Genomic DNA, 56,863 nt, shown 5'->3' on the forward strand with positions numbered 1-56,863 from the left:
TGTTGTCAAAGCATTAAAAGAGTATAAAGCCCTTCGTGTTGCTGTACAAAATAAACAGGAGCGACAGGAAAAGGGCATTGATCAACTGTTTCCACGGCTTCAAAAGTCTGAGTCCATGAATGAGTTGAAAGCACGGCAGATCGAAAGGGCTTTGCAGTATTCGTTGGATGAAGTAGAGCGTCAGATCATTGAAGAGAAGTATCTCAGCACATCACGGGTAAAAGACATTAACATTTATCTTGAAATGGGATTGGACAAGGATAGGTATTACGAAAGCAAAAAAGAAGCTATTGCTCAAATTGCAAAGGCACTCGGTATGATCTGAGTGCCTTATTTTTTCAAAAAAGCTCCGATAAAATCCCGACAAAATACGGGACAAAATCACCGATAAAAGGCAGGACGATTTGAATTTGGATAATCGGTAATCTTGAGTCAAGAGCAGGCGACACCAGCTCTTGGGAGATACCGCCTATCCCTTATCAATGGTGTACCTGAGCGAATCTATGGGTGATGACGAATGTGACCTTACGAGAGGGGGACATTCTGAGCCTGAACGCGCTAGTCTTGCGATGATCGTAGCAGGGAACCATGCAATTATTTTTCATTGTATGCATTACTGCGGTTTTCAAGTTTTGGGAACCCCTCTCGGAGCTTTAGGAAATCGCGAATTACTCTGCTGGGATTTACCGGACAGGGGATTATGCGAGGCATACGGCTCCGGCCTCTCGCCCCTTGTCCGGTATCTCTCATATTCTTCTTCGCTAACCCTGTCAAAGAGTGCAGAGGCTTTTTTCCGGTAAGCAGGGGCAAATGCTTACTGATTGTTCTGCAATGCCTCCTAAAGCCTGTGACCGCAGTAGGCGTAAGGATTGGCTCGCGGCGGAGGCCCCTGCAAAAAAGAGTGGGGCTTTTGATATAGACAAGCACCTGCCATTACCTCAGAATGGAAGTATAGGGGGTGATATTTTGCCAGAAATTTATCTAGGAATTTCGATACCTGATATTGTTGCTAGTTCGAAAACTATTCTTCCAACTGTCGCAGGGGTTATTGTCACAGTGATACTAATAAGAAATAGTTTAAATTAAGCACCCACGCGGTGCTTTTTTCATGGAGGTGGGTGAAATGTAGTGCGTCAGTTCATTGATCAGACAACAGGAGAAATATACTACACGGAGGAAGTACTGCGCCGGTCGGACGAGATTGTAAAAGTTTTTCGTCCAGTTGGTCGTAGCTCAAAATTCGTGAAGATAAAAGCCAGCCAAAAGGCAAAGCGACGGCTCCGAAAGCTGTCACTCGCTGAGGCTGGCTTTTTGTTGAAGATCGCTCCTTATGCCAGCGAGGGAACTAACCTCTTGCAAGGCGACAATGAGCGCGGGAAAAAGGGGACGCCACTTACTGTCAAAGACCTTGCCCGCATCGCAGACTGTTCCTATCAAACAGCACGCAAGATCGTTAAGACATTCATTGAGCTGCACATCATGCGTCGAACCGACTTGGAAGGACGGTCAGCATTAGCTATCAACCCCCTGTATTCTCTCAACGGGAAGACAGCCGAAGCGTGGCTCCTGCACCTATTCAGCCAGGAGATCACAGAGGCAGGCGAAGACCCAAATTTGGACTAGGGGGTCGCCAGAAGCCAACAGGCAGCCAAAGCATATGGCTCTAAGCTTCAACCTCATTTTTTGCGGTGAAACAATACATATACTTTTCCGCTTGAATAGTAGTCGTTTGATTACACCCCCAAAACACGTAACCAGCCCTACAGCATCAAGGCATGCAGCAATTCAAGGGCTGGCAATATTCTTTATTCTTACTTTATTGCCACGAAGGAGCTGAACAGCTTGGACATACGGAAAATACCAGTCTCTAAAATTAACCCGGCCCCTTATAATCCCCGTGTGGATTTGCAACCGGGCGACATCGAATACGAGAAGCTGAAACGATCGATTGAGGAATTCGGTTGCGTCGAAACGCTCGTCTGGAATGAACGGACCAGTAACTTGGTCGGAGGTCACCAACGGTTTAAGATTCTGGTGAATGAGCTGGGATCCACGGAGGTAACAGTTTCCGTTGTTGATCTGGATGACATCCGAGAGAAGGCGCTCAATATCGCACTAAACAAGATCAGCGGTGCTTGGGATGAGGAAATGCTCGCCCAGGTGCTGGCGGAGCTCCAAGATAGTGAACTGGATCATGCGATTACGGGCTTCGATGATAAAGAAGCAGCAGACCTCATTGCACAATTCACTTTCAAAAGCGATGAAGACACGGAGTTTACCAACGAGGAACTGGACTTGGATGAATTTGCTGAGGACAAATTCGATTGTCACTGCCCGCGGTGTGGCTTCGTCTTCAAGCCCAAAGACCCCAATCCATCCGTTGCGGAGAGCGACCATGATACGGCCTGAGTGGGACTGGAGCCTTTCTGATTTAGCGTCCGTTCCCAAGAACGGGCGAAAAGTCTTTTCCTGCTTCTCGTGTGGTGGCGGTTCAACCATGGGTTACAAACTGGCAGGGTACGAAATATTGGGCAACGTCGAGATTGATCCGCAAATGATGGCACTGTACAAACGGAATCAGGACCCGAAGTACCCGTTTCAAATGCCCATTCAGGATTTCAAGAACATCCCTAATGAACAACTACCGGCAGAGCTCTTTGATCTGGACATCTTAGATGGCTCCCCTCCATGCAGCGTGTTTTCTACATCTGGAAAGCGCGAGAAGAAGTGGGGCAAGGAACATCATTTTAGAGAAGGTCAAGCAAAACAGAAGCTTGATGATCTATTCTTCGATTTCTTGGACGTGGTTGAGAAGTTACGCCCGCGGATAGTGGTTGCGGAGAACGTTAGGGGAATGATCATTGGATTAGCGAAAGGGTATGTGTCTTTGGTAGCCAAGCGGTTCCGTGAAATGGGGTACGAACCTCAATTATTCCGACTCAATTCAGCAACAATGGGTGTGCCTCAGAAGAGAGAGCGCATCTTTTTTATTGCTCGGAGAAAGGACTTGGAGCTTTCTGATCTGGCACTTGAATTCAAAGAACGACCTACTCTCTACAAGGAGATACGATCAGGAAGAGGAAGGCCGCTTGAGCCAAATACCAGGACGTACAAGCGTTGGTTGAAAAGAAGACCGATTGATACGAGTTTCGGGGACATTACGGAACGAGTGGAAGGCAAGGTAAGCAATTTCAACTCCATCCTTGTTCATAATGATCGAGTTCCTAATACTGTCGCAAGTAATTCCTGCTTCATTCGCTATGATGAGCCACACTACATCAGCGACTCGGACATCATCCGAATTCAGACGTTTCCAAAAGACTATGACTTCCTGGATGCTGACGTGCAATATGTCTGCGGAATGTCTGTCCCTCCGGTAATGATGAAGAACATTGCTCAAGAAATTTACAAGCAATGGCTGTATAACCTTCCTGCTTAAATAGCAAAAGGGAGACGCGTGAACGTCCCCCCCATGCAACCAGGTCACCCCGGCTGAGATAGTGGAAACCCGTGCGCACGGAATCCAAAAGCCACTATCTCGCTATCCATTCTATCATGGAAAGCCGAGGGTGTCACAGCTATGAATAACAATGAAATTGACAAGGAAGTATTGCTTTTACAACATGAAGCCGAAAAATTGCAGCAGGTCATGGAGTCGAGAGCTCAGTATCGTAAGGTAGTACAAGCAGCTATCGCTCAGTGGATCAAAGAGCTGAAGGCTGGCGAGATTAAGATAAGTACTGTAGACGATTTCCGAAAGCTCGTAGAGTTGGACTTGGAGTTGCTCAAAGGCGAGTAAGGTGGCGTCAATTAAGTAGCCACGTATTATTCGAGTGAGTACCCATCCAGCTACTTTCAGAATGACAGAAATGAATCTGTCCTTACTTTGGGTCTTAGTTTTAGCTTGATTGTTTTGCATAATAGAATCAATCTCCTTCATAATTTTTGTCTTCCCCGAGTAACAATCGAGATGAGTAGGCTTTTTGTTGTGAAGAAAATGAAATTTTGTCTTCAAGGCGAAAGCTCGCCTCCTTCCAATAGTGAAATGTCGCAACAGAGAGCCGTTTGTGACTTGCAGCGGGAAAAAAATTTTTCTTTTCTCTACTTGGAGAAGTCAAAGCCAGGGAGGTAATTCTATCTGTCTGGCTAAAACAACACAGACTCTACTGCGCAGGAGGCTGTCTGCTAACGTTTGGTAGTCGAATGGCTATTAGTGGGCGAATAAACCTACAAAACGCAAAAAAGAGGCAATTCTGATGGTCTCGTGATGACCTGAATTTGCCCACTGAGGTGGAACTTTTTATGCAAGTTTTATGCAGCCTCGACCTCGGGAAATAAGCGAAAAGCCAATGAAATCAACGCTGCATATTCATACAAGCAAGGATGCAGAGTCAAAAATTATACGGAGCCATTGGGAACTCAACAATTCCATGGCTTCTTTCTTTATACCACTGAGTCCGATAGCGGTTATTATGTCAACAGTTTTACGGTGTGAATGCATAAGGTATTCATTTCTGGCATGCTTCGATTCCATCCAAATCAAAGGCGGTGAGGTGAGATGTAATGGCAAGAGAACGAAGCCCAAACCGTGACAAGGCATTCGAGTTGTGGCAGGAGAGCAGCGGAGAAATGCCGTTGAAAGAGATTGCCCAAAAGTTGGGTGTATCTGACTCTCAAGTTCGCAAGTGGAAGAATCAAGACAAATGGGACGAGAATCTCAAAGGTAACGTTACCAATGGGAAAAGTAATGTGACCAATGAATCGAAAGGTAACGTTACCACTCGCGGCGGAGCGCCAAGGGGAAACAAAAACGCCCTGGGTAATCGCGGCGGACATGGTGCCCCCAAAGGAAACAGGTATGCTGTTGGCAACAATGGCGGCGCACCAATACGGAATCAGAACGCCATTAAAACAGGTGAGTATGAAACTATCTGGCTTGATACGCTCGACGATGAGGAGCGCGAACTATACGAGCAAATTGACCTTGATCCACTGGCTCAAGCAGATGAGCAGATACGTTTTTTTAGCATCAGGGAACGCCGGATGATGAAGCGTATCAAGCGATTCACAGAGGGATTAACGGATGTGCAAAGGCGAGTACTGCAACAGTTGAAGACCACTAAGGAGATCGTACCCATTACCGATCCAAAGACAGGAAACACCACTACGATGACTGTCACCCATGATCGAATGATGGAAACGGAAATTGAAGAAACTGTACTCCCTGCCATCCAACGCATTTTGGAATTGGAAGATTCTTTGACGAGGATTCAAGACAAAAAGCTAAAGGCAATCCAGTTTAAGGCTCAACTATTGAGCAATGGGGGCGGTCCTGAAAAGCAGATCACCGTCCGGAGGTGGTCGCGTGACAAATCTAGCCCTTGAACTCGATCTTGATCCATTCGATGGCTGGACACCTCATCCGAAGCAAATCGAAGTTATGGAATGCGATGCCCGAAACGTAGTCATGAACTGCGGTCGTCGCGGTGGTAAAACGAACGTGGGGGCGCGGAAGTTTTTCGATAAAGTCCTATCAGATATTGAGGCAGACAAAGGCTTGCCATACAAGCCCCCTCGAAATCTGAAAGTGATGAAGAAGCCTAAGCCAAGGCTTGAATACTGGTGTGTGTCTCCGACCTATTCCATGTCAGAAATTCAGCAGGAAGAGCTGGGAGCGGTCATTCCAGAGGAAATGATCGAGAGCTGGGATTTATCCAAGAATCGGGTGTGGCTGAAAGGGTACATTCTCATTCAGTTTAAATCTGCCGACAACCCAAAGACACTAGTTGGTAAAGGGTTGGACGGAGTATGGCTTGATGAGGCTTCCAAGATGAAGGAGCAGACATGGAGTGGATATCTCTCTTATGCTCTCGCTGATAAAGGCGGCTGGAGCGTTTGGACGACGACGCCAGAGGGAATGAACTGGTTTTACCATGACATCGTTTTGAATGGCCAGCATACGCAGGCAGGCGGTCAACTGGACGAATATCGCAATGATCCAGAGTGGAGAAATTTTTACTGGACGAGTAAGGACAATCCGCTGCCAGAATTACAAAAGAATATTCAGCGCATGATCGAGACCATGCCGAAACGATATGTGGACCGGGAGATTTTCGCCCGGTTCGATGTGTTTTTTGGGCAGGTCTATGAGGAGTTTGACCGCTCGATACATGTTGTACCGCGCGCGCTTTGCGAGCAGAAGTTCAAAGACGGACATTTTGTGCACATTGAGGCAGGTAAGGACTGGGGCTTTACAAACCCTGGTGTTACTCTCGTCGGGGCAATGACAGCCAACGGAGAGCTATGGATTGTTGATGCCATCTACAAGGCTCAGATGGAGATTCTTGTTCCCGGCAGCTCAGATTGCTGGGTGGCTCAAGACAAGGAACTCATGAAGAAATGGAAGATCAAGTTGTTTTGGTGCGACTCAGAGAACGCCAGCAACATCAAGACGTACCTGACCAATGGTTTGCCAGCCAGGGCAGCACAGAAGCACTTGAAAGAAGGGATACGGGCTGTCTCCATTCTGTTCAAAGTGAAGAGTGACAACGGCAGGCCAAACATCTTCATTTCTGATCACTTGAAAGAAGTCATCCAAGAGTTGACCAACTATCGTTATCCAGAGGGTACTACTGGTGATAGTGCTGAGGTGCCATTAAAAGAAAATGACCATGCAATGGATTCATTGCGATATCTGGTTTGGAACAGCAAAGTGTTCCGCCAGTTTCTTATCAGTCGTTTCAAAGTTATCCCTTGGAAAATACCTGAAAAAGACTCATGAGAAAAATGAAGGGGGTGAGAAATCATGCAAACGATGCTCTTGGAGCAGTTTTATGAAGAAAATAAAGCCAACAATTCGTGGCGGTGGGTATCAGACCTGATAAAAAAGCATCAGACGAAGGACTACTCGCTCATACGAAGGTATGTCGATGGAGACCAGGACATTCTCCACAAACAAGAGGAAAAGGGCAAGCCGAATAACAAAATCGTCTTAAATTTTGCTCGGAAAATTATCGACTTCGGTACTTCATACATTGCTAGTAACCCAATTCGCTATTCTTCCAATGAGGCAGGAGCAGACGTGGAAGAGTACGTTAAAAAGCTGCAGGCTGTCCTGATGGATAACGATGAAGAGAGCTTATCTTACGATATTATCGAGGACGGTTCGATCGATGGTGAGGTATTCGAATACTACTACTTTGACGAGGATGGACAGATTTGCATTACTGAGTTCAAAGTAGACGAGTGTATCGCTGTGTATGACACGACGGTTAAAGCAAAGCTGATTGCGGTTATTCGGTACTATACGATGACGGATGTTAGCAGAAACAACAAGACTATGTTGGTTGAAGTATACGATGAAAACGAGATTACTTACCTCCGACAAGAAGGGACTGCATTTGTTCTAGATATGAGCAGGGAACAAAATCCCGTCTCGCATAACATCACTGTCCGCGTAAAGAACCAAGATGGTAAGTTTCAGCAGAAGCCCGTTGTCCCTTGGACGCACTACGTCAATCGGCGTCGGAAACATCAGCAAAACCGCGATGATGGGATGGTTGAGGGGATGGGCGATCTTTCAGACCTGAAGCAGCTTATGGACGCGATTAACAAGGCTGTCACGGGTAAGGTAGATGTGCAGGAGTATTTCAAGAATCCAAAAGTCATTTTTGAAGATTTGGATCTTGATGATCTGCTCCTGTATGACGCAGAGGGAGAACTCATCACAGATGTAGAGGAGAAAAAACAGTATCTCGCTAAGATGTGGTCTACTTCTCAAATTCTTGTAGGCAAAAAAGCCGTTCCGGTCACGTGGGACCTACAGGACACTCATGAGGAAAACACTATCAACCGATTGATCGAAACGATTCTTGACCAAACTGGAACACCTCACCTGCGACCTGACCAAGTGGGGACAGCTCCATCCGGAATTGCTTTGAAGATCATCTTTTACCATGCCGACATTAAGGCGGGCATAAAGATGCGCCAGTACGGAAAAGGGTTTCGTAATCGAATTCGTATTCTTACTGGGATGCTGAATCAGAAATATAGAATGCAGTGGGATTACCAAGCTGTCGATGTGAAATTCAGTAAGAACATGCCAGTGAATGTGGTGGAAATGGTGGAAATCGTGACGAAACTGGTTGGTCAGTTGTCCCATGAGGAAAGGCTGGCGCTGCTACCGTTTGTGGATGATCCGCGGGCATCTCGTGAAAAACTGCTGAAAGAACAAGACGAAGAGGCCGAACGCAGAATGAAGATACTTGACCCGGACGCATTGGAAGATAAGGAGCCGGTAGATGATGACACGCCCCCTGACGATGAAAAGGGTTCAGAAGGTGACGCTGCATGAGCAGAGAGGAGCGTTACCAAGAGGAACTGGAAACGAGAATCGAAAAGCATGGAGTAAAATTAAAAAAGCTGTTCTCCAAAGCCAATAAAAGCATTGTACAAGAAATCACTGACCTCTACGCCCGATTTGCTGAAAGCGGAGAAGATCTAGTGTCCTTGATTTATAATGCTGCACGCCTCGACCTCATCATGACAAGTATAAAAACCATCTTGCACACCCTCCGTATGGAAGAAGAGCAGCAACTACGAATCACATGGGCGGAAGAGTACAAGGTCAGCCTGTTCCATCACCTCTATTTTCTTGAACAGGACGCACAAGTAGAGGTTCGACTTCCACAGATCAATACCGGGATGGTAATTGCTGCATTGGAGCGACCATGGAAAGGCAGGCATTTTTCCAAACGGATTCGCATGCGTACTGACCTGTTGGCGGCAGCCATGGAAGATGTAATCACTCAGGGGGCAACTCAGGGATGGGGTGTGACCCGAACAGCTAAGGAGATTACGAAAAGGACATCAGAGAGTTGGTCAAGCGCCCAACGCCTTGCTCGTACAGAACTAAACCGGGCTGCTGCCCAAGGGCAAACGATGGCCTACCAAGCCAATTCAGATATTGTAGGCGAAAAGGAATTTTGTGCCACGTTAGACAAGCGGACTTCTTCGGAGTGCCGCAAACTGGACGGCAAAAGGTATCCGCTTAATTATGATACAGTCGACAACCCAGGGCGTGAGGGTGAACGCATACCAAATCATCCAAATTGTCGATCGTACTGGCGGCCAGTAATGAAATCGAAGGTCTTGGAGACGCTGGAACGCGAGCGCTCTTACCGGATTGATCAGGAGAGAGGCTACACTTCAGCACGCACCTATAAAGAATGGGCAGAGGCAAAAGGATTGCCCCAGTAGCATCACGTTGAAATCGTGGTGTTTTTTTATTGCCTGAAAGGAGGCGAGATCGATGTGATCAAGATTCAAGCGTATCTGGACAACGGTGAAATGAAAATACATGCGGTGGGTCATGCCAATTATGCAGAGCATGGAAAGGACATTGTATGTGCTGGGGTTTCTACCATCATGCAAACCGCGTTGCTGGGGATTCAAGCAATAGCACAGCAATATCCTGAACATGTTTCACTTGAAATTCAAAACGAGGAAGGGGAAGAAACCAAATGAAAAAGCTCCAATCAAACTGGACCTTTAGGATGCAACGATTTAACGACGGAGGCGGTGCTGCTGGTGATGGAGGGAATGGAGGTGACCAAGGTGGACAGGCAGGGGATAACGGTGGTGGTACCGGAGCAGCTTCAGGTGCAAATGGGGGAGGTGGTCAAGCACCTGCAGGAGGCGATAAGGGCGGGGAAAGTAAACCTGCAGTAGCTTTCTCCTCAAAAGAGGAATACGATTCCGCCTTACAAGGAGCAGTCAGTGATTTCCTCAAAGGCTTGGGCATTGAGAAAGCTGACGATCTGAAAGGGATTGTTGATTCCCATAAGCAAAAGCAAGAGGCTGAAAAAACTGCGGAACAAAAGCTGGCTGAGCGGGAAACCGACCTGAAAAACGCGAATTGCACCATCCAATCTCTCCGCATTGAAAATGCCTTCACCTTGGAGGCAATCAAACAAGGGGTCGACCCGGATAAACTGTCCGATGTCATTCGTCTGGCTGATCTTTCTAAGGTCGAGGTGACGGATGCAGGCAAGGTTAAAAACATCGACAAACATGTTACTGAGTTAATCAGTTCTAAACCGTGGTTGAAGGCAGATGAAACACCGCGGGGAAATACTCCTGGAGCAAAGCCACCAGCCAATCAAAAGTCTACCATTCCAAATATCTCAGACCTGCGTAAATTGCAGCGCATCTAAAAGGGGGCAGTCATTCATGAATAGCATGGCATTAGTAAAACAAGCACCACTTCATTTCGATTTGCAAAGATTCAATGAGGGAGTAACGTTCAGCAGCAGCCTTAGCGGATTGATTCCGGAAGAGACATCTCAAGAGATCATCAAGGATGTAGTCCGGGGTTCGGCTATTTTGAAACTTTCCGAACTGGAACCAATGACAACAGCAACAAAAAAGATTCCAGTATTTCTGGATAAGCCTGGAGCTTACTGGGTAGGGGAGGGAGAACGTATCAAAACCTCGACAGCTTCCTGGACACAGGTTACATTGACCGCTAAGAAGCTGGCTGTCATCATTCCAATGACAAAGGAAGCGCTAGATCGCTCACGAATCGATGTGTTTGAAGAACTGAAGCCGTATATTGTTGAAGCATTCCATACTAAATTGGATGCAGCTACGATCATGGGGACGGAGTCACCGTTTACCTCTAACATCTTAGGGGCAGCTATCAATGTAGGGAACAGCTTTACTCGCGGTTCTGTCGCGGATCAAAATCTGGCCGATGATGTAAACAATGTCATGGCACTGATTGAAGCTGATGACCAAGAGCCACGAGCGTTTGCTGGGCATACCGGATTGAAGACATCCTTGCGCGGATTGAAAAATAGCCAAGGTGATCCTCTTTACCTTTCTTCTGTACGTGAAGGAGTAGCTGAAGATTCGCTGTATTCGCTGCCGATTGAGTACTGCAGAAATGGTGCTTGGGACAAAACAAAAGCTGACTTGATTGCTGGTGACTTCAAAAAGGCCAAGACAGGCATTCTTAAAAATATCGAGTATGAAATCTTACGTGAGGCGACTCTTCACTCAATTACTGGAGCAGATGGGAAGCCTCTTTCTCTTGCTGAGCAAGACATGGTTGCATTGAAAGCTACGTTCCAAGTTGCGTTCCTTGTAATCAAAGAAGGGGCATTTGCTGTCCTGCGTCCTACCGGATTTGTACCTACACCTTAATTATTGAAAGGAGCAATCGTTCATGAAAAAACCAAATGATATGCTGACAATCACTGGTGGCAAGGAGAAGAAAAAAATTAAAGTGACGCGGAAAGCATTTGAAGTAGTGTACGAACCATTGGGATACAAGCTGGAAGATGACCCTGTTGCAGATGAAGAGACGCCGGTGAATACCGATGGCAATCCTGACAAGTAGTGAGCTGATCGGATTTTATGCTGAATTTGCTTCGTGGGAACTGAGTCGTCTTGGTCCAGTCATTCTACGGGCAAATGTTTATGTAGAGGGACAGGTGACGGTACCTGATCCTGTTCCTCTCGAATTGAAACTGGCCGTTGCAATGGTGGTCAAAGACATGGCCCAAGATCGACGATTGAGCAGTACCAAGCAAGGGGATTATCAGGAGACGTTTTCCTATGTGAACAATGACCCAAAAGTCGAAGGTATCCTCAACAAATATCGGAAGAACAGGGGGCAGAAGCTGTGGATGATCTAACCGAATACAAGCGGCTTCTGTGCCACTCTTTTACCCTTCTGGATGTCGGCGGGGAACCTGACCCTTTCACTGGGGGAAAAGATCGCTCGGAATGGCTTCCTGTTGTTCAGAAAGTGCCCTGCAGGGTGTCCGGTTCCCCAGGTCGCATTCAGCAGCTTACGGGGCGACAGGCTACGCCTCAAGACTTTCTCATGCACACCTTGTACGCAAATTTAAGAGCTGGTATGCGAATCCAAATAGAGCAACCTGAATATGCTGGCAACCTGTATAAAACGGGATTATCATATCCGGTCTATGGCGCTGAAAGCTTACATCATTACGAAGTAGTGATTACAATGATCGATCCTGCTACAGGAGAGGAACCGGAAATCTGATGGCAAAGGTAGATAAGAAAGACCTGGAGCGTATGTACAAACGTTTGAAAAAGCATCACAAACGCGAAGCACAGGTTTCTATGGATCGGGTTGCCCGAATGGCAGGTATGCAGGTGTTGCGGGGAGCTCAAGATAGGGTTCCTGCACGGGACGGGATTCTTCGCGCCTCACTGATTATTGGTAGCAGGGAAAATATCTTTGACTTGGTGCTGGGTGGATTGCGAGCTGAAATCACTGTAGGTACCAACCTATCGTATGCGCGTTATGTGGAAGAAGGGTTCACTCAGAGGAAAGGGCAATTTGTGCCGGGATACTGGGATCGAGAAAAATTTATCTATGTCCCTGATCATCCAGAGGGCATGGTATTGAAAGGGAAGCGAGTTCCCGGTGTTCACTATCTTGCGAGATCAGTAGCAGAGGTCGAGTCAATCATGGACGAGTTGGTAAAAGAAGAGCTAGATGATTTAGCAAGGAGGCTGTTTCCCGATGGGTGATGATGTGCTGTCTGTACGACACTGGCTATTTTCCCTGACAGGTATCCAAACAGAGAATCTGAATGTACCCAAGGACTTTAAACGGCCTATGTGGTTTGTAGAAGAGCCATTTCGTATTCCAGAACCACGGCGTGCTGATGCCTACCGTGAGAAAGGGACAATGAACTTTGTTCTGATGGCAAAGGATGCTGAACAGCTTTTGTCTCTCTCGATAAGTGTCAGGCAAGACCTTGCAGATCGACGATGGACTCTTCCACTCTACGGCCCTAACAGGCAGCAGGTAGGTTATTTACGAGAATGTCGTTTGACCATGAGCAAGCCCGATAACCTCGATCGATCATTTGAGCTGAAATACACTGTTTATATCCCATATACCCCAGTGGTTTACGACCCGTTAGAAGCGATTCATAGACGTTACGATGAATCATTGAGGAAAGGAGGCAAGCCTCATGTCTCGCAAACAGGAGCAAGAAAAACCAACTTATAAAAAAGAGCAAATCTTGAAGGTAGCAGAGCAAAAGTTCGGGTTAAACCGAACGGAAGCCATTGCTACCTTTTTTGATGCACCAGACGAAATGACTGTCGATCAGGCAGAGGAATTCGTGAAGAAATTCAAGGAAAGGACGGTGAAGTAAATGGCTGGACAATATCAGTTGGGAGAAAACAAGGTCTTATCCGGTGTCTACTCCTTTTTGAAGTCATTCATCAAAGAGCAAACGACAATTGGCAATCGTGGAAAGCTTGCATTACCAATCGTCGCGGATTGGGGACCGATCGGGGAATTTGTAACAGTCCGATCTAAGGCTTCCGCTGAGAAAATCTTCGGGGTCACAGAAGCATTTCATTTGATTTGGGCAGCTAACCCTTATCCAACAGAGGTCTTGCTATATCGCGTGGCAGGGGATAATGCGGCTGTCGCAAGTGTGACTTTGAAGAGTGCTGCAACCGAAGTTCTACTTGTGGAAGCCAAGTACAAAGGCGAGGCAGGCAACAATTTGAAAGTCGTAGTGCAGCCAAGCTTGTTGGATGCTACCAAAACAGAGTTGCTGATCTATCGGGGAGCGGAGCTGGTGGACAGTCGGGCAGCGAAAACGGTGGATGCGCTGGTTCAGGCTTTCAGTGATAGCGAGTTTGTTGTCTTGAAAAAGATAGCTGATACGCTTCCCGAATCAACGGCAGGTGTAAGTCTGACTGGAGGTAACAGCGGAACAAGCGTAGAGGCGACAAAATATACCGCCTATCAAAGCGCGTTGGCTACTCAAAAAGGCAAGTACAGTGTGTTTACGCTTGGGATTGCTGATCCTGCCCTAAATGGGGCAGCGGAAGACTGGGCTAAACAGCAAAACGCGGTGGGCAATTACATCAAGTTTGTTTTCGGCGGCGATGCAACAAGGGATAGAAACAAGCAAACCATCATGAAAGCATCTACGGATGTGAACCACATGGCTATTGTCAATGTAGGAAGTGGAGCACGTTGGAAAGGCAGCACCTATGCGAGTTCAAAAGTGGCAATTTACATTGCATCCCTGATGGCTTCACTACCTCTTAATTACACGATGGCATTGTATATTACCCCGTTCGAATCCTTAACGCATGAGTGGGACCCGGATACAGACTTAATCGAAATGGTACAAGCTGGCGTACTCATGCTGAACATGGACAATCGGCAGGTTATCATCCAGGAGCCTGTAAATACCCTGACTATTCCGGGGCCTGATCAGTCAAAAGATTACGGTAAGATTCGGGTGGCTGACACCTTCCACACGATTCTCCATGCCGAAGAAGAAGCAGGCAAGGAGTGGATTCGTCAGCAGCCAAACATCAACAGTCCTGCCCGCCGCGCTGCCTTTTGCCAGATGATGAAGCAAGAGGTTTTCAGACCCCTTGCCACGCTGGAAGTGATCGCTAATGATTATGAGTTTATCGAAGACCCGGAATATCACGGGGAGGACCCGATTTACACAACTGCGCGTAATGCTGGTCATTTCATTGCTGGCTTCCGCCATCAAGATGCACTCGAAAAAATTTATATCTACAACAAAGCGAAGTGAGGTGATACAGCATGAAAGAAACGTATTCCGGTACCCATGGGCATTTTTACGACCAAAATGGAAGGGAACTTCCCGAGTGCATTGGCTTCGAGCTCTCTGAGGAATTTGAGAAGGGAGAAAGTAAGAGGGCTGGGCAGCTTCGTAAAAGACATCGTGTGCTTGCATCATCCGTTAGCATGACAGCTACGTTTGAACGTACATCGGATATCCAGCAACTCATCATGGAAATCGCGGCAAACCCCGAAAAGAAAGTGAATTTCATTGGGGAACTCGACGACAAAGTTGCTGGTAAGTATCGAGTTGCAGTGACTGGTTTTTGTCCTGACTCACTGTCATTAGCAAAATGGAGCCACGGTGAACTTGATGAAGATACGTCTCTCGAAGGAACAGTTGACGATTACGAATTCATCTAATATATACGGGGCGACCGCCAAAGAGGAGGCAGTGTAATGAGTGAATTTTTGACCATGGAAGAATTTTTGACGATGAATACTCAAGCCGAAGAAAAAGGGGAATGGGATTGGAAACGCAATAAAGTGAAGCTGCCGATTCGCTCTGTACCCGGCGATGTGTATTACAAAGCTCGCAAGAATGCCATCAAAGTATCAGTTACTGGAAAAAAGAGCAAGGCCGAACGTAAAGTCGATTTTGATGACCTTCGCTATAAGGCTGAAATCATCATTGCCGGAATTGACACGGAACGTACCAACTTCCGTATCGACTCGCAACAGGTGCTCGCGAAGTTCGGAAAAATAGCCGCCATCGATGTCGTCCCTTGCATTTTCCGTCCAAACGAAATCGACTCGTTGTTCGAGGCGATCGCTGAAATCAGTGATTTCGCTGAAGATGAGGAGGCGGAGGAAGCAGTAAAAAACTCATAAAAGAGAGCCCTGATCTGGCTCTCTATTCTTATATTTGGCAGGAAAAAGGCATGGTGCCATCTGTAATCCTGAACTTGCCGGAACGAGAGAAACAATTTGTACTTGTTTCAACAGCTTTGGAGATAGAGAAAAAGGCAGAACAAGCGAGAAAAATGGAACAAGCAAAACGGCGCGGCAAGGGAAGGAGGAGATAGCGGATGGCAGTGACGACCACTTTAGAATTTCAAGATAAAATGACTCGACAGCTAGCCAATCTCCTCCGAAGTATCCGAGCACTTCTGAATGGCTTAGATGATATTGAAGATGCTGCTGAAGATGTAGAAGATATCTTGGATGATCTGCTTGACGATTTTGACCCTGGACCAATCGAAGATTTGGACGATGCGATCAGTGAGGCTGAACGTGAGGCAGAACGACTCAGGCGGGAATTGGAGCGTATTCAACGAGCTGAAGATGATATTGACACTCAGGACATTTCAAGATTAGAGCGCGCCTTACGTGACGCTGCTAGAGCTGGGGACCAGGCATCTGAGTCTTTGGATCATGTCGAAGCAGCGGCAGGACATTTGGAGGAAATTGGCGGACTGGCAACAGCGGGCGGCGCGGTCATTACAGCGGGATTGTCGGCCGCTGCTATTGGAGCACAAGACATGAATCAAGCTCTTGGTATTCTTCAGGCGAATGTAGGTGCTACTGACGACGAAATGATAAGCATATCCGAGTCTGCAAAAGGACTTTTCGCGACTGGTTTGGTAGAGACGCCAATGGAAGCAGCAGAGGCTTATGGACGGCTGCGTCAGTTACTAGAAGGGACGGACGAACAGATTGAAAAAGTGGCTGAAGGAGCCCTTTCTCTTGAAAAGGCGTCTTTTGGTAGTCTCGATCAAGTAAGTACTGCTAGAGCTCTGGATATGATGCAAGAACAATGGGCAAAAGATCCGATTAAAGGGTTGGATATGATTACAGCAGCGTATCAACGGGTAGGGGACAAGGCTGAAGATCTGCTTGATACCATTTGGGAATATTCGCCGCAATTTAAAGAGGCAGGGTTAAGTGCAGAGCAAATGATGGGCATGTTCGTAGCTGGAGCTGAGGCTGGTGCTCTGAATTTTGATAAGCTAGGTGATGCATTCAAAGAGTCGTTCGGTATTCGATTGAACAAGGCTCTGGATGAAAACGCACTTGGGTCTCTTGAGGAAATTTACGGTGAGAAAAAGCTATTCAAAATGCTCGACCAAATCAAGGCAGGTGGCAAAGAGGCTGAACAAGCAATTTTTGCTATAACTGCTGGGATAGCTTCTATTAAAGATCAGAAGTTGCAAGACGAAGTCTTAGGTAACGTTTTTGGAACACAGTTTGAAGATGCGGGACGGGACGCTATCAAATCTATGTTTAACGCTGGGCCACTCGAAGATTTTGCAGGAAAAACAACAGAAATAGCTGGCCAAGTTTCGAATGACTGGCAAGCGATGGCAAATGAAATGAAGTTGGCACTTTATCCGATAGGAGACTCCGTATTAGATGTCGCAAAACCAATCGTTAGCTTGCTTGCAAAGATTGCAAAATGGATAGGGACTTTTACACAAGAGCACCCTTTTATCACGAAGGTAGCTGTTTCGTTTTTAATGGTGGTTGCAGCTCTTGCCATGATAATTGGCCCAATCGTACTGCTGGCCGGACTTTGGACACCAATTACAGTTGGATTACAAGCAGCAAGCGCTGCAATGAGTGTCTTTGGTATCTCGTCAATTACTGCATTATGGCCGATTCTCCTGATAATCGCAGCAGTCATTGCGTTGATTGCTGTTGGCTGGTGGCTCTATGAAAACTGGGACATGGTCAGCGCTTATTTGGTAGCAGGGTGGGAATGGGTAAAAGCAGCAGGAATTGCAGTTTGGGAAGGACTCTCTGCTTACTTTGGAATGGTCATCGATTTTTGGAAAGGGCTGTTCACTGCATTCATTCAGTTTTTAACTGGCGATTGGTCGGGGGCATGGGAGACAATTAAGGAAACTTTTTTCAACGCCTTTACTACGATAGACGGCTGGTTTGATGGGTGGATAAGTGGCTTGTTTGATAGCGGCAAAAAAATCATACTGACAATCGTTGACGGGATCTTATCTGTTAAGGACGAAGTAGCAAATGCTATTGCCAGTGCATTAGAATGGGCTGATCAATTCCTACCGCATTCGGATGCTGAGCTAGGTCCCTTTTCTCGCTTAACAGCTAGTGGGATGGCTATTCCTGAAACTATGGCAATCGGTGTGGAAGCCTCGGGTGAATCATTAGCTGCAGCGTTAGATAGCACTTTTAGTCAGGTTCCAAGTTATACACCTTCAATAACAAGCGGAGCTCAGGCACAGTATACAAGCCCAAATGAGCAGCCAACTCCTTGTTATATTGACTTCCGCCCCACTATTCAAATGACTGTGCAATCAACAATGGAGAATTCTGAGGAAGAATTAGAGAGGCTATGTGAGAAGATGGCAGATTTGCTTGCACAAAAAATAGGACACGTATTAGCAGGTACAGGTTCTATCGTACTTGAATAAGAGGAAATGTATTCTCATACGGAAGCTTTCACGTGTTATAATCTTCCATATACAACAGAATCGGCTCCTCAAGGGTGGTCGGCTCATCTCCCATGTCGGAAACGGGGGAGGTGACGCCTGTGACAGTGTTCCAAGCATTGACGTTGATGATTTCATTCGCAATGCTCGTGGTAGCGATCCTGTCTTTCCCAAAAAAGAAATAGACCTCCCTTGGGTCCAAATCCGGAGAGGTCTATCTCTAGTTAATCCTTGAGCCGCCCCCATGTAGGGAACGTCTGTTGTATAGGCCGTAGGTGCTGGAACACCTGCGGTCATTTTTAGTGTAATCCAGTTATATAACTTATATTACTGGATTTTTTCCATTACAGCAATTGTCAATCAAAATTGGACGTTTCCACTTAAATAGGCTACTAGATTTATAAAGTAGAAGCACACTCAAACGGGTGTGCTTTTTATGTTGAGAGGAGAGATAGAGAAATAAGTGAAATACAAACATCTTGAGTTCTGGTTAACCTGGAACAATAACGTTGAAAAGCTTCGTCTTCCTGTCATCCCGCCTAAAATAGCAGTAAAGATCGGGCATAGTTACATCGATATTGAACTGGTTGCCATTGGGGAATCTACTATCATCGGGGAGTCAACCTTGGAAGAGTATTCTTTTTCTACGTTTTGGCCTGAGTCATATGATCCGGGGTTGTGTGAATACGATGGTTTTCCGTCTCCAGAAGAATTTGTGGAGACTTTGAAACGGTGGAAAAATTCGGGTTACCCGATTCGCTTTACAGTAACAGAAAATGAACAAGATATTATCAATGTTCCAGTGACCATACGTGATTTTAGCTACGAATGGGACGGGTTTGACATAGATTTCAAGTTGGCACTGAAAGAGTATCGTTTCGTGACCATTGAGAGTACTGAGGTGAGTATTCCTTTCCAAACAACAGGTAAAGGGAAGCGGCCGGATACAAGAAAAGCGAAGGTGTCAGCCACCAAGAAAAAAGAAGAAAAAGAATCATTGGTTGACAAGTATAATTCACGATGAAATCTTGGGCGGAAAGGTGGGAGACTGATGCTGCCAAAATTTCATTACGAGGTTCGATTCCAAAAGCCGGGTAAGCAAGCGCTTCGCCTTCCCTTCTCAGAAGCAACATGGTCTGGGAGTCGTCAGGAAGCAAAGCGAACTCTGGCTGTTAAAACCAATAATGGACGGGACCGCTTTTGGCCTGATGTGAATGTAGATGAAGGGGACTTGATACAGTTGATTTCCTTTACGTCTGGCACTCCTCGCTCACTTTTCACAGGGATGATTGTTGACTTAGGGAGGACAGCAAAAGGAGATATCAATGCAGTAGCATATGATTTCGGCTTTTATTTACTAAATAACGATGTAGCTATGGTTTCAACAGGTGAAGCTGCCGATCAGCTTCTAAAGCGCATTTTCGCGCAACATGGCATTCCCGTTGGGGGTATCGGAGCAATGCCTGTCGTGGAAAAACAAGTCATTCGCGGAAAGAGTGTATGGGATGCAGTTGCAGACGTCCTCAATCAAGTATTTCGCTCTACTGGTGTTCGGTATTGGTGCTGGGTTGACCAAGGAAAGATTTATGTCGGAACACAGCGAGGGCAAACGATTCAGTGGAAAGTCCAGCAGGGAAGCGATCTATTAAACGCTGAACGTAAACGATCAATTGCAGACATGAGAACAGTTGTAAGAGTGGTCGGGAGCGACAGTGAATATATTTCTGTCCTGCATGATGAAGTTGATTCTATCAACGCTAAACGATATGGACATCTTGTTAAGGTTATAGAAATTCAAGATGAAGACCGGGGAAACAAAATTATGGTGGCTAAGCAAGAATTACAGAATCTAAATCGGGTCAAGGAGCAGGCATTGGTCACATCCTTGGGAATTGATGATGTCATTGCCGGGACAAAAATAGAAGTCTACGAGGAAATCACGAAACTGCAAGGGGTGTTTACTGTTTTCGGCGACAGCCATACGATACGACCTGGTTACCATGAAATGAAACTCGATTTGCAGATGGAGGTGAATGGAAAGTGAATGGCTTTCAAAAGCTTGCTCAAGTTCTTTCAGGTGCCAATCAAACACAAGGAGCTGGCGGGGCAAATCCACCCCCAAAGGATGTACGGATAGAGTTGGCAACTGTCATTAAGCCCCCACCAGATTTGAAAATCTTGATAGATGGTATGACAGAACCAATTGGGAAGGAGTTTATTACTGTCTTAGAACATTTGACTAGACATACACGAATTGTCACGATTACGCATCAAGAAAAAGCAGAGCGTGATCTGGGTGACATGAAAAAGGAAGATTTTTTAGACACGGATGACTTGGCTGCGCCGTTTACTTCGTTCAAACATAACTATTTGTTACTGCAATTTGAGGACGTTTTGAAATTAAACGATAAAGTACACGTGTTATCTGTGGACTCTGCCTATTACATTCTAGATAGGGTGAAACGCCCATGAGTATTTTTCCGGTTTTCCCGGTGACAGATGATAGCCCAGCACGGGAACTACGTCCCATTAAAAATGTTCTCAGGACGTATAAGTTTGATTTCGAAACAGGGCAGTTTGCCGTGCGACCTGACGGCAAGTCATTAATGATTGATGGAGAAGAGGCATTACTCCAAAAAGCCACAAAAGCATTACATACTGATCGCTATATGTTTTCTATTTATTCCTCAGATTATGGGAATGAACTGAAAGAGTTGATCAGGAGTGATGGAACGAGAGCGTGGAAGCAGGCAGAGGCTAAGCGCTTAGTACGCGAGGCATTGGAATATTTGTACGGGATAGAGCGTTGTGAAAAATTCTCTTTTCAGTGGGAAAGTAACATCCTGAAAATTTTCTTTGAAATCATAACTGAGGAAGGGGTGTTGGAGATGGTGATCGATGTCTGAAACTAATCTTAGCTTTTTGGAAAGCTCAACTTTCGAACGAATTTTATATGACATGCTTCTAACTGTCAAAGAAGATGTAGACAGAAGTGAAGGCTCGATTATATACGATGCTCTTGCTCCGATTGCAAAAGCGCTTTTTAAGCATCAAACGGAACGTGGCAAGATTATCGAACAGGCCTTTGCTGTAACTGCAACGAGGAAGTACCTAGAGCTCATGGCAATAGATTACGGGTTAGCACTGGATAAAAACGAGCCTACGGAGGATTTACGCAACCGAATATTGCGCCATAAACGTAATCCTGAGCGTGGGGGAGCGTTATCTGACTATGAGCGCTGGGCGCTGTCAATACCTGGTGTAAACTACGCAAGGGGACTGAACCTGATAAGAGGGATCGGCACTGTTGACCTGGTTGTTGGTGGCACCATCCCTAACTTATTGGAGACAGTTCGAGAATTAATCGATCGTCGTAAAACTCCAGGGCTTGATCTTGTCGTTAGGCATGTCAGTAGACAAACTGTACCGATTGAAGTTGTGGTAACAGGAATAGACAAAGAAAAAGCCAGACAAACAATATTGGCATATACCAATTCGATTGGAGTCGGAGGAACGCTGTTTTTAGCGCAGATATTTGCTGTATTAGTTGGTGCTGGTGCAACGGATGCCAAGATTTTATTACCAACAACGAGCATTACACTAAAGCCAGATGCTCAAATTGACGCGGTGGTGACGGTCGTATGAGCGAAAATCAGGTTAATGCTCTGATGAGTGAATTACCTAGTTACTATAAAAAAAGTAGACATATGCGTGCGATTATGAGCGCTGTCTCCGACTATTTGCCAGTGGATAGTGATATATGGAAAGCCTTTTTTCTTCACCTCATGTATGAGGACTCCTTAGAGCTCTGGAGGCGCGAATTAGATGCCGCCGATGATGAGGACCTGCTTGCAAAGCTGAGAGCAACCAATGGCAGGATGACAGTAGAATCCATTCTTTCACAAGGATATGGCTTACAAGAATCTTATCGCCTCATGCCGGAGGATGGTGTTGAACTCTCTGAGTTTGGAGTGATGGCAGATGGTTGGGAGTTTGCCCCGTTAACAGCAGTCATCTTCACAACGCCTGAGACACTTGGTGTAGCACAAGGAATTGTCAAATTAATGGGACCAGCAGGCTTTCGATATTTATTTTCGATTGCGTTATCCCACAAGATCGAGTATGAACGAGGATCAGCAAGTCAAAGCATGGATAGATATGGGGCAATCCTTACCGCTGACCATGGGGATGATGAGCTGAGCGGTAAGGAAAAAATGACAACCCACTCGCGAACGCATTATTCATTTCAAAACATCAAACATGACCGCAAGAGTTGGTGGTCACCGAATGTATTTTTTACGGATGACGTAACGTTTGCTGACGAAGTGTTCTATATTCAACAATCAAAGGTTACGAAAACAATATAGGGGGTGTAGGATTTGCCTTCAAAAACAAGTGATGTAAAAGGCATGAAAACGTATCAGACCTTTAATCTGTTCAAAGACAGGAATGTGTTTATCGCTGTGGGAAAAACGTCTCCGTGGAATCCTGAAAACCCTGAGAAGGTTCCGGATGTTTCCTATGGTCAGACGATGACAGAGATTGTTGCGTTGAAGCGAGCTGACCAAGTGAGGTTTGTAACGCCAGATGATACAAATGGAACGATCATACAACTTGGTCAGAAGTGGCGCATCATTGAGGAAGTTGAAGCGCGGGCAATTGATTGCCGTTGGCTATATGTACAGGCATGGTTGAGGTATGACGAGTTTCCGATATGTAATTATCGTCAAACAGGAGTATATGCTGGCACGATCTTGGTAGATGGGTTACCAGTAAATAAACAAGTAGTCAAACCGGATGAAGTGAAGGATATGGGTTTCTTGTTAGCTGTGACGAATCAGTCGCCACTACAACGGGAAGTCAACCATCGGGAAAGCATTGAATATATCTTGGAGCTGTAAAGGAGGGTAACGATGGCAAAGGAAGTATACAACCGATTTGATCCAACGAATAGATGGAAGTCTGTTGATTTTGTCGGCGGTCGCCGGGTTCAAACTGCTGAGCTAAACGAAATGCAGGCTATGTCACTCTATCGGGATAAGCAAATAGGGGACGTAATTTTCGGATCAGGTCACATCTTAGAGGGCGGGCAGTTATTGATTAATAAGGAGAAAACGCTCGTCATCGTATCGGCAGCACGGGTATATCTAGGGGGAATCATCCACGATGTACCGGAAACAACACTGACGATAAAGGGAACTGGAGAGGAAAGCATTGGGTTGCGGGTCAATCCACAAACAATCACATACGAAGACGACCCAACCCTGTATGATCCAGCGGTTGGGTTTTCTAATTATGGCATGCCTGGTGCTCAGCGAACCATTTTGAAACCGATTTGGGTAGTAGATGATCCAGAAGCAACTCATATGTATCGGCTGGTGAGCGGAGAACTCATCACATCCAAATTACCCCCTGAGCTTGAAGGCTTCACCCCGATTCTAGCTCGTAGAAGCTACGACACAAATGGTTCATTTTTGGTCTCAGGAATGGATGGATACATTGAGCCGAAGGATGGTGCGAACGTAACGCTCGTAATCGACGCGGGCAGAGCCTATGTTCTTGGGTATCAAATTGATAAGTTGGTTCCTCTGCGATTTGCCATACCCAAAGCATTGGATACCCGTGTGGTTGTTAACGAAACGAAGACGTATCTGTCTAATACATCCTTTTACTCGCTAAATTCAAAGCCTGTGAAAGCTTTACAGACGGTTACAGCAACAGTAGAGAAGACACAGACAATTACTCGGGGAAATGTGGCAGGAACCTCAGACCTTTTACCAATGACACCTGTTGTAGATATTGTTTCCATACAGGCGGGCAGCACAAGTTATGTCAAAGGGACAGACTTTCAACTCTCAGGCGATGCCGTAGACTGGTCATTGGCAGGTGCTGAACCTTCAGGTGGGACGTCGTATTCAGTCACGTATCGCTATACAAAACTTATGGTTATTGGGACAGATGTAACGTTGGAGAACAACGGGGTAAAGTGGCTTGGTAGTGATCGGCCTGTACCGAACTCGACTTTCCAGACGACCTATGAGTTTTTTCTCGGGCGGAAAGATGTTTACTACCTTACTTACCAAGGCGAAGTTCATGTCATCCATGGTCAATCGGACATGAATCCTTACCCGCCTTCCTCACCACCAGATGTCTTGGAGTTGGGAGAACTTTATCTACCGCCAAATTCAGATGCTGTTGTGGTTACGAATCGCAAGCCAAAACGTTTGACGATGCTCGAGCTGCGTTCTCTCCTAGATCGTTTGGAACGAGCAGAGTACAACCAAGCGGTGGCAGACCTCGACCGGCAGGCGCAAAACTCTGATCCGTCACTTGTGAAAAAGGGTGTTTTTACAGACAACTTTACTAATTTCGAACGCTCCGACGTTACTCATCCTGAGTTTGATGCAATGATTAACCCGCGTGAAAAAACGGTACAGTTAGCAGTTGAGAATAGTTTTATAGAAATGCAAGTAAATCAGGCTGCATCTACAGTGCGATTCCATGAGCGGTTAATTACCTTGCCATATACCGAAGAGGTGCTCATTGATCAACCTTTTGCAACAGAAACCATGAATGTGAATCCATATCAAGTATTCGGGAATTTGGCCACAATTCGTTTGACTCCTTCTCATGATACCTGGGTGGAGACGTCAACAGTTACACAATCCGTTTGGGGATGGTGGGCTGACTGGAGATCGACAGGAACCACTCGGACTGAAACAAAGGTCATTTTAGATGAACAAGTTCCATTCATACGGCAGCGTGAGGTAACAGTGGTCGGGGAAGGTTTTGAACCGAACAGTGACAATATCAAGGCGACATTTGATGGCATCCCGGTAAACCTTACTCCGATAAACGGATCGGCAGCCGGTACGCTGCCCAACACAGTGAGAGCGAATGCCCAAGGACGATTCAGTTGCACATTTATGATCCCAGCTAATGTACGCACAGGAACCCGTGAAGTCTATTTCTGGAACGAGGTGTAAGGATGGTTACCAAACAAAATGAAGCGAAAGCGTCTTATGTAGGGACTGGTAGGAAGCAGGTGGTCGAGCAGACATTTTGGCAGATTCCATCTTGGCGACTGACTGATCCACTTGCACAAACCTTTATGCTTACAGATGAGCGGTTTGTGACATCAGTTGATTTGTACTTGGGCACGAAGGACCCGGTAGCGGACTTAACGGTACAACTTCGCACAGTAGTGAATGGTTATCCTTCTATGACGATCTTATCTTCAGTCGCGATCAATTCTTCTCAGGTGAACGTATCCAATGATAGTAGTAGGGCAACAAAGGTAAGGTTTCCTGAGCCGATCTTACTACAGGCGAATACGGAGTATGCGATCGTGCTTCTGACACCTTCTAGTCAATATAGAGCGTTTGTAGCGCGAATGAGTGCACAAGACCTCATATCTAGGAAAACTGTTTCACGCCAGCCATATGACGTGGGTGTCCTGTTTTCAAGCTCCAACGGTTCGGCATGGACAGCACATCAGGACTCCGACTTGAAGTTTAAGCTTTACGGAGCAAAATTCATGAACGACGCAAAACTCCAATTTAATCCGGTGTCTGCCAACCAAGTGACTCAACTTGTCCTTTCAGCAAGTCAACTTGTACCTCGAAATTCGGCGCTGTTGTGGCAATACTCCATAGATGAGCGAAATTGGTATGCACTTGATGATCTGGATGTGACATGGTTAACGCAGCCAACGAACAAGGTGCATGTACGGGCTTTATTTAAGACATCTGGTTCGTCACCAGTCGTCCAGTCAAGTGTAAGTCTAATCCCGATGGCTTATAAAAAGAATGGCGTATATTTGAGTCGAGAAATTACAGCAACGGCCCCGTTTACGAAAGTTACTGTATACGTGGAGTTGAGTACACCAAGTGGTACGTCACAAACTGTTGAATATTCCATCGATGGTGGGAAGACATGGACGGCTATGGGATCAGCAACCGAACAAACGCCTATTGATGACGAGTTTACGCGATTGAAGTTTGAACGCACTGTTTCATCCTCCACAAAGCTGAGGATTCGGATAAAGCAGAACACGACTGTGAAGACAATAACTCCGAAAGCGCGGGCATTGATGGTGCATACCTCATAAGGATGTGACGTAAATGAAGAATCGTATATCTATCGATCCAAGCGCCCCTGACAGTCTTTTGACAGGGGCCAAAAAAATCAACGAAAACTTTGATCAGATCGATTCAAAAATAGAGCAATTTGAAACTGTAGCAAAGTCAGAGATAGCTCATCTGCATAGGAGGGCAGATATTAATAAAAAAAACATTTTGGAAATGGCTCTTGAGTTGGAGACCGTAAAAGGGGCAGTTTTAAATGGGTTGACAAGCAATATTTATATTGAATCATTTATAGATTTAGAAGATGTCAACCTATTGAACGGGGCTACGAAGCATGACAGCACGAATAAGAAAGTGTACCTAGCGTAGAAAGGATGATGAATACATGGGCTATCCAACGGGAATAGAAAACATTCCCTTTATTAAAACAGGTAAGCGTACGACTACGATAGATGCCCACACGTTTCCAGACGACATTGTTCACGTAGCCGTCGGTCTTTATTCTTCGTCTTCTAGTTTGTATGGCGTTGTTTTGGCAAATGGCGATTTATACATTAAGTCGAATACGGGCATGACGAATCAAGACGCTATAAATTTCAGAAGTGCGTATGGTTTTACGGGAAGCTGGCAGAAGTTTAAGACAGGAGTAGCAAAAGTCGATACAGGCGGGCCGTACCTTCATGTTCTGTATAAAAACAGAACGCTTGAACGGTACATCAGTTCAAACACTATGCCTACCAACCTGGGAACGGCTCAAGCGATGTGGGACGGGATTAACAGCGAATTCGTTTATGTTAAAGCCGACGGTACGTTAAATAACACAGTTTTCCCGACAAACAAAAGCTATGTTGCGGTACGTATCGGGCAAAGAGGTACAATGGCACTGGCAAGTGACGGTACGTTATATTACGTATATTCATCCAGTGTTGTACAAATCGGCACCAATGTAAAAGAAATGTCTATGTCGGGTGGGAGTACAGGACGACTTAACTATTTGAAACATGATGGTACAGTATGGTCAGCCGTCGCTGTAGATAACCCGTCATTTGCACAGGTAACGGGCTTCCCTTCATCGGTTAAGTCATTGGTAGACGTAGTAGACGGACAAACCTATGCACTATTGGTAGATGGTAGCGTTTATCGCTGGTCAGCTCCGGGGGCTGCGGTTGCAACGTCTATCGTAACTGATTCGGGCTGCATTTCTATTTACGGAGATGGGGGGGGATTTATCACCAATAACATTCCAGGGAAGCCAATACCCGACCATATCCCAGATACGCTGCGGGTGGGGAAGCGACCCGTTTTCGAAGCAACAATAAATGACGATGTAGAAAACGACTCCCAGGCATTCGTTTTGCAGTTGGCGACAAACAGCGCGTTTACCGAAAACCTTTTGGATTTCAGAAGCGACTTTAGGATAGAGGGCTGGGAAGCCTTCGACGGCACCGTATGGGACACTTTTCAACCTGGCGGCAAAATCCGGCCTGCGCAGCTAGTAAGGGACTACGGTTTCGAAGGAGTTCTCGGAGGAATTTGGAAATGGGACGTAGGACCGCTGGGTACGGGCGACAAAATCAACAATGCGCACGAACAAAAGCGTAACGGAAACTACTCACTACGAATTGTTGCGGCCAGCGGAAACAATATCGGCGTACAGCAGGAATTAAAGGGCTGGAAACCAGGGGATAAGGTAACTCTAGACGCCTACGTTAATATCACGAAATACGCAACTGGAAGGCTAAACGTCGATTTAGTGGCGTATGATGCGAATGGTAAGAACTTGATAGATACATCCGGTATCGTCGTTGAAGGTATAACGACAGGCTTTACGAAAATTTCAGACTCCAGCATAACGATACCAGCAAACACTAAGACCTTACTGGTACGGGTTTTTGTAGATGGTGCACCGAATATGACTGCATACATTGACGATGTAACCGTATTAATAGATGGGGTGAAGAAGTACAACAAAGTTCGCTATACCATAGGGGTAGACGCTTACTACGGAGAACCGCTTACCGAAGGAAAGACTTACTACTGGCGAATGGCTGCGAAGGATGGCCTTACGGGTACGTTGTCAGAATGGACGGATCAACAGACGCTTACAAACCGATTGGGGACAAGCGGGAAATGTGAGAGCGCAGCAGATTGGGGCGCGTACAATTGCACCGTTATAACGGATACGACAAACAAAGTAGATGGTAATGCCAGTATTAAGGTAACGGCTACCAATAAAAATGTAGCCGCAGCTTATAAGGACGTAGGAGGATGGAAAGCGGGCAAGTATTACGTAATTCTAGGTTTTATTAAAAATGGAAACGCGGAAAATGGGGCGCGTATTATACCGAGCGGGCCTACATATAGTGCTAGCTGGCAAATCTATGACAAAACGAAATTTAATTTCTACTGGTGTAAAACCGCACCTACGACCGACTATCCTGGCAATCTGGATTTAGGTTTTACACCGACCGAAGCAGGGCAGTACGCCTACTTTGACCAGGTAAGGGTGTATGAAATCTCGAAGGCTGAATATGAGCTGATTAGTGTTGATCCGTCATGGAGTGGTGAACTGCTGGCCCTGCGTTACCCGTATGTCGATAATACCCAGACCATCCAACGTAAAACACGGATACGCTGCGGAACAACACTGGCACTACAAACAAAGCCAATCAAAACGACGGCCCCTGTAGATCGAAGCGTTTTTTCAAAATTTGCGACGCTACCTATTCACGTACCAGCAGTAAAACGGGTAGAAAACACCGACTCAAGAATCACGTACAGCAGCGGGGGGCTTGCCTGGAACAACATTAACTATGTAGACGCTGGAAGCAGCCAGGGAACAATTGCATACATAGCAGGGGTAGCCGGGGCCTGGGCCGAGCTGTCTTTTATCGGTACAGGCATTCGCTTTGGCAGTTGGTTAAGCCCTTGGTATGGGCTGGTAGACGTTTATATAGACAATGTGCTGGTTAAAACCGTCAGTCAGTATGTACCTGAAGGGTACGTAGGCAATACAAAGCAGCAAGTCGTTTATGAAAACACGAAATTACCCTATGGGCCGCACAAAATTAAGATCGTCAATCGAAATGAAAAAGCAGACCCCGCAGCACTAGGGATGAGCTGCGCCCTGGACTTCTTCGAAATCTTGGACACAAAGGCTCCAGCCGTCTTAACTGTCCAATCTTCAAATAATGCAAACGACGCAAACCCGACCTGGGAGGATGTAACGGACGTCTTTTTATCTGGAGACTATTTCAGATACAAGAACCTGATTAAAACCGCACCTGACTGGGGCTTGGCGCTAAAGATTACGGTAGATGCAAAAGAACGGCTAGGTCCGATAGAAATTGACGGTTTCGGGATCAGTTACGAATAGGAAGGTGCGAAGCCATGGGCAGACACTTAAAACAAACCGATTTGGCTCAACTACGTACAAGTGAGCAAGCAAAGGTAAATATAGAGCTCCAATCGGCTTATGAAGCGATAGCTGCATTACATGAGACTGTTGAGGTATTGCAAAAAGAAGTTCAAACATTAAAAGGGGGTGAAAAATGATGGTGGTAAAATATATGATTCCGGTTTATGCCTACTTAGTAAAATGCGGCTGGTCACTAGAACCGACTGGGATGGAAGCAGAAAAAGTAATTCCGGAACCCTACCGCTTACCTGTTGCTGAACACTTAGCTACAGTACAAACAACTTAACGCCTTCTCTCAAAAGAGCGAAGGTGTTTTTTTATGGGGAGCTGCTCCTTCTCCTTTGAGACTTTCCCGGAACCCAGAGCGTCTTATCTTTTAAGAATGAATCAGGGGAGGACATTACATGAATGGTGATATTGGATTCACATGGGACTGGGGAAGTTTTCTTTGGTTAATCATTTTCGTATGGCTGCCAGTGAGTGTAGTCACTTATCTTCTCATACGAACATGGTTCAAGAAAAAAATGAGCGAACTAGAGAAACGAATCGAGAAACTTGAACAAGAAGGTTCAACAAAATAAGGATTTCATAGGGGAGCTGCTAACGCGGCTCCTTTAATTTTTGCCCCGTGGGGGTGAGGAGAAGATGAGCTGATGAAATTTCTTCAAAGCCTAGAAAACGTAGCAACCCCAGCAAACGCTTGGGCGACAACAGCGGGTGCAATCGTGTCTCCCGTTTTTCATTATCTATACGGTACAAACCGCCAAGACATCCTGATTGTGCTCTTTTTCATGATTGTCTTGGATTGGATCACAGGTATTTCCGCAGCAAAAAAAGATCAATCCTACTCGTCTGATTATGGCCTATCCCGAATCCCACGGTCGCTATTTCTTTTTGCACTGCCTGCCGTAGCAAATTTGCTGGATCGGGTGATGGGCACGCCCGGATTTCTGTTTTATGGAGTCACTTTCGGTCTACTCTATCACACATGGAACAGCCTCACAGCAAATGCTCACCGAGCTGGCTGGCCTGTTCCGAAATCGATTGTTAACTTGGTCGGATCAGAGATCAAAGCAAAGGCTGAGAGAGCCGCAAGAAAGGAGCAGAAATAAAAATGAATATGACTATTCAAGGTGCGCGCGTGGTCGACGTTCGCTCCTCTTTACCACGCCACAAAACACTAAAGTATGGACGGCGTAAGCTGACGGATATCCGTTCGGCAGCCGTCCATCATTCGGCTACATTGAGCGGATCACCGGAGGCATTCGCACGCTATCACGTTAACACAAACGGCTGGCCGGGCATTGCCTATCATTATGTGATTCAAAAGGATGGGGTGATTTATTGGTGCAACGATCCAGAGGCAATTTCCTACCATGTCGGTAACAGCAACCGTCATGCGTTAGGCATATGCCTTGTCGGGGACTTCCGGACACAGAAACCGACGCCTGAGCAACTTGATGCCGCCAATCGCCTGATCCAGCACTTGCAGGTACAGATTCCATCCATGAAGCAGGTGTTTGGTCACCAGGAGTACCCCGGCTATGCGTGGAAAAACTGTCCTGCATTCCCGATGGGTACATTCCGAACAAATTACTCACAATTCTTGCAAAAAGCTGTGAGTAAAGTGGATAAGCCAAAGCAAGTCCCGGTTGCAATCAGCCTGAATGGTTCGTTGTTATCGGTGACTGGTTTCCTACAGGATGGTGTATCCATGTTACCTGTCAGAGCGGTAGCTAATGCTGCTGGCGGAAAAGTGGAGTGGATTGAACAGACGAAGGATGTTCGTGTTAACGGCAAAGACCTAAACGAAAAGCTCATTTCGGGATCGGCATATGCTCCAGCTCGTGAGCTGGCTGCTGCACTTTGTCTACAAATCGAATGGGATCAAGCAACAAAAACAGTTCGGATGATGAAAGGAAGTGTTAGTAAATGATGATGCTCGATCAAGTGGTAAGTTTCTTCGTGGAGTGGGGCTGGCTGATGGCTCTGCTCCTTTTTATTGGCGGTCTCATGGCTGCTGACTTCTTCCCTCGGGTATATGCGTTTATGGCGCATATCGAAAGCAAATATCCACAGTTTGAAACATATTTGTTTACGAAAGAGCAGGAGCTCATTGGAAAATATGATCAACTCCCATCGCGAATAAAAAGTGGTTTTGCTCTCATTGGTGGAAAGGTCGCGTGGGCATGGCTGGTGACAAGGATGTATCGATATTTAAGAGAACGGACTTAGAGAACAGAAAACACTATTAAGTAAAAGATTTAAGCTGAATGCCCTTCTTCGGAGAAATCCGGGGAGGGCATTTTTTGTTTGCGTGTTAGCATTCTGTTCGCATGTAATACAAACAAACGTTCTTATTTGGAGGGGTGGCGCTTGCTCACGGATATTGAGCGCAAGGTATTACGAATTATAGGAAATTACTATGCGATGAAACCGAGACCTCCGAGTATCGACGAGATATGCGTAAAGACCGGGCGTGATCGCGAAGGTGTAATGACAGTGCTTGAAACGTTGACGCGCGAAGAATACATCGAGTGGAAGAGGTCGGAGCCTGACAAGATGGAAGTCATTGAATCGTGGGAGCGAAAGGGACGGAACTGACGATCAGCAAAGGATAACTCTACAATGAAAGCTTGAGTGTTTCCAAAGCTAGCTGTTGTGTCCTTCCCTCCACAAATAGCCTGAGAAATGGTTCATTGCCTAAATCACCCAGTAGACATTACTGAATATATATGAGTAGGCACCAATCACCTGAATCACCTAAAATTTGTAAACGAAAGGAGTAAAGATATGGGTTGCTTTAATTGTTTTAATAGACAACCACCACGAGGTTGCCCAGGTATTTTTCCAGTACAATGTAATTGTCCCCCCGGGCCGCCAGGCCCACAAGGCCCAATGGGCATACCAGGCCCACAAGGGATACCAGGACCACAAGGGATACCAGGAGGTGGAGGATTAATTCCATTTTCAACGGGGATCATCCTCGTTGGTGCTACAGTAGTCTCAGCTGCTCCAAGGTTAATGGGTTTTGGTAGTTCTGCGGTTGAAGTTATTGATGGTTCTGGAGAATCAACTATGCCACCCGAAGCAGGTGGTTTTGCTTTCCCCATTCCCTCTGCGGGTATCGTTTCAAATTTACAAATAAGTGCAGATTTATTGGTTGCTGCTGTGACTTCTATAAATACGCTCGGCCTTCAATATGATTTTACAGTATTCCGCTCACCGTCAGTTCCTAATAATGGGATTGATCATCCCACTTCACCTTACGTGACCACTCCTCTGACTAGTTCGGTTAGATTTGGATTTCCGAATAATGTTATTACACCTGGTATCCCAAACGGTTTCCGTACCGCAACGAATAAAAATGACGTGGTATCATTAGTTGTCGCTGAGGGTGATCGTATTGGTATTCGTGTAAGGACTCTTGCGGCGACTGATCCCTCAGCAGCCGATGTAACCCAACTCTCATTTAGTGCCAGTCTATCTTATACTCCTTCTTAATAAGCCTCCAGCATCGTAATCCCCCACACATACGCAAGTGTTGCCAGAGATATGGAGGGTGTAGTCGCCAAGCTGAAAGACGGGCGATACCATTCGGATAAGCGGACAGTCAATTTCATAAAGGTAATCAACTACACGTATGCTGATGTCCATATTGCCGGCTGGCGTAAAGGTGACTTTGGATGGCTGGCCCATGTGAACGGACGACCTGTAGGTGTAATTGAACTTGGTGTTCCCCCTACTCACAAGCAGGCGTTTTATGGAGTGGCGAAACAGTTGATTACTGGTGAGGATCGTGAGTATGTTTACATTCAGCAGCAAATAAAAGCACGTGTCAAAATGCGAAACTGGACAAAGAGCGGCATGCTTCGTTCACCAGTATTTGTTGATTTTATTCTTGCATAGTAAAAAGCCGTCCCTGTTTAGAGGAGACGGTTTTTTTATTAGTACCTATACTATTGCTTTTCCCACTTGCCGTTTTCCAGTACGAACTCTACAGCCGTGTTCGTTCCATCCGCGTACTGTCTCAGTATGTACAGACTTTTGCCGGACTCGTGCAGATGGATTTGAGGCTTTTTATCACCTACCTGGGTCTTAGTCAACGCTCTAATCTCTTGATACAGGTCTGGATCAATGTCAAAAACCTCGCCTTTGTTAATTGGCGCGTATCCATCCAAGTCTACGCCAGTGTCAGCAGCGATCTCCGTAGCTCGTTGGGCGAGTAGATTGTTGTGTGCTTTCGCTTCTTCTTGCGCCTCTTCGTCGCTCAACTTGACGAATTTCCAATCAGTCGGATTATATGCGACTGTATCCTCCGAATATTCGGCATCGGTCTGTTTCCTGCCTACCGTCTCAAAGTGATCCGTTTCGACTTTATACCTGATCTTGTGTCCATGCACATCAGTATATGTGCTTGATGCCCTGACAGAGCCTTCCGCGTCGTCTACGTGTTCATCGCCTTTATACAAGGTTGATTGCGTTGACAGCTTTGCTTGCGGGTCATCGTTGAGTGTTGTAGCGTAAAACTTTATCGTGTAATCCTCTTTTGTCGAACTCTTTATAGTCACATATGATTCATACTCTGTAATTTTTGCCGATGCGCTATTTGCGACGAGCAGAGTTAACCCTAGAACTAGGGGAATTGCAATCTTATTCCGCATTATCAAAACACCTCTTTACCTAATTTTTCAAATATACCTAATTATACCATTTACTTAAAATAGAGAAATAGTTTCTTTTTCCTATACGGCAATTGGACGTTATAGTAATCTCTTAATCACTGGAACTGTAACAGTAAAGCGAGTGATACCCTCTTGAGAATATACTTTGATTGTACCGTAGTATTTCTTAACAGTTGCGTGGACTACTGGAAGACCTACACCTTGACCCCCGTATCTTGTAAAGCCAAGTTCAAAAAGGTGTTGGAAGTCCTCTGCCTGAATGGTAGGCCCGGTGTTTTCAATGGAAACAACCTCTTCATTTCCTTCAACGCCCCATTTAATGATTATTTTTGGATGTTCAACCTCTATCGTTGCGCGAATCGCGTTATCTAATAGATTACTGAAAACAGTGACCATATCGATATCTTTCCACCCCAGCAGCTGGCCCGCATTTGGAGAGAGATGGAACTCGAACTCGATAGATTTGGAAGCACATTCAGACTTTTTCCCCATTAGTAGTGCAGCCAGAGGCTTGCTATGTACATCTTGGAAACCCTGAGCTATTTCTTCCGCTTGATCGATAAGGCTGTTAATGTATTGTAAAGCTTCCTCTTTTGTTCCAAGTGAAATTAGGTTCTTGATCGCAGTGTATTGGTTGTGAGCGTCGTGTCTAATTTTTGATGTATTGAGGGCAAGATCATTCAAATAATCGAGGTACGGTGCTTCCGTTTCTTTCTCTACATGTGCAATTTTCGCTTTAATATACTTCCAAACGAAAAATGTTGTACACCCGGAAAAGACGAGCGCAAGAAACTGATAAACGGGTAAGTCTTCGGTTTCCTTTGCAATTTCATATGATGGAATATTAGTAACAATAGATGAAGCGTTTAGCAGCAAAAGCAGTCCTAGAGTTAAAAAGACAAATACAATGATTAGACCTAAATAGTGATCATAGTGACGTCCCTTTGTGTGCAATAGGTCCCCGAGATTCCAATTAATTGTCCGAATAAAAATCCCAACCGATAATAAGCTGACAAGGTAAATCCAGCTATAAAAAATACGTGTGGGAGAAAATGAGCTAAATTGTCCCATATCTATACCGATTCGTGCATATACGCTGGATATAACAAGTTCAAAAATGACCATCAAGCTTGCTGATGTTATTCCCATAAGTATCGCTGTTTTGATGCTGTATCCAAGAACAATCCAAAACAAAAAAATCAGAAATAGAATGAAAAGGGAAATTTTTAGGTAGTAGTCTACCCCGAATGAATCTAAAACAAAGACCCAAAACGCTAATGTCACTGATGCAATCAGAAGCTGTTTCCATTGCCGCAGTATCGGCAAATGAAAAAAGGACAGCCCATTGAATATTAAAACCGCTGCTTCGGGTAAATTGAAAAGAAATACCAGCAATAATCGATCCATTCGATTTCTCCTCTGCCAAAACATAAAAGCGCCACATTACCTAATATTAATTAACCGCTTTTAGTCCTGTTAACAAAAGAGGATATTTTTTGAACGTTTATGCAGTTTTCATATGACTGATGATTCGCTAAGTCCTTCTACCGGATGAAACTGCAATATGACCTGAATCTGAGCAAAATCTACGAGCTCGTCATCAACTCCAATCCTTGTTACGCGTTTCTTTTGGACGGCAATTCCTTGATCCAAAACAAGCTCATTGTGGCTCACGTGCTTGCTCACTGCGACTTTTTCAAAAATAATGTGCGCTTCTCCAACACCAATCGGGATATGGTCGAAAGCATGGCGGCCAGTGGAGAGCGGATTCGTCAGTATGAGATCGAGTACGGCAAGGATGCTGTCGAGAATTTGCTCGATGCGAGCTTGGCGATTCAGGAACACATCGATCCGAGCTTGCTACGTCCAAAGCTGCGTTGGAAACGAGAACCAGAGGAGCCGAACAAAAAGACGAGGAACGGACGGCAATCTCCTTATGACGATCTCTGGGGATTGGACCGCAAAGCAAAAGAGGAAGCCGAGCCGGTAAAAGCACCACGCAAATTCCCGCCAGAGCCGGAAAAAGACCTATTGCTGTTCATTATGGAATACAGCAATATCCTAGACGATTGGCAACGGGATGTGCTGACGATCATTCGAGATGAGATGCTGTATTTCTGGCCGCAGATGGAAACGAAGATCATGAACGAAGGCTGGGCCACCTACTGGCATATGCGCATCCTGCGGGAAATGGAGCTGACGGAAGCGGAGACGATCGAGTTTGCCAAGCTGCATTCCTCCGTCATTCAGCCTTCGACGACGAGTATTAACCCGTATCATTTGGGTCTGAAAATTTTGGAGGACATTGAAAAACGCTGGGATAATCCGACGAAGGAAGAGCAGGAGCGCTTCGGGCGCAAGCCAGGAGAGGGACGCGCGAAAATTTTCGAGGTGCGTGAGCTGGAGTCCGACATCAGCTTCATTCGCAACTTCCTGACCAAGGACCTCGTCAGTGATCTAGACTTGTATATGTTCGGCAAGCAGGGCAACGATTGGGTTGTCGCGGAAAAGCAGTGGGAACAGGTACGCGATGGTCTTGCAGGCACACGGGTTAACGGGGGATTTCCTTATGTACTCGTGCATGATGGGGATTACTTACGCTCCGGAGAGCTGTACTTGAAGCATCATTTCGAGGGGCTGGAGCTGGATGTCAAATACGTAGAAAAAACATTGCCTTACGTCTATACCTTGTGGGGGAAATCCGTTCACCTGGAATCGATGGTGGAGGATCGACAAGTGTTGTTTACGTACGACGGCAAGAAAGTGCACCGCCGCTTTTTATAGGAGAAAAAAGGCCGCATGCCCGGTGGAAGCTGACCGAGCGTGCGGCTTTTTCTACGTGTCCGAACTAGGACAACTGATCCGTAATTCCGATGTGACTGCTGATCCCGCCGTCCATGGTGATGCTCGCTCCGTTGATGTACCCGCTATGCGGTCCGACGAGATGATAAATCATCTGGGCGATTTCCAACGGCTGAGCTACGCGTTTCACCGGGCTTTTGACGATGACTCGATTCATGTAATCCGAAATATCCTCCGGACGTACGCCCATCGCGGTATCCACATATCCCGGACAGATGGCATTGCAAGTAATCCCATGCTCTCCCCATTCCGCAGCTATTGTTTTTGTATAGCCGATCATGCCGTGTTTGGAAGCGACGTAGGTGGAAGAATGTGCAGAGCCTAGCAAGCCCTGAATAGATGCGATGTTTACGATCCGCCCGAAGTTCCTTTCTTTCATCTTGGGCAACAGGTTTCTGCAAAACAGGAATACACTCTTCAAATTGGTATTCATGATCCAATCCCATTCTTCATCGGAGACTTCGTCCACCCGGTGGAATGGACCGCCCACTCCTGCATTGTTGACCAAGATGGTGATATCTCCGAAATGCAATTCCGCAAGCTGGATGGCTTCTTCAACTTGCGCTCGTTGACCGACATCACAGCGAATGGACAAGGCTTGACCGCCTGCCTGATTAATTTCTTGGGCGACTATTTGTGCCTTTTCTTCTTGTACATCAAGAACAGCGACACGGACCCCATGCTGAGCCAAAAGCTTTGCTGCTGCGGCCCCAATCCCATTGCCTGCTCCTGTGATCATTGCTACTTGCTGCATTTGTAAACTCTCCTTATTAATCTGTCATCTAGAGAATGCCTTTAGGAGGAAGGATTTTGACTTCATCGATTCGAACGTGTAGGGGACGGGAGGCGATATCTAACACGGTATCTGCCACATCTTTTGGTACGAGCATCGCACTCGGATCAAAAAAATGCCGGTCCTCCGTCATGTTTGTATGAACGGCGCCGGGAAAAATGGTAGAGACCCTTACATTGTCGTTTTTCCATTCTTCATTGCAAATTTGAGAAAAGCCTTGGACGGCAAATTTCGAAGCACCATAAACGCCGTTTTCCGCAATGGGAATATATCCGGAGACACTCGCGATATTGATGATTCGGCCTCCGTGAGCTTTCATTACCTTGTATCCTTCACGGCTGCAAAGAAAGAGTCCGGTTACATTGGTGCGGAAAACATTCTCCCATTCTTCTAAGCTTGTTTGTTCAACAGGCTTAAACACGCCGACTCCTGCATTGTTGACGAGGACATCTAGACGTCCGTATAACCTTTGTATTTGCGCAAATAGGGCAAGTACACTTTGCTCGTCTGTCACGTCCAGCTGTATATTCGTCACACTTCCAGGTTCAGCGTGTGCGATCTCGTTCGGATGAGGCGCGGATCGAGAGGTTGCCCAAACAATCGCTCCTTCTTTTGCCAGAACATTTGCCATTTCAAGACCCAATCCTCGACTGGCTCCTGTGATGACCACGATTTTATTCAGTAGTTTCATGTGTACCTCCATATACGAAACATCCATCCAATAATTGGATACTTATATGTTGTTTAATGGTACAGAAATTTGACTTCCCCAGCAAGCGCCATAGGGATGAATTTCGGTAAAAGTAGTAGGAATTTGCTGGGCAGGAACTAGGTATTTGATCGTGGAAAGCTTTGTTAGTAAACCTATTTCACCCCTGGGAGGCTCTTTCTATGGAAAAGCATGCGGCTGTTATCGGATCAGGTGTTATGGGACATGGAATCGCGCAGCTATACGCATTGGCTGGATTTCGTGTTTTTCTTTATGATTTGCAGGAAGCGTTTTTGATGAAAGCGAGAGCTAGCATCGAGCACAGTCTTTCCCTTCAGGTTGCAGAGGGAGTGATTGCAGACCAGTCTAGAGTAACGGCGCTCGAGCATATTGTCCTGACCACGGATTTGCGAGCGGCAGTATCTGATGCAGAAATCATCACAGAAGCGGTACCAGAAGTCATCGAGCTAAAGTGGGAGCTGTTTGAAAAGCTGGAGCAATACGCGAGGCCAGATGCGATTATTGCTTCCAATACGTCTACGTTTTCCATTGCACGATTGATCGAAAAAGCAACTACGCCACAACGCTTTATCATTACACATTTTTTCAATCCAGCCCAATTGGTTCCGTTGGTTGAGGTAGTCAGGCACGAGAGCACGGCGCAGGAAGTGGTTCACAAGACGATGCAGCTGATGGAAGAGATCGGGAAGTCCCCAGTTTTGCTGAAAAAGGATGTACCGGGCTTTATCGCCAATCGGCTGCAAACAGCCTTGATGAGAGAAGCTTTTCACTTGCTTGCAGAGGGTGTGGCAGATGCAGCCCAGATCGATACGGTGATGAAGGATGGAATTGGCTATCGTTGGGCTTTTGTCGGGCCTATTGAGACGATGGATTTTGGTGGACTCGATACGTGGAAGCGTGTGATGGATAACCTGGCGCCAGAGCTGGATGCTTCGACAAAAGCACCCGCCATTATTGAAGAAAGAGTAGCAGAAGGCAATCTCGGTACCAAGACCGGAGCAGGTATATACTCGTATATGGATACGTCTGTCTCAGAAAAGCTTCGTGTACGTGACGAACAGTTCATCCGCTTGGGGAAAATGAATCGCGGTTGAAGTGACTTACAGAAAAATACTTTATTCGTAAAAAATTCACTACATACGCATTCATTCCTAGCCGATATTAGATTGGGGTTATATCATGGAAAAAATTTCCCCAATACAACCTAGAAAGTAGTTGAGAATGAGTGAGAGTTCGCTTAATAAATTGGAGTAGAAGCTTTAAAACGAGGTTAATCTCATCCTTCCTGTTAATTCTGCTTGTTCCTACTATTGTCGTTGGAACACTGGCTTCCAATCAGGCGAAGCAGGAGATGGAAAAGGAGATCTTGAGCAGCGCCAAAGAAAATGTCGGGCTGGTCAATTCGATTGTGACGAGTACGTTTAAACCCAAGCTGGATACTATTGAGTTTTTAGCAAAAACCATTAACAAAAGCATGTATCCTACCAAAGACAGTGCAGCGCTCGTTATGCCGCATCTGGATATTTACAGTGGAATGCTTTCGGACACGAATGGCGTAGGTTTGGGCACAGTGGACGGACAGTATTATCAATCCCCGAAGGTAACAGTTAAGGCTGGCTTTGATCCGCGAACGAGAGAATGGTACAAAAAAGCGATGGAAAATAAGGGGAAGGCTGTCATTACCGAGCCGTATGTCTCAGCAGCATCAGGCAAAGTCATCGTTACCATTTCTAAAACGACGGATGATGGATCAGGTGTAGTCGGCATTGTGATGGGCGTCGAGCAGATCAAAGGTCTGGCGGACATGGTCAGTATCGGAAGCGACGGTTACGTCATGATTTTGGACAGCAACAAGAAGTTCGTTGTTCATCCTGAAAAAGAGTCTGGCACTGTGGCTGAAGAGAGCTATTTTGAAAAAATGTATGAAGGTGCATCAGGTGACTTCCGTTATGACGAGCAAGGTAACGAACAAGAAGTGCACTACACGACGAATGAGTTGACTGGCTGGAAAATCGCTGGAAAGCTGGATCGTTCGGAGATACTAAACTCTGTACAGCCTATCTTCACCTTTACGTACGCGACAATCGCCATTTGCTTGATTGTAGGAGGACTGATCGTAACCGTTGTTCTTCGCTCGATTATCCGATCGATTCAAGCGGTCAAGGTACATGCAGTCAAAGTGAGTGAGGGCATACTGACGGAGCCTATCCAGGTTCGATCCAATGACGAGATTGGGGAGTTGGGCCGCGCGTTCAATACGATGCAAGACAACCTGCGCACGCTTATTTCAAATGTAGAGACAAGAGCAGAACAAGTGGCCGCTTCGTCTGAGCAATTAACTGCGAGTGCGCAGCAGACGAGCATCGCCACTGAGCATGTTGCCACAGCCGTGCAAGAAGTTGCTGGCAGCGTAGAGAAGCAAACGAATGGAATTGACCAAAACGTCCACTCTCTCCAAAATATATCAGCCGGCGTAGCGCAAATTGTAGAGAGTGTGCATGGATTGACGGATATCGCTGAGCAAACAACCATTCACGCTGGTGAAGGCGGCGAATCGGTTCAGAAGGTGATGGGCCAGATGAACTCGATTCACGCATCTGTGGAACAGCTCAATCACATGGTCCATTCCCTTTCTGAACGTTCCAGAGACATTGTTGCCTTCTCCGAAGTGATCAGTGGAATTTCGCAGCAAACAAACCTGCTGGCACTGAATGCAGCGATCGAAGCGGCGCGGGCTGGCGAGCATGGCAAGGGGTTTGCGGTTGTAGCAACAGAGGTAAGGCTGTTGGCGGAGCAATCGCAGGAATCGGCCAAGCAAATTTCCGACCTTATCGTAGAAATTCAACGCGATACGCAAGAATCCGTTGAGACTATGGAGAAAGTCAGACGCGATGTCTCGGAAGGCTTAAGGATTTCCAAAGGTACGATTGATAAATTCGAGGAAATTTTGACAAGCACGAAACAAACAAATCCTCGTATCGAGGAGGTCTCGTCGATCGCTCAACAAATCGTGGCAACTGTTGCGGAAGTGAAGGTAACAGCGAACGAGTTGGCGATGATTGCAAAAGGCAATGCTGAGACCGCAGAGGAAGTAGCCGCTTCTACAGAAGAGCAGCTCGCATCGATGCAAGAAGTCTCAGCCTCTGCCCAATCTCTGTCATCGTTGGCAGAAGAGCTAAATGCGATGATTAATAAATTTCGCTACTAAATAGTCATTCAATATCGACCGTCCTGTCTATCATACATAAGCAGGGCGGTTTTTCTATGGCCTCGGGGGCCGTATACTCCCCGCTTTTTTTATATCTATTACAGTTCTATATATTTTTTACTTCATTAAGTTTCCTTCGTTACCGATATAAAAAATTAGGACTTCACCAACATGAATCGTTTATCCAAATACAACTTAGAAAGAAGATGAAATGAAGTGAAAGTTAACCTTAGGAATTGGTTCAGAAGCTATCGAACCAAACTTATCATCACATTTCTCTTGATTCTGCTAGTCCCTTCCCTTGTCGTGGGAAGCCTGGCTTACCATCAAGCGAAACAAGAAATTGAAAGACAGATCATGGACAGCGCGAACGAAAACGTCGATTTGGTCAACTTCATCGTCAGCAATACGTTTGAGGGCAAAAAGAAGGATGCTGACTATTTGGCAAAAGATATCACACCTAGCGTGAAATCAGCTGATGTTCAAGAAGAAATCATGCATCATCTGGAGATGTATATGGGTATGCATGCGGAAGCGTCCAGTATCAGTCTGGGAACGGTTGACGGACAGTACTTCCGCGCTCCCAAGCAAGAAGTACAGGCAGGGTTTGATCCGCGTACGAGAGACTGGTACAAAAGAGCGATGGAAAACAAAGGGACTGTCGTCGTGACAGAGCCCTATATTTCGGCGGTATCAGGTGAGGTTTTAGTAGCGGTAGCAAGAACGACGGAGGATGGTGCAGGGGTTATCTGCATTACAGTTGGGATTGAACAGATCAAACAACTGGCAAACTCAGTCAGCATCGGTTCCGACGGAGATGTCATCGTAGTGGACAGCAATAAGAAGTATGTCGTCCATCCGGAAAATCAGGCAGGAACGCTGGCACAAGAAAGTTATTACGATAACATGTATCAAGCAGAAACAGGTAAATTCAATTACGAGGAGCAAAGCATCCCGAAACAGATTTACTATGTGACGAATCCGGCTACTGGTTGGAAAATTGCCGGGTCGATGTACCTGTCTGAGGTTGAGGATGCTGCACAGCCGATTTTCGCGCAAACGTTTTGGACGATTACGATCTGCTTGGTGCTGGGAGGACTCATTGTAGCAGCTGTACTGCGTTCCCTTCTCCAGTCCATCCAGGAAGTGAAGATACATGCGGTCAGAGTGAGCCAAGGTATTTTAACTGACCCGATTAAAGTACGGTCAAACGACGAAATTGGTGAGCTCGGCCATGCTTTTAACACGATGCAGGATAACCTGCGCGCGCTCATTTCCGATGTCGAGGCCAGAGCGGAGCAAGTAGCAGCGTCTTCGGAGCAATTGACTGCGAGTGCGCAGCAGACGAGCATTGCAACCGAGCTTGTAACGACTGCTGTTCAGGAGGTAGCTGGCAGTGCGGAACAACAAACGAGCGGAATCGACCAAAATGTTCGCTCATTGCATGACATTTCGGAAGGGGTCACACGGATTGTAGAGAGTGTCAATGTGTTGTCGGATACTGCTCAGCAAACAACGGTTCAGGCAGAAGAAGGTGGCAACTTTGTCGCTCAGGTCATGAGTCAGATGAAGTCGATTCATGAATCGGTAGAGCAGTCGGATCGCATGACCAAATCGCTCTATGATCGTTCGAAAGAAATCGGTACGATCTCGGATGTCATCAGCGGAATTGCCCAGCAGACGAATTTGCTGGCATTGAATGCTGCGATTGAAGCGGCGCGGGCTGGTGAGCATGGCAAAGGCTTTGCGGTTGTTGCTACAGAGGTGCGCCTGTTGGCTGAGCAATCACAATTGTCGGCCAAGCAAATTTCAGAATTGATCTCAGAGATTCAGCGGGAAACTAAGCAATCCGTCGACAACATGGAAAAAGTCAGACTGGATGTTGCAGAAGGCTTGAACGTTTCGGAGGAGACGATTCACAAGTTTGAAGGCATCATGGAAAGCACCAGACTGACCAATCCACATATCGCAGAGGTCTCCGTGATCGCACAGCAAATCTTGGCTGCTGTTCAGGAAGTAACCGCGACAGCCAATGTGCTCGTCACCATTGCGAAAAGCAATGCCGAAACGGCCGAGGAAGTAGCAGCTTCTACCGAGGAGCAGCTCGCCTCCATGCAAGAGATCTCATCCTCTGCTCAATCCTTGTCGTCATTGGCGGAAGAGCTGAAAGTATTGATCAATAAGTTTACCTATTAATCTGTGTCCCTAAACAAACGAAGCGCCCTGTCTCTAGTCATACGAGCAGGGCGCTTCGCTGTATAGATGTGATAACATATGGGCAACACAAGCGATATGGATTTAGGAGATGGGAACGATGAACATGAGGATCAGAATAGAACAGGTAGATGATTATTCCGTTACTGAAAAGGTCGTAAAGAGTGCATTCGCGAATGCGGAGTTCAGCGATCACAAAGAACATGAATTGGTGTCTCGCATCAGAAAATCTGATGCATTCATCCCCGCGTTATCTCTAGTTGCGATTGATGAAGAAAATCAACAAATCGTTGGCCATATTCTTTTGTCGAAAATCTCCATTCGCAATGACAATCAGAGCATAGAGTCACTTGCACTTGCCCCAGTGTCAGTCCTGCCTGGTTATCAAAGCAAAGGAATCGGAAAGAAATTAATTCTCGAAGCCCTCCAAAAAGCAAAAGAACGGGGATACCAATCTGTTGTTGTTCTCGGGCATTCCGAATATTACCCAAAGTTTGGCTTCCAAAAAGCTTCGCACTGGGGAATAAAAGCACCTTTCGACGTACCGGATGAGGTATTTATGGCTTTGGAACTGCAAGAAAATGCACTGGCTCAAGTCTCGGGCGTTGTTGTATACTCCAGTGCTTTTTTTGAATAGGTAGGGATAGTTAATGAAAAGAAACGCAGATTTCTTTATTCCTAATTATGGTAATATAAAGTGCCTACCAATTCGAGAAAAAACGGAATCGTATGTCGGAGGGGAAAAGGAAGAAATGGAACTCAGGCGAAACGAATCGATTGTGCTAGAGAATATAGCAGCATACCTATTCAGAGGAATGGAAGGAGTAGGTGGGAGGTTAACGATTACGAGTGAAAGACTTTATTTTCAACCACACAGTCTCAATATTCAAACACAACCTCTCGAATTAAACTTGAAGGATATGGCGGCAGTTGAAAAGCGGAATACGCTGTTCGTGATCCCAAACGGAATGAAAATCAAGATGCATAACGGACAAGAGCATAAATTTGTTGTATGGAAACGAGCGGAGATCATCGGAATGATCCAGGATACAAAAATGAAGCAAAAAATGACGGTGATCATTAAGACGAGGTAAGCTATCCGTTCAATGAAAATCGCCCTGCTACAAGCAATGCTGCGCAAGGCGATTCCCACATCTTACAAGTCCTTTGCAATGTGCGGTTTGCTATAATGACTGGTACCCCCACCGCCAACCAATACTCTTCCACCTTGTCTGAAGATGAGCAATTTCCTAGATCCATTTGAAAGCAGTACAGTAATTTTTGCTCGATTCGCTGTTGCAATATAAATAACGTAACCAGTTCTGGAGATTACCGTACGCCAGTTGCGATCGAATTCAGAGCGCAGAACCCGATTGGAATACACTTGGTTTTCCACGCGTCTCGCAGTGATTCTTTTCTTTTTCATCGAGACTTAACACCTCCCGTCAATCTATCCTATTCAGGGGGGAGAAAAAGGAATGGACAAGAGTTGTAGGCGATTTTACTATTTTCGTTGCAACAACACAGGAAGCGTTCTATGATAACACCAAGGACGGTATCCATTGTAAGAGCCGTAAAAAAGGAGTGAAAGACAATGGCAAAAAGCGCAGCACGCAAGCAACGGGAAAAGCTGGCCCGTGAAGGCAAAAGAAATCCGGATCTCAACAGAAGCATTTTCGCTTTTGCTGACATGAGACAGCGGACGACGAAGACCAGAGCAGAAAAACTGAATCAACAGAAGCACAAAAGGTCGTTATCCTACCAAAGTGATGATGGCCTTTTTTATTTTATGAAAGCTTCTAGTAGAAGCTTCCTGCATATATCCTAGGTAAGCGATCCCTTAACTGATGGTTAGTACGCCGAGCTCAACTGCAGAATATGATTTTAACCATCAATCATAATAATGGAATAATGCTCTGTCTTAGAAAATGTTCCCGAAAACAAAGCTTGGTGATAAATTATTTTATATGGAAAATTGAAATGTGGGTAGATGAAAAAACAGGGGTTCTATTAAAATTAATAACAACAGATAAAGGTGGGAATGTAAAAAATAGTATTGAAGTTTTAAATATAAACTTTGAGACTAATTTAGCGAAAACCACCAGCAGGATGTTTGATACAGACGACACCAAAGGATATAAAGAATTAAAATTAGATGACAAAAAACCATCCGACAAGAAACACAAGAAATAGAATGAAATGTCGGATAGCAAACCTTACTTCTTTCATATAACATGGAGTAAGGTTTTTTATTTTTTCCAGGGCGGTGAGGGATTAATGAATAGAAAATGGTTTATTGTTATCATAATGCTAAGCGCTCCTGGGATATTAAGTGCCAATATGGGTATCTCTCAAATAGAAGACTCAATTACAGCTCAATATTCAACTAGTTCTCGTTCCATTATAGAAAATACAGCATTTGATTCTGAAGAACCGAATTGGCTCAAAAAATCGGAAGACAATTCAAATGAATATCTTGTCCATGATGGATACTTCTATTTTCCGGTTGAAGAGGATCTTACCGAAACCAACATAGATAAAGTTCTTGGCACGGTGAGTAGAATAGGCGAATGGGAGGAGTTCAAAGAGGGGGATACTCCCTACTTCCTCCCGGGTAGTATATACTACACAATAAAAAGCGTACCAGATAAGAACAAAATCGCAATCGAAATCGTGAAGAATGAAACCAAAAAATATCAGGTGCTGGAAAAAGGTCATCCGGTTCCAAAGTGAGGCATCGCATCATGAAACACAGCTACATAAATCTTCCAGACTCATCCATTCATCCCGAATGCGCGAGAGCCATTCAACATCTCCTCCAACTGAAGGACCCAAAACGCGAAGACTTTTTGGCGCTGAAAACGTACGGTACTGACCGTTATTCGGCAATGGGGTGGGAGGAGCTACAGACGTACATCAATGAAAAGACCGTCATCATTGTCGAGCAGTTTGAAAATGAACAAAATATTATGTCTGCCTTGCGCTGGGTAGCGAGAGGATTGCCGGTTTGGCTAGCGATTCGAAAAGTGCGAGCGGATTATTCTGTGTATGGATACAAGAAGTAGCCTGTCTTTTAAAAAAAATATATGTAAATAATAGAAATAATACTGCGCTAACGAAAAGATAGGTCTATTATTGTCAGTATCAGCAACATTGGAGGGAGACATCATGACAGAATACTTACTTAGCTTACTACAAATCATTATGATCAACCTGGTCCTGAGTGGAGACAATGCAGTCGTTATTGCTCTTGCCTGTCGGAACCTGAATCCAAAGCTGCAGAAAAAAGCCACCTTTTGGGGGAGCTTCGGTGCAATCGGATTGCGGATCATTCTTACCTTCATTGCCATCTGGCTGTTGAAAATCCCGTTTGTCCAAGTCGTCGGAGGACTTTTGCTCATCTGGATTGCGGTCAAGCTGTTAAAAGGTGAGGATGAGGACAGTCACATTGGTGGCGGAGCGAGTTTTGTTGAGGCACTTAAAACCATTATTTTTGCTGATCTGATTATGAGTCTGGACAATGTCATTGCCGTAGCGGGAGCAGCGAACGGGAACCCGGTTTTGGTCATCATCGGTCTTGCCATCAGCATTCCACTCATCATTTGGGGAAGCCAGTTGCTGATGAAGCTGATGAACCGTTTTCCGATCATCGTATTATTAGGGGCGGCTTTGCTTGGATATACAGCAGGAGAAATGATTGTAGGAGACAAAGCAGTTGGCAGCTTCCTAGATGGGGTAATGCCTTCGTTGCATATGATTTTGCCGGTAGCATTGGCACTTCTGGTGATCGTGATTGGAAACTATTTGAAACGGAAGGAGAAAAATGTGTTAAATAAAGAAGTGACAAATAATCATGCGGAGACACTATAGCTATGGAATATCGCGATTGGTACATTCTCCAAACCTTGTACCAGGAACAAAACATCACAAAAACAGCCGAAAGCTTGTATTTGTCCCAGCCTGCGCTGACCAAACGACTGCGGCAGATTGAAAAAGAATTTGGCGTACAGATCGTGCAACGGGGGAGTAGAGGCGTTCAGTTCACTCCGCAAGGCGAGTACTTGGCCAAATGCGCAGATGAAATGCTGCTCAGACTGCGCAATATCAAGGAGCATGTCTTGAACATGGGAGACGAGGTCAATGGTACGCTCCGGCTGGGGGTTTCCAACTATTTTGCACGGTACAAGCTCCCGATGATCTTGAAAAAGTTCAAGGAGATCTATCCAAACGTCGAGTACAAGGTAATGACAGGATGGAGCAAAGACGTCTACAAGTCCGTGTATAATCAGGACGTGCACGTAGGCTTTGTCCGGGGAAGCTACAACTGGTCCGACCAAAAGTACTTGCTGTTCGAGGAATCGGTCTATGTCGTTTCCACGGAACCCATTCATATCGACGACCTGCCCAGCCTGCCGCGAATCGACTATGAGACCGATCCGATGCTGCGGGCGTTAGTGGACGACTGGTGGACCGAACGATTTTCCCAACCACCGCTGATCGGCATGGAGGTCGACAAGTCGGATACATGCAGTGAAATGGTAGCAAACGGTTTGGGGTATGCCATCCTTCCACGAGGCATGCTGAATGGCAAAGACGATCTGCACATGATTGAGCTGACCAGCGCAGAGGGGGAGCCGATCAAGCGAAGTACCTGGATGTTTTATCATGCCGACTCAATGGACTTGCAAATGGTCAAGGCATTTGTACGCTTCATGGAGCAGGGTGAGATATCATTCATCGATTAAGCCGGGAAAAAGGAACTGCTGGGAACTCTCTGAATGGGAGCCAGCAGTTTTTTTGTGAAAAACGTCTCGACGTTTTTCATAAAAGTAGATAAGACCGCTTGCGGTCAAACAAAACGGTCATGACCGTTTTGTTATTCATACAAGGAATCGCCAACGATAACCATTTTGTATTTTTGCTGCGAGCACAATTGTTTTACACTAGGTGTACCCCCACCCTAGAAGCTTCATACAACGTCGGAGAGTAGGAGAGGGAACGCTTATGCTGCTACGTATTCTGTTTACATTGCTGCTCGGATCACTGGGAGGCTGGCTGTTTGCTACCATCCACAGCCCACTTCCTTGGCTGCTCGGAGCGCTAGTCACCACCGTTATCTGTAATATGCTTGGGGTCAAAAATCTTTGGATTCCCCGTTGGTTTCGTCAAGCAGGATTGACAGTGATTGGGATCACCCTTGGTCTGCGAATGACACCTGAAATCGTCGAGACGATGACAGGGCACATCGGTTTGATGCTCATCACCACGATTTTGACCATCTTGATCAGTTTGGTGAACGCTTGGATATTTTATAAGGTCTGCCGAGTAGACGGAATAACGGCGATCTTCAGCAATATTCCCGGCGGATTATCGGAAATGGTGTCGGTGGGGCAAACGGCGGGAGGAAATCAACAAGTCATCACGATTTTCCACTCGATCCGTGCGATCAGCGTCGTGCTTTGTACCCCTTATCTTGTGACATTTCTACCTACCCATGCTGCCATACAGACGGCTACTACAGAACACACGCTGGGGATTGGGCAGACAGTCATGCTTCTTGTGGTTGGTGTCATTGGAGCATTGATTGCGTCACGCTGTTATATACCCGCTCCGTTCTTGCTAGGTGCCTTGCTCGTGACCGCTTTGATTTCGATGAATACATCGCTTGTGGGAGAGAGTCCTGCGTTGCCAAACATCCTGGTCCAAGGGGCGCAAATATTCATCGGGGTCAGCATCGGTCTTGGCTTCAAACGAGAGGACATCGCCAAAAACCGCCGATTCTTTCTGTTCGGTCTCATGCATTCCCTGTTTTTGTTCGTTATGGTGATCGTGCTTGCTATCGGCATTTCTTACGTGACTGCTACCGATATCGTGACGGCTATTTTGGCTACGGTGCCAGGTGGACTCGCCGAAATGAGCTTGACTGCCTTGGCGACAGGAGCCGATCCGCTATTAGTAACGGCGTTTCATCTGTTTCGTGTGGTTCTTGTACTCACGTTGTTTTCCTTTGGTGCTCGTGCATGGACGAACCGCCACAGCAGGATAAAACAGCCAAAGGAGACCAGCGCCTGACGCAGTTTTACAGTCGAATCAATGGCAAGGCCTGTACGTTCCCTAATCGGAAACGGCAGGTCTTATTGGCGTGAAAAAAATGAAAATAATCATAAATATGGTGTTTATCCAAATTATCTGAACAAACTAGGAAGCGTTTTCATCGAATGCTATGATCTCCTTAACTTATTTGAAAACGCTATCAATCGAGGGGGTTATAAAGATGAAAAAAACAAACAAATGGACAAAATGGACCGGAGTACTCCTCACTACGGCAATGGCACTTAGCCTCGCAGCCTGTGGAGGCGGCGGTGGGCAGACGGCATCCACTGGAGGAGCTTCTACCTATCCAGAAAAACCAATCTCGGTTATCGCTCCGTCGGGGGCAGGCGGCGGCTTGGATAAAACAGCGCGTTCCCTTGCAAAGGTGATGTCAGCAACGAAGCTGGTAGACAAGACGATCTCCGTCGAAAACAAGCCAGGTGGCGGACAGGCAGTTGGCTTGGCTGATTTCGTGACGCAGGACAAGAAGAACAACTATAAGCTCCTGCTTCCCTCTACACCAATCGTCATCAACAATGTGAAAAAAGAAGGAAACAGCCCGCATTCCTACAATGATATGACTCCGTTGGCACAATTGACGAAAGATTACGGCGCGATCGTAGTAGCAGCCGATTCTCCATACAAGGATCTGAAATCGTTAATGGATGCAATCAAAGCGGATCCAACCAAAGTAACGGTTGCAGGCGGTTCTGCTCCTGGCTCGCTTGATCACTTGACCTTTTTGATGCCAGCTGTAAAAGCGGGAATTGATCCGAAATCTGTGAAATACATTTCTTACGATGGCGGCGGAGAAGCGATCGCATCTCTCTTGGGTGGCAATGCTGACGTACTGGCTACAGATGTATCCGGTTCCGGTGAATACTTGAAATCCGGCAAAGTAAGAATCTTGGGTGTTTCATCCCCTGAGCGTTTGAAAGGTATGTTCAAGGACATCCCGACGTACAAAGAATCCGGTTATGACACGGAGCTGATCAACTGGCGCGGTGTATTTGGACCAAAAGACATGACGCCAGATGCTGTTGCTTACTGGGAGCAAAAATTGAAAGCGATGACAGAGACTCCTGAGTGGAAAGCAGAGCTGGAAGCAAACGGCTGGGACGATGGCTACAAAAACGGCGCAGACTTCAAGAGCTATCTGGGTGAGCAAGAAAAAATGTTCAAGGAAATCTTGGGCTTGCTCGGAATGGCGAAATAAAAAGGTTTGATGGGGGATGGAGAAGGAGCGATTCTTCTCCTCCTTCATTCTGGATTCTTGTACGAACAGGAGGGAACATGCGTGAGCAAAACATTTGACCGCTTCGCCAGTCTGGCTTTTCTCGTGTTAGGCGTAGCATTTGTGGTCGGGAGTCAAAACATCTCGGCGAGCGCTTACGGCAGCAATGTCGGACCAAACATTTTTCCGATGGGACTCGGAAGTCTTCAGATCCTGCTCAGCCTGCGATTATTTTATGAAACGTTCAAATACAAGCAAGAGGGCGAGAAAGAGAAGCAAAAGCTCGATTACAAACGGTTCCTCATCATTCTTGTCGCGGCATTATTCTACGTATTGCTTTTAGAGGAAATCGGCTACGTGATCAGTACCTTCCTTTTTCTTTTGGTTGGATTCCAGACGATGCAAAAAGGAAAATGGCTCAATAGCGTGATCATTTCCGGTGCGTTTTCATTCGGTGTCTACTTGTTGTACGTGGAAGTTCTCGATGGCACGTTGCCCGGTTTACCAACATGGTTAGGCTTGTAGGAGGTGGATGAAATGGGTGCGATTGATTATTTGCTGGACGGATTTGCCACTGCCCTGCAATGGCAAAATATCATCTTTGCGTTTGTCGGCGTCTTGATCGGGACAGTAGTCGGGGTATTACCAGGGATTGGGCCAATCAGTGGTGTGGCCTTGTTGATTCCAGTGACAGCTTCGTTGACGAGTGGACTGCCGCCAGAAGCAGCGGCGACCAGCGCCATTATTTTGCTGGCAGGGGTTTACTACGGAGCGATGTACGGTGGCTCTACCACTTCGATTTTGTTGAATACACCTGGTGAGTCATCTTCTGTTGTTACTGTACTGGACGGATACCCGATGGCCAAGCAGGGAAGAGCGGGAGTTGCTCTCTCCATCGCTGCGATTGGTTCGTTTTTTGCCGGGCTTGTCTCGCTTGTCGGTCTGGTATTTTTGGCAGAGCCACTCTCTGAAGTAGCGCTCAAGCTCAGTCCAGCAGATGAGTTTTCGCTGATGATCTTGGGGTTGTGTGCACTGAGCGGGTTGGCAGGCAAGTCCGTCACGAAAGCATTGATGATGACGGTTTTCGGCTTATTGATCGCGACGATCGGGCTGGACAATGTATCTGGCGTGGCGCGTTTTACCTTTGATATGCCAGAGCTTTATTCCGGTTTGGAATTCTTGACGATTGCCGTTGGGGTATTTGCACTCGGGGAAGTGTTCAAGACGATCCTCGAACGTGATATCAATGAGGGGGAGATCGCCAAAATCTCCCGAATTTTACCGACCAAGCAAGACCTGAAGGAAAGTGCCGGACCGATTCTCCGCGGATCGCTGGTTGGCTTTTTTAAAGGTATTGTTCCTGGTTCTGGTGCAACTCTGGCATCCTTCCTCGCTTATTTGCTGGAAAAGAAAATCAGTAAAACGCCTGAAAAATTCGGCAAAGGGGCGATCGCTGGGGTAGCGGCTCCAGAGTCGGCGAATAATGCAGCATCTGGCGGAGCGATGATACCACTTCTGACCTTGGGGATTCCGGGTACAGGGACGACAGCGGTATTGATGGGCGCACTGATTATGTACAACGTGCAGCCAGGTCCGCTCTTGTTTGAAGATCATCCGAGCATCGCTTGGGGCTTGATTGCCAGCATGTTCATCGGAAACGTGATGCTCTTGATCCTCAATATGCCGCTCGTAAAGGTGTTTGCGAAGCTGATTGAGACACCGCCTAAATATTTGATTCCTATGATCGTTGCCATTTCCGTGTTTGGTGTATACGCAGTCCGTGTCTCCGTATTTGATCTAGTCTTGCTGCTCCTCTGTGGACTCGTGGGTTACTTTTTGGCGAAAAACGATTTCCCAATGGCTCCACTCGTTCTTGGCTTGGTCTTGGGTCCGATGATTGAAAATAATTTGCGACGCGCGTTGACGACGTCCAATGGTGATTTTTCTATCTTTATTCAAAAGCCAGTATCGCTGGTGTTTCTGATCATTGCGGTTCTCTGGATCACCGTTCCCTTGATCATGAAAATGAGAGGGAAGAAAGTAATCGTGAACGAAGAATAGAAGAATAGGGGAGGGCGATTCTCATGCGCGATGACAAAAAGATCAAAGAGGAAGTCAGACAGCAGTTCGGTGCGAATGCCGAAAAGTATGTGAATAGCCAGACGCATGCTACGGGAGAGGATCTCGCTCTCCTGCAGCCTTGGCTGAATCCTTCGCCTGATTGGGTATTTCTCGATGTGGCAACGGGTGGCGGTCATCTAACCAAGGCAATTGCTCCACATGTCGGTCAAGTCTTTGCGACCGATTTGACGCAGCCGATGCTCGCAGCGGCGCGAAACCATCTGAAATTTCACGTAAGCAATGTCTTTTATGTAGTCGCGGATGCGGAAGCACTTCCGTTTTTGAGTGAAACCTTTGATGCAGTCGGGTGCAGAATCGCGGCTCATCACTTCCCGAACCCAGAGGCGTTTGTAAAAGAAGTGGCCCGTGTCCTAAAGCCGGGTGGAAAATTTGTGCTGATCGACAATATCGCAGCAGAGGATGAAAAGCTCGATCAATTTGTGAATACGCTGGAGAAACTTCGAGATCACAGTCATGTACGAAGCTACTCACGGTCCGAATGGTTAGCATGGATAGAGCAAGAGGGACTGGTGGAGAGTCATTCGCGCATCCGCAAAAAGACGTTCCCGTATGCGACTTGGGTCAGACGTACGACTGAGACTGAGGAGCAGGTTGAGCAAGTAACCGCGCATATCACAAGCGCCGATGAGAAAATCCAAGCCTACTTCGCGGTTGAAAAAGAAGGAGAGCAAGTCGTTTCCATCCAAGTTGATGAGTGGATGGCGTTGTTTGAGAAACCAGAATGATCAGGACGATGCTTCTAAGCTGGTCCCCGCTTACAATCAAGCGGGGGCTTGTTCTTTTTTGTATGGGTACCTAAGTAACGATTCGTAATGATAAGGGGCCTTTCAAGACGGTTTTTTGGCATTATATTTTTGATATCTTGCTTCTGTATTTACTATTCGTTTGAATTCGGTCAATATAGAGTACAAATGGTCTATATGAAGGAAAATATGCTACTATAACCACAGGAGGTATGTGATGGATGAGGTTGACCTGAGAATTGTTCAATTGCTCGAGGAAAACGGAAGGATATCTCACGAGGAAATCAGCAAGCTGCTGCACATCTCGCGACCAGCTGTCCACCAACGGGTTTCCAAGCTTGAAAAGAATGGCGTTATCAAGGGATACCGTGGCGTCATTGACTGGAGAAAATTAGAGCAAAGGCTGAAGGTATTGATTTTCGTCAAAGCAAGATGTCAGGATTTCAAAGAAATCACAGCAAAGATTGTGAACGTTCAGGTACCAAACGTGACCATTATCGAATGCCAGCGGCTCGCGGGAGAGTGGTGTATGATGCTAAAAGTACGTGCGACGGCACCGGAAGATATCACCAATCTGATCGATGAAATGGTCCAGTATGACGAAATACTGGAAACCTCCACGACCTTCATCTTGTCGACGATCTACGAGGATGGTAGGAAAGAAATTTGAAAGCCAGGGTGGAAACACAATGACAGGAAAAAAAGATTCGAAATTATTTGTCGTTACAATTGCGTTGCTAGCGGTCTACCTGTTTTGGGGAGGCACTTATCTCGGAATGAAGATCGCTATTGAATCGATGCCACCCTTTATTATGGCGGGGGCGCGATTTTTTCTGGCGGGATTGGTCCTGTTCCTGATTGGGCGTTGGAAAGGAGCAGAGCTGCCGAGTGCAGCAGAATGGAGAGGGGCTGGAATAGTTGGGGCGCTGCTGCTTCTCGGTGGTAACGGTGTAGTTGCATGGGCACAACTCAAGGTACCGTCAGCAATCGCGTCCTTGCTAATCGCTACGGTTCCATTATGGATTCTCGTTTTCAACTGGATCGGTGGCAGCAAGCAAAAGCCAACTGTTGGAGTCATGGGAGGAATCCTGTTTGGCTTGGCGGGGATCGCTGTGTTGGTTGTCCATCCCGAGGGAACAGGCAATAAAGGGATCGACACGATCGGAATCGTGGCGCTTCTGTTTGCCTCGATCTGCTGGTCAGTGGGATCGCTGTATTCGCGCAATGCAAAGCTCCCAGCATCGCCTGTGATGGCGACGGCCTTGCAAATGATCATCGGAGGAAGCTTGCTGGGGATCGCGTCGCTGTTTCTCGACGATTGGACGAAGCTGCATATAACGGAGATTTCCCTGCGTTCCTGGATTGCTTTTGGTTATTTAGTTGGATTTGGTTCTATTGTCGCCTACACGGCGTACATTTGGCTTTTGAAAAATGCAGAGCCTTCTCTGGTCTCCACGTACGCCTATGTGAACCCGATTGTCGCAGTATTTCTAGGCTGGCTGATCGCTGATGAACAATTGACAAGCCAAACCTTGATTGCTGCTGTCATGATCATCGCAGCCGTTGCCATCATCACGATGTTTCGGGAAAAGAGTCCAGGTGCGACAAAACCAGTAGCAAGAAAAGAAAAAGGGAAGCTTCAGGTTCATAAATGAAGCTTCCCCTTCTTTTTGCCATCAGGCATTATTTGGCCGTTTTTTGCGGTACCCAGCGGTATTTTCGTTCCGGACGCCCGACGGTTCCATAGAACGTCTCGACAGTCACTTCATTAATAGAGACGAGAAATTCGAGGTATCTGCGCACCGTCGAATGGCTCATGCCAGCAAGTGCAGCCAAATCATCGGCATTCATGCTTTGAGTGGTCTCCTGCATCTTGTCCCGGATCAGCTTTAACGTCAGCTTGTCGATGCCTTTCGGGAGTGTAGTGACAGTCTCAACAGTTTTGGTAGCAGGAGTGTGTGCGGCTTTTGTAAACAGCTTGTCCACTGCTGTTTGATCAATGGTTGTATGCTGCTGCAGCTGACGTCTCGTATTTGCATATTGCTCCAAGGTAGACATGAATTTATCGATCATAATCGGCTTGATGATGTAGCTGTATGCCCCGCCACGTATCGCTTCTCTCACGGTTTCCACATCGTTTGCGGCTGTGATCATGACGACATCGATCCCGCGAAAATGCTTCCGTACTTCACGCAACAGGTCAATCCCGTTCATATCTGGCAAATAAATATCCAAGAGCAGAACATCCGGCGTAACGACGTGAAGCATCTCCAATGCCTGTTTTCCAGTCGTGGCCGTGGCAATAATCTGGAATCCTTCCAGTTTACTTGTGAATTGTTCATAGATTCTAGCTGCAATTTCGTCATCTTCCACGATCATGACGGTAATGGGTTTCTCAGACATGGTGGATTGCCTCCTCTCTACTTACTTCGTCCCATTTCTTGGGGACGACGACGGTGAAACGCGCTCCGCCAAGGTCACTTTTTCCGAGTGAAATTTGCCCCTCTAACACCTCGATGGCGTTTTTCACAATAGCCAAACCGAGTCCTCGATTTTCACCTGATTTCGTAGTGACACCGCTTTCA

The 56,863-nt window shown here is 46.2% G+C and carries 68 protein-coding genes and 1 pseudogene (1 of these 69 cut by a window edge); 62 read left to right on the forward strand and 7 right to left on the reverse strand.

Features of this window, described 5'->3' with window-relative positions:
• The 43 genes from C7R92_RS27565 to C7R92_RS27760 form a co-directional block, all read left to right on the forward strand.
• On the forward strand, positions 1-325 hold a 325-nt coding region (locus C7R92_RS27565), incomplete at its 5' end, for an ArpU family phage packaging/lysis transcriptional regulator (protein ID WP_106836351.1).
• Positions 326-1,128: 803 nt separating this feature from the next.
• A complete protein-coding gene (locus C7R92_RS27580) occupies positions 1,129-1,623 on the forward strand; it encodes a hypothetical protein (protein ID WP_106836354.1) in 495 nt (164 codons plus the stop codon).
• Positions 1,624-1,842: 219 nt separating this feature from the next.
• Complete coding sequence (locus C7R92_RS27585) at positions 1,843-2,409, forward strand: ParB N-terminal domain-containing protein (RefSeq protein WP_106836355.1); 567 nt, start codon at positions 1,843-1,845, stop codon at positions 2,407-2,409.
• The gene (locus tag C7R92_RS27590; RefSeq protein WP_106836356.1) at positions 2,396-3,439 is read left to right on the forward strand and encodes a DNA cytosine methyltransferase; all 1,044 of its coding nucleotides are present in this window, start codon (positions 2,396-2,398) and stop codon (positions 3,437-3,439) included. The genes C7R92_RS27585 and C7R92_RS27590 overlap by 14 nt, the downstream gene beginning before the upstream one ends.
• A gap of 141 nt (positions 3,440-3,580) precedes the next feature.
• Entirely contained in the window at positions 3,581-3,799 is a 219-nt protein-coding gene (locus tag C7R92_RS27595; protein ID WP_106836357.1) for a hypothetical protein, read from the forward strand.
• 764 nt (positions 3,800-4,563) lie between these two features.
• Entirely contained in the window at positions 4,564-5,385 is an 822-nt protein-coding gene (terS, locus tag C7R92_RS27600; RefSeq protein ID WP_106836358.1) for a phage terminase small subunit, read from the forward strand.
• Positions 5,366-6,781 carry a terminase large subunit domain-containing protein gene (locus tag C7R92_RS27605; RefSeq protein WP_244195845.1) on the forward strand — a complete coding sequence of 472 codons (1,416 nt, stop codon included), beginning with the start codon at positions 5,366-5,368 and terminating at the stop codon, positions 6,779-6,781. Before terS ends, C7R92_RS27605 begins: the two co-directional genes overlap by 20 nt.
• Before the next feature lie 24 nt (positions 6,782-6,805).
• Positions 6,806-8,353 carry a phage portal protein gene (locus C7R92_RS27610; RefSeq protein ID WP_106836360.1) on the forward strand — a complete coding sequence of 516 codons (1,548 nt, stop codon included), beginning with the start codon at positions 6,806-6,808 and terminating at the stop codon, positions 8,351-8,353.
• Positions 8,350-9,258 carry a minor capsid protein gene (locus C7R92_RS27615; protein WP_106836361.1) on the forward strand — a complete coding sequence of 303 codons (909 nt, stop codon included), beginning with the start codon at positions 8,350-8,352 and terminating at the stop codon, positions 9,256-9,258. The genes C7R92_RS27610 and C7R92_RS27615 overlap by 4 nt, the downstream gene beginning before the upstream one ends.
• 54 nt (positions 9,259-9,312) lie before the next feature.
• Positions 9,313-9,525, forward strand: coding sequence for a ribosomal-processing cysteine protease Prp (locus C7R92_RS27620; RefSeq protein WP_106836362.1), 213 nt, complete (start codon positions 9,313-9,315; stop codon positions 9,523-9,525).
• On the forward strand, positions 9,522-10,214 hold the full coding sequence (locus tag C7R92_RS27625) for a phage scaffolding protein (protein WP_106836363.1): 693 nt from the start codon (positions 9,522-9,524) through the stop codon (positions 10,212-10,214). The genes C7R92_RS27620 and C7R92_RS27625 overlap by 4 nt, the downstream gene beginning before the upstream one ends.
• Before the next feature lie 16 nt (positions 10,215-10,230).
• On the forward strand, positions 10,231-11,205 hold the full coding sequence (locus tag C7R92_RS27630) for a phage major capsid protein (RefSeq protein ID WP_106836364.1): 975 nt from the start codon (positions 10,231-10,233) through the stop codon (positions 11,203-11,205).
• A gap of 22 nt (positions 11,206-11,227) precedes the next feature.
• Positions 11,228-11,401 carry a hypothetical protein gene (locus C7R92_RS32455; protein ID WP_167403235.1) on the forward strand — a complete coding sequence of 58 codons (174 nt, stop codon included), beginning with the start codon at positions 11,228-11,230 and terminating at the stop codon, positions 11,399-11,401.
• A complete protein-coding gene (locus tag C7R92_RS27635; RefSeq protein WP_106836365.1) occupies positions 11,382-11,699 on the forward strand; it encodes a DNA-packaging protein in 318 nt (105 codons plus the stop codon). The genes C7R92_RS32455 and C7R92_RS27635 overlap by 20 nt, the downstream gene beginning before the upstream one ends.
• Positions 11,687-12,073, forward strand: coding sequence for a hypothetical protein (locus tag C7R92_RS27640; protein WP_106836366.1), 387 nt, complete (start codon positions 11,687-11,689; stop codon positions 12,071-12,073). The genes C7R92_RS27635 and C7R92_RS27640 overlap by 13 nt, the downstream gene beginning before the upstream one ends.
• The gene (locus C7R92_RS27645; protein WP_106836367.1) at positions 12,073-12,567 is read left to right on the forward strand and encodes an HK97 gp10 family phage protein; all 495 of its coding nucleotides are present in this window, start codon (positions 12,073-12,075) and stop codon (positions 12,565-12,567) included. Before C7R92_RS27640 ends, C7R92_RS27645 begins: the two co-directional genes overlap by 1 nt.
• Positions 12,560-13,054: a hypothetical protein gene (locus C7R92_RS27650; RefSeq protein WP_106836368.1), complete on the forward strand. Its 495-nt coding sequence runs from the start codon at positions 12,560-12,562 to the stop codon at positions 13,052-13,054. The genes C7R92_RS27645 and C7R92_RS27650 overlap by 8 nt, the downstream gene beginning before the upstream one ends.
• Entirely contained in the window at positions 13,017-13,202 is a 186-nt protein-coding gene (locus tag C7R92_RS27655) for a YqzN/YkzM domain-containing protein (RefSeq protein WP_015891807.1), read from the forward strand. The genes C7R92_RS27650 and C7R92_RS27655 overlap by 38 nt, the downstream gene beginning before the upstream one ends.
• Complete coding sequence (locus C7R92_RS27660) at positions 13,203-14,618, forward strand: phage tail sheath N-terminal beta-sandwich domain-containing protein (protein WP_106836369.1); 1,416 nt, start codon at positions 13,203-13,205, stop codon at positions 14,616-14,618. It abuts the gene before it with no gap.
• A gap of 11 nt (positions 14,619-14,629) precedes the next feature.
• Positions 14,630-15,031, forward strand: coding sequence for a phage tail tube protein (locus C7R92_RS27665; protein WP_015891805.1), 402 nt, complete (start codon positions 14,630-14,632; stop codon positions 15,029-15,031).
• Between the two features lie 36 nt (positions 15,032-15,067).
• The gene (locus C7R92_RS27670) at positions 15,068-15,499 is read left to right on the forward strand and encodes a phage tail assembly chaperone (protein WP_106836370.1); all 432 of its coding nucleotides are present in this window, start codon (positions 15,068-15,070) and stop codon (positions 15,497-15,499) included.
• A gap of 197 nt (positions 15,500-15,696) precedes the next feature.
• Positions 15,697-18,051 (forward strand): phage tail tape measure protein, encoded by a 2,355-nt coding sequence (locus C7R92_RS27675; protein WP_106836371.1) that lies wholly within the window; start codon positions 15,697-15,699, stop codon positions 18,049-18,051.
• A 92-nt stretch (positions 18,052-18,143) separates the two neighbouring features.
• A complete protein-coding gene (locus tag C7R92_RS33465) occupies positions 18,144-18,254 on the forward strand; it encodes a putative holin-like toxin (RefSeq protein WP_412678992.1) in 111 nt (36 codons plus the stop codon).
• A gap of 278 nt (positions 18,255-18,532) precedes the next feature.
• Complete coding sequence (locus C7R92_RS27680) at positions 18,533-19,093, forward strand: hypothetical protein (protein ID WP_106836372.1); 561 nt, start codon at positions 18,533-18,535, stop codon at positions 19,091-19,093.
• 27 nt (positions 19,094-19,120) lie between these two features.
• Positions 19,121-20,113 (forward strand): XkdQ/YqbQ family protein, encoded by a 993-nt coding sequence (locus C7R92_RS27685; protein WP_106836373.1) that lies wholly within the window; start codon positions 19,121-19,123, stop codon positions 20,111-20,113.
• Positions 20,110-20,541 (forward strand): DUF2577 domain-containing protein, encoded by a 432-nt coding sequence (locus C7R92_RS27690; protein ID WP_015891799.1) that lies wholly within the window; start codon positions 20,110-20,112, stop codon positions 20,539-20,541. The genes C7R92_RS27685 and C7R92_RS27690 overlap by 4 nt, the downstream gene beginning before the upstream one ends.
• Complete coding sequence (locus C7R92_RS27695) at positions 20,538-20,975, forward strand: DUF2634 domain-containing protein (RefSeq protein ID WP_106836374.1); 438 nt, start codon at positions 20,538-20,540, stop codon at positions 20,973-20,975. Before C7R92_RS27690 ends, C7R92_RS27695 begins: the two co-directional genes overlap by 4 nt.
• On the forward strand, positions 20,968-21,714 hold the full coding sequence (locus tag C7R92_RS27700) for a baseplate J/gp47 family protein (protein WP_106836375.1): 747 nt from the start codon (positions 20,968-20,970) through the stop codon (positions 21,712-21,714). Before C7R92_RS27695 ends, C7R92_RS27700 begins: the two co-directional genes overlap by 8 nt.
• Positions 21,711-22,436 (forward strand): hypothetical protein, encoded by a 726-nt coding sequence (locus tag C7R92_RS27705; protein WP_106836376.1) that lies wholly within the window; start codon positions 21,711-21,713, stop codon positions 22,434-22,436. Before C7R92_RS27700 ends, C7R92_RS27705 begins: the two co-directional genes overlap by 4 nt.
• Positions 22,437-22,448: 12 nt before the next feature.
• The gene (locus tag C7R92_RS27710; protein ID WP_244195846.1) at positions 22,449-22,970 is read left to right on the forward strand and encodes a hypothetical protein; all 522 of its coding nucleotides are present in this window, start codon (positions 22,449-22,451) and stop codon (positions 22,968-22,970) included.
• A gap of 12 nt (positions 22,971-22,982) precedes the next feature.
• Complete coding sequence (locus C7R92_RS27715; RefSeq protein WP_106836377.1) at positions 22,983-25,055, forward strand: DUF4815 domain-containing protein; 2,073 nt, start codon at positions 22,983-22,985, stop codon at positions 25,053-25,055.
• A gap of 2 nt (positions 25,056-25,057) precedes the next feature.
• Complete coding sequence (locus C7R92_RS27720; RefSeq protein ID WP_106836378.1) at positions 25,058-26,179, forward strand: hypothetical protein; 1,122 nt, start codon at positions 25,058-25,060, stop codon at positions 26,177-26,179.
• A 13-nt stretch (positions 26,180-26,192) separates the two neighbouring features.
• Positions 26,193-26,525 carry a hypothetical protein gene (locus tag C7R92_RS27725; RefSeq protein ID WP_106836379.1) on the forward strand — a complete coding sequence of 111 codons (333 nt, stop codon included), beginning with the start codon at positions 26,193-26,195 and terminating at the stop codon, positions 26,523-26,525.
• Positions 26,526-26,541: 16 nt separating this feature from the next.
• A complete protein-coding gene (locus C7R92_RS27730) occupies positions 26,542-29,532 on the forward strand; it encodes an RCC1 domain-containing protein (protein WP_106836380.1) in 2,991 nt (996 codons plus the stop codon).
• A 14-nt stretch (positions 29,533-29,546) separates the two neighbouring features.
• The gene (locus C7R92_RS32135) at positions 29,547-29,711 is read left to right on the forward strand and encodes a hypothetical protein (protein WP_158265778.1); all 165 of its coding nucleotides are present in this window, start codon (positions 29,547-29,549) and stop codon (positions 29,709-29,711) included.
• A complete protein-coding gene (locus tag C7R92_RS32460) occupies positions 29,708-29,860 on the forward strand; it encodes a CD1375 family protein (protein ID WP_167403236.1) in 153 nt (50 codons plus the stop codon). Before C7R92_RS32135 ends, C7R92_RS32460 begins: the two co-directional genes overlap by 4 nt.
• A 118-nt stretch (positions 29,861-29,978) precedes the next feature.
• Positions 29,979-30,155 carry a hypothetical protein gene (locus C7R92_RS32465; RefSeq protein WP_164724554.1) on the forward strand — a complete coding sequence of 59 codons (177 nt, stop codon included), beginning with the start codon at positions 29,979-29,981 and terminating at the stop codon, positions 30,153-30,155.
• Positions 30,156-30,227: 72 nt separating this feature from the next.
• Positions 30,228-30,686: a phage holin family protein gene (locus C7R92_RS27735; RefSeq protein WP_106836381.1), complete on the forward strand. Its 459-nt coding sequence runs from the start codon at positions 30,228-30,230 to the stop codon at positions 30,684-30,686.
• 2 nt (positions 30,687-30,688) lie between these two features.
• Positions 30,689-31,510 carry an N-acetylmuramoyl-L-alanine amidase gene (locus C7R92_RS27740; protein ID WP_106836382.1) on the forward strand — a complete coding sequence of 274 codons (822 nt, stop codon included), beginning with the start codon at positions 30,689-30,691 and terminating at the stop codon, positions 31,508-31,510.
• Positions 31,507-31,809, forward strand: coding sequence for a hypothetical protein (locus tag C7R92_RS27745; protein ID WP_244195847.1), 303 nt, complete (start codon positions 31,507-31,509; stop codon positions 31,807-31,809). The genes C7R92_RS27740 and C7R92_RS27745 overlap by 4 nt, the downstream gene beginning before the upstream one ends.
• Before the next feature lie 78 nt (positions 31,810-31,887).
• Positions 31,888-32,178, forward strand: coding sequence for a MarR family transcriptional regulator (locus C7R92_RS27750; protein WP_244195848.1), 291 nt, complete (start codon positions 31,888-31,890; stop codon positions 32,176-32,178).
• Between the two features lie 294 nt (positions 32,179-32,472).
• Positions 32,473-33,078, forward strand: coding sequence for a hypothetical protein (locus C7R92_RS31930; RefSeq protein WP_158265779.1), 606 nt, complete (start codon positions 32,473-32,475; stop codon positions 33,076-33,078).
• 51 nt (positions 33,079-33,129) lie between these two features.
• Positions 33,130-33,483: a hypothetical protein gene (locus tag C7R92_RS27760; RefSeq protein ID WP_244195849.1), complete on the forward strand. Its 354-nt coding sequence runs from the start codon at positions 33,130-33,132 to the stop codon at positions 33,481-33,483.
• Between the two features lie 50 nt (positions 33,484-33,533).
• On the opposite strand, the gene C7R92_RS27765 is transcribed toward C7R92_RS27760, so the two are convergent.
• Both C7R92_RS27765 and C7R92_RS27770 read right to left on the reverse strand, forming a co-directional pair.
• Positions 33,534-34,238, reverse strand: a complete 705-nt coding sequence (locus tag C7R92_RS27765; RefSeq protein WP_106836383.1) for a hypothetical protein — start codon at positions 34,236-34,238, stop codon at positions 33,534-33,536.
• A gap of 99 nt (positions 34,239-34,337) precedes the next feature.
• The gene (locus C7R92_RS27770; protein ID WP_158265780.1) at positions 34,338-35,666 is read right to left on the reverse strand and encodes a sensor histidine kinase; all 1,329 of its coding nucleotides are present in this window, start codon (positions 35,664-35,666) and stop codon (positions 34,338-34,340) included.
• A gap of 123 nt (positions 35,667-35,789) precedes the next feature.
• Between C7R92_RS27770 and C7R92_RS27775 the strand changes: the two are divergent.
• Positions 35,790-37,043: pseudogene (locus C7R92_RS27775) on the forward strand (SpoVR family protein); the annotation flags it as partial.
• A 64-nt stretch (positions 37,044-37,107) separates the two neighbouring features.
• Here the strand turns inward: C7R92_RS27775 and C7R92_RS27780 are convergent.
• Entirely contained in the window at positions 37,108-37,875 is a 768-nt protein-coding gene (locus tag C7R92_RS27780; protein ID WP_106836385.1) for an SDR family NAD(P)-dependent oxidoreductase, read from the reverse strand.
• Between the two features lie 28 nt (positions 37,876-37,903).
• Positions 37,904-38,605, reverse strand: a complete 702-nt coding sequence (locus tag C7R92_RS27785) for an SDR family oxidoreductase (RefSeq protein ID WP_106836386.1) — start codon at positions 38,603-38,605, stop codon at positions 37,904-37,906.
• A 200-nt stretch (positions 38,606-38,805) separates the two neighbouring features.
• On the opposite strand from C7R92_RS27785, the gene C7R92_RS27790 reads away from it, so the two are divergent.
• The 5 genes from C7R92_RS27790 to C7R92_RS27810 all read left to right on the forward strand — a co-directional run bounded on the left by C7R92_RS27790 (position 38,806) and on the right by C7R92_RS27810 (position 45,160).
• Entirely contained in the window at positions 38,806-39,738 is a 933-nt protein-coding gene (locus C7R92_RS27790) for a 3-hydroxyacyl-CoA dehydrogenase family protein (RefSeq protein WP_106836387.1), read from the forward strand.
• Positions 39,739-39,869: 131 nt separating this feature from the next.
• The gene (locus tag C7R92_RS27795) at positions 39,870-41,852 is read left to right on the forward strand and encodes a methyl-accepting chemotaxis protein (protein WP_106836388.1); all 1,983 of its coding nucleotides are present in this window, start codon (positions 39,870-39,872) and stop codon (positions 41,850-41,852) included.
• A gap of 216 nt (positions 41,853-42,068) precedes the next feature.
• The gene (locus C7R92_RS27800) at positions 42,069-44,048 is read left to right on the forward strand and encodes a methyl-accepting chemotaxis protein (protein ID WP_106836389.1); all 1,980 of its coding nucleotides are present in this window, start codon (positions 42,069-42,071) and stop codon (positions 44,046-44,048) included.
• Between the two features lie 118 nt (positions 44,049-44,166).
• Positions 44,167-44,703: a GNAT family N-acetyltransferase gene (locus C7R92_RS27805; RefSeq protein ID WP_106836390.1), complete on the forward strand. Its 537-nt coding sequence runs from the start codon at positions 44,167-44,169 to the stop codon at positions 44,701-44,703.
• A gap of 115 nt (positions 44,704-44,818) precedes the next feature.
• Positions 44,819-45,160: a GRAM domain-containing protein gene (locus C7R92_RS27810; protein ID WP_069846435.1), complete on the forward strand. Its 342-nt coding sequence runs from the start codon at positions 44,819-44,821 to the stop codon at positions 45,158-45,160.
• A gap of 62 nt (positions 45,161-45,222) precedes the next feature.
• Here the strand turns inward: C7R92_RS27810 and C7R92_RS27815 are convergent, their stop codons facing one another.
• Positions 45,223-45,492 (reverse strand): hypothetical protein, encoded by a 270-nt coding sequence (locus C7R92_RS27815; RefSeq protein ID WP_069846432.1) that lies wholly within the window; start codon positions 45,490-45,492, stop codon positions 45,223-45,225.
• A gap of 168 nt (positions 45,493-45,660) precedes the next feature.
• Between C7R92_RS27815 and C7R92_RS27820 the strand changes: the two genes are divergently transcribed.
• From C7R92_RS27820 to C7R92_RS27880, 13 genes are all read left to right on the forward strand, one after another.
• On the forward strand, positions 45,661-45,894 hold the full coding sequence (locus C7R92_RS27820; protein WP_069846429.1) for a hypothetical protein: 234 nt from the start codon (positions 45,661-45,663) through the stop codon (positions 45,892-45,894).
• A 152-nt stretch (positions 45,895-46,046) separates the two neighbouring features.
• A complete protein-coding gene (locus C7R92_RS27825; RefSeq protein WP_106836391.1) occupies positions 46,047-46,259 on the forward strand; it encodes a hypothetical protein in 213 nt (70 codons plus the stop codon).
• Positions 46,260-46,343: 84 nt separating this feature from the next.
• Positions 46,344-46,799 (forward strand): hypothetical protein, encoded by a 456-nt coding sequence (locus C7R92_RS27830; RefSeq protein ID WP_146147639.1) that lies wholly within the window; start codon positions 46,344-46,346, stop codon positions 46,797-46,799.
• A gap of 11 nt (positions 46,800-46,810) precedes the next feature.
• Complete coding sequence (locus C7R92_RS27835) at positions 46,811-47,131, forward strand: hypothetical protein (RefSeq protein ID WP_069846419.1); 321 nt, start codon at positions 46,811-46,813, stop codon at positions 47,129-47,131.
• A gap of 103 nt (positions 47,132-47,234) precedes the next feature.
• On the forward strand, positions 47,235-47,936 hold the full coding sequence (locus C7R92_RS27840) for a TerC family protein (protein ID WP_106836393.1): 702 nt from the start codon (positions 47,235-47,237) through the stop codon (positions 47,934-47,936).
• Positions 47,937-47,938: 2 nt separating this feature from the next.
• Entirely contained in the window at positions 47,939-48,811 is an 873-nt protein-coding gene (locus C7R92_RS27845) for a LysR family transcriptional regulator (RefSeq protein ID WP_106836394.1), read from the forward strand.
• A gap of 259 nt (positions 48,812-49,070) precedes the next feature.
• Entirely contained in the window at positions 49,071-50,138 is a 1,068-nt protein-coding gene (locus C7R92_RS27850; RefSeq protein ID WP_106836395.1) for an AbrB family transcriptional regulator, read from the forward strand.
• Positions 50,139-50,340: 202 nt separating this feature from the next.
• Positions 50,341-51,375 carry a Bug family tripartite tricarboxylate transporter substrate binding protein gene (locus C7R92_RS27855; RefSeq protein WP_106836396.1) on the forward strand — a complete coding sequence of 345 codons (1,035 nt, stop codon included), beginning with the start codon at positions 50,341-50,343 and terminating at the stop codon, positions 51,373-51,375.
• An 81-nt stretch (positions 51,376-51,456) separates the two neighbouring features.
• On the forward strand, positions 51,457-51,918 hold the full coding sequence (locus C7R92_RS27860) for a tripartite tricarboxylate transporter TctB family protein (protein ID WP_106836397.1): 462 nt from the start codon (positions 51,457-51,459) through the stop codon (positions 51,916-51,918).
• 12 nt (positions 51,919-51,930) lie between these two features.
• Positions 51,931-53,454, forward strand: coding sequence for a tripartite tricarboxylate transporter permease (locus C7R92_RS27865; RefSeq protein ID WP_106836398.1), 1,524 nt, complete (start codon positions 51,931-51,933; stop codon positions 53,452-53,454).
• Positions 53,455-53,477: 23 nt separating this feature from the next.
• Positions 53,478-54,260 (forward strand): class I SAM-dependent methyltransferase, encoded by a 783-nt coding sequence (locus tag C7R92_RS27870; protein ID WP_106836399.1) that lies wholly within the window; start codon positions 53,478-53,480, stop codon positions 54,258-54,260.
• Between the two features lie 235 nt (positions 54,261-54,495).
• Positions 54,496-54,948 carry an Lrp/AsnC family transcriptional regulator gene (locus C7R92_RS27875; protein WP_106836400.1) on the forward strand — a complete coding sequence of 151 codons (453 nt, stop codon included), beginning with the start codon at positions 54,496-54,498 and terminating at the stop codon, positions 54,946-54,948.
• 19 nt (positions 54,949-54,967) lie between these two features.
• Positions 54,968-55,933 carry an EamA family transporter gene (locus C7R92_RS27880; RefSeq protein WP_106836401.1) on the forward strand — a complete coding sequence of 322 codons (966 nt, stop codon included), beginning with the start codon at positions 54,968-54,970 and terminating at the stop codon, positions 55,931-55,933.
• A gap of 28 nt (positions 55,934-55,961) precedes the next feature.
• On the opposite strand, the gene C7R92_RS27885 is transcribed toward C7R92_RS27880, so the two are convergent.
• On the reverse strand, positions 55,962-56,681 hold the full coding sequence (locus C7R92_RS27885) for a response regulator (RefSeq protein ID WP_007722300.1): 720 nt from the start codon (positions 56,679-56,681) through the stop codon (positions 55,962-55,964).
• Positions 56,674-56,863, reverse strand: partial view of an ATP-binding protein gene (locus C7R92_RS27890; RefSeq protein ID WP_244195851.1) — the 3' end only. 1,439 nt of this gene lie beyond the right edge of the window; only the last 190 of its 1,629 coding nucleotides appear in the window; its start codon lies off the right edge, out of view; the stop codon is at positions 56,674-56,676. The genes C7R92_RS27885 and C7R92_RS27890 overlap by 8 nt, the downstream gene beginning before the upstream one ends.

This window comes from Brevibacillus porteri, from assembly GCF_003013475.1.
GTDB classification, from domain to species: Bacteria; Bacillota; Bacilli; order Brevibacillales; family Brevibacillaceae; genus Brevibacillus; species Brevibacillus porteri.

Bases quoted from the DNA above. Each gene is read 5' to 3' on its own strand.
- C7R92_RS27670 (WP_106836370.1), top strand. From the start codon at position 15,068: ATGAGTGAATTTTTGACCATGGAAGAATTTTTGACGATGAATACTCAA.
- C7R92_RS27595 (WP_106836357.1), top strand. From the start codon at position 3,581: ATGAATAACAATGAAATTGACAAGGAAGTATTGCTTTTACAACATGAA.
- C7R92_RS27880 (WP_106836401.1), top strand. From the start codon at position 54,968: ATGACAGGAAAAAAAGATTCGAAATTATTTGTCGTTACAATTGCGTTG.
- C7R92_RS32465 (WP_164724554.1), top strand. From the start codon at position 29,979: ATGAATGGTGATATTGGATTCACATGGGACTGGGGAAGTTTTCTTTGG.
- C7R92_RS27630 (WP_106836364.1), top strand. From the start codon at position 10,231: ATGAATAGCATGGCATTAGTAAAACAAGCACCACTTCATTTCGATTTG.
- C7R92_RS27825 (WP_106836391.1), top strand. From the start codon at position 46,047: ATGTGGGTAGATGAAAAAACAGGGGTTCTATTAAAATTAATAACAACA.
- C7R92_RS27785 (WP_106836386.1), bottom strand. From the start codon at position 38,605: ATGAAACTACTGAATAAAATCGTGGTCATCACAGGAGCCAGTCGAGGA.
- C7R92_RS27740 (WP_106836382.1), top strand. From the start codon at position 30,689: ATGAATATGACTATTCAAGGTGCGCGCGTGGTCGACGTTCGCTCCTCT.
- C7R92_RS27625 (WP_106836363.1), top strand. From the start codon at position 9,522: ATGAAAAAGCTCCAATCAAACTGGACCTTTAGGATGCAACGATTTAAC.
- C7R92_RS27865 (WP_106836398.1), top strand. From the start codon at position 51,931: ATGGGTGCGATTGATTATTTGCTGGACGGATTTGCCACTGCCCTGCAA.
- C7R92_RS32135 (WP_158265778.1), top strand. From the start codon at position 29,547: ATGGGCAGACACTTAAAACAAACCGATTTGGCTCAACTACGTACAAGT.
- C7R92_RS27835 (WP_069846419.1), top strand. From the start codon at position 46,811: ATGAAACACAGCTACATAAATCTTCCAGACTCATCCATTCATCCCGAA.
- C7R92_RS27715 (WP_106836377.1), top strand. From the start codon at position 22,983: ATGGCAAAGGAAGTATACAACCGATTTGATCCAACGAATAGATGGAAG.
- C7R92_RS27720 (WP_106836378.1), top strand. From the start codon at position 25,058: ATGGTTACCAAACAAAATGAAGCGAAAGCGTCTTATGTAGGGACTGGT.
- C7R92_RS27705 (WP_106836376.1), top strand. From the start codon at position 21,711: ATGAGCGAAAATCAGGTTAATGCTCTGATGAGTGAATTACCTAGTTAC.
- C7R92_RS27700 (WP_106836375.1), top strand. From the start codon at position 20,968: ATGTCTGAAACTAATCTTAGCTTTTTGGAAAGCTCAACTTTCGAACGA.
- C7R92_RS27590 (WP_106836356.1), top strand. From the start codon at position 2,396: ATGATACGGCCTGAGTGGGACTGGAGCCTTTCTGATTTAGCGTCCGTT.
- C7R92_RS27655 (WP_015891807.1), top strand. From the start codon at position 13,017: ATGTCTCGCAAACAGGAGCAAGAAAAACCAACTTATAAAAAAGAGCAA.
- C7R92_RS27830 (WP_146147639.1), top strand. From the start codon at position 46,344: ATGAATAGAAAATGGTTTATTGTTATCATAATGCTAAGCGCTCCTGGG.
- C7R92_RS27885 (WP_007722300.1), bottom strand. From the start codon at position 56,681: ATGTCTGAGAAACCCATTACCGTCATGATCGTGGAAGATGACGAAATT.
- C7R92_RS27850 (WP_106836395.1), top strand. From the start codon at position 49,071: ATGCTGCTACGTATTCTGTTTACATTGCTGCTCGGATCACTGGGAGGC.
- C7R92_RS33465 (WP_412678992.1), top strand. From the start codon at position 18,144: ATGTCGGAAACGGGGGAGGTGACGCCTGTGACAGTGTTCCAAGCATTG.
- C7R92_RS27855 (WP_106836396.1), top strand. From the start codon at position 50,341: ATGAAAAAAACAAACAAATGGACAAAATGGACCGGAGTACTCCTCACT.
- C7R92_RS27760 (WP_244195849.1), top strand. From the start codon at position 33,130: ATGGAGGGTGTAGTCGCCAAGCTGAAAGACGGGCGATACCATTCGGAT.
- terS (WP_106836358.1), top strand. From the start codon at position 4,564: ATGGCAAGAGAACGAAGCCCAAACCGTGACAAGGCATTCGAGTTGTGG.
- C7R92_RS27810 (WP_069846435.1), top strand. From the start codon at position 44,819: ATGGAACTCAGGCGAAACGAATCGATTGTGCTAGAGAATATAGCAGCA.
- C7R92_RS32460 (WP_167403236.1), top strand. From the start codon at position 29,708: ATGATGGTGGTAAAATATATGATTCCGGTTTATGCCTACTTAGTAAAA.
- C7R92_RS27650 (WP_106836368.1), top strand. From the start codon at position 12,560: ATGGGTGATGATGTGCTGTCTGTACGACACTGGCTATTTTCCCTGACA.
- C7R92_RS27790 (WP_106836387.1), top strand. From the start codon at position 38,806: ATGGAAAAGCATGCGGCTGTTATCGGATCAGGTGTTATGGGACATGGA.
- C7R92_RS32455 (WP_167403235.1), top strand. From the start codon at position 11,228: ATGAAAAAACCAAATGATATGCTGACAATCACTGGTGGCAAGGAGAAG.
- C7R92_RS27615 (WP_106836361.1), top strand. From the start codon at position 8,350: ATGAGCAGAGAGGAGCGTTACCAAGAGGAACTGGAAACGAGAATCGAA.
- C7R92_RS31930 (WP_158265779.1), top strand. From the start codon at position 32,473: ATGGGCATACCAGGCCCACAAGGGATACCAGGACCACAAGGGATACCA.
- C7R92_RS27820 (WP_069846429.1), top strand. From the start codon at position 45,661: ATGGCAAAAAGCGCAGCACGCAAGCAACGGGAAAAGCTGGCCCGTGAA.
- C7R92_RS27735 (WP_106836381.1), top strand. From the start codon at position 30,228: ATGAAATTTCTTCAAAGCCTAGAAAACGTAGCAACCCCAGCAAACGCT.
- C7R92_RS27730 (WP_106836380.1), top strand. From the start codon at position 26,542: ATGGGCTATCCAACGGGAATAGAAAACATTCCCTTTATTAAAACAGGT.
- C7R92_RS27660 (WP_106836369.1), top strand. From the start codon at position 13,203: ATGGCTGGACAATATCAGTTGGGAGAAAACAAGGTCTTATCCGGTGTC.
- C7R92_RS27685 (WP_106836373.1), top strand. From the start codon at position 19,121: ATGCTGCCAAAATTTCATTACGAGGTTCGATTCCAAAAGCCGGGTAAG.
- C7R92_RS27805 (WP_106836390.1), top strand. From the start codon at position 44,167: ATGAACATGAGGATCAGAATAGAACAGGTAGATGATTATTCCGTTACT.
- C7R92_RS27815 (WP_069846432.1), bottom strand. From the start codon at position 45,492: ATGAAAAAGAAAAGAATCACTGCGAGACGCGTGGAAAACCAAGTGTAT.
- C7R92_RS27610 (WP_106836360.1), top strand. From the start codon at position 6,806: ATGCAAACGATGCTCTTGGAGCAGTTTTATGAAGAAAATAAAGCCAAC.
- C7R92_RS27875 (WP_106836400.1), top strand. From the start codon at position 54,496: ATGGATGAGGTTGACCTGAGAATTGTTCAATTGCTCGAGGAAAACGGA.
- C7R92_RS27745 (WP_244195847.1), top strand. From the start codon at position 31,507: ATGATGATGCTCGATCAAGTGGTAAGTTTCTTCGTGGAGTGGGGCTGG.
- C7R92_RS27780 (WP_106836385.1), bottom strand. From the start codon at position 37,875: ATGCAGCAAGTAGCAATGATCACAGGAGCAGGCAATGGGATTGGGGCC.
- C7R92_RS27695 (WP_106836374.1), top strand. From the start codon at position 20,538: ATGAGTATTTTTCCGGTTTTCCCGGTGACAGATGATAGCCCAGCACGG.
- C7R92_RS27725 (WP_106836379.1), top strand. From the start codon at position 26,193: ATGAAGAATCGTATATCTATCGATCCAAGCGCCCCTGACAGTCTTTTG.
- C7R92_RS27675 (WP_106836371.1), top strand. From the start codon at position 15,697: ATGGCAGTGACGACCACTTTAGAATTTCAAGATAAAATGACTCGACAG.
- C7R92_RS27840 (WP_106836393.1), top strand. From the start codon at position 47,235: ATGACAGAATACTTACTTAGCTTACTACAAATCATTATGATCAACCTG.
- C7R92_RS27870 (WP_106836399.1), top strand. From the start codon at position 53,478: ATGCGCGATGACAAAAAGATCAAAGAGGAAGTCAGACAGCAGTTCGGT.
- C7R92_RS27645 (WP_106836367.1), top strand. From the start codon at position 12,073: ATGGCAAAGGTAGATAAGAAAGACCTGGAGCGTATGTACAAACGTTTG.
- C7R92_RS27770 (WP_158265780.1), bottom strand. From the start codon at position 35,666: ATGGATCGATTATTGCTGGTATTTCTTTTCAATTTACCCGAAGCAGCG.
- C7R92_RS27845 (WP_106836394.1), top strand. From the start codon at position 47,939: ATGGAATATCGCGATTGGTACATTCTCCAAACCTTGTACCAGGAACAA.
- C7R92_RS27665 (WP_015891805.1), top strand. From the start codon at position 14,630: ATGAAAGAAACGTATTCCGGTACCCATGGGCATTTTTACGACCAAAAT.
- C7R92_RS27765 (WP_106836383.1), bottom strand. From the start codon at position 34,238: ATGCGGAATAAGATTGCAATTCCCCTAGTTCTAGGGTTAACTCTGCTC.
- C7R92_RS27635 (WP_106836365.1), top strand. From the start codon at position 11,382: ATGGCAATCCTGACAAGTAGTGAGCTGATCGGATTTTATGCTGAATTT.